53 protein-coding genes and 3 pseudogenes (1 of these 56 running past the window's edge) are annotated in these 57671 nt (G+C 60.6%); 28 read left to right on the top strand and 28 right to left on the bottom strand.

The annotated features are described in order from the left end of the window. From malQ to CE491_RS25850, 8 genes and pseudogenes are all read left to right on the top strand, one after another. On the top strand, nt 1–1801 hold the 3' portion of the coding sequence (malQ, locus tag CE491_RS25880) for a 4-alpha-glucanotransferase (RefSeq protein WP_110951182.1). It extends 269 nt beyond the left edge of the window; 1801 of the gene's 2070 nt are visible here — the last part of the coding sequence; its start codon lies beyond the left edge, outside the window; it ends in the stop codon at nt 1799–1801. Then, nucleotides 1798–4596, top strand: coding sequence for a malto-oligosyltrehalose synthase (locus tag CE491_RS25875; RefSeq protein ID WP_407681371.1), 2799 nt, complete (start codon nt 1798–1800; stop codon nt 4594–4596). The genes malQ and CE491_RS25875 overlap by 4 nt, the downstream gene beginning before the upstream one ends. Nucleotides 4597–4613: 17 nt before the next feature. Beyond that, entirely contained in the window at nt 4614–5054 is a 441-nt protein-coding gene (locus CE491_RS25870) for a DUF2934 domain-containing protein (protein ID WP_110951181.1), read from the top strand. A 175-nt stretch (nt 5055–5229) separates the two neighbouring features. After that, nucleotides 5230–7416: a glycogen debranching protein GlgX gene (gene glgX / locus CE491_RS25865; protein ID WP_110951180.1), complete on the top strand. Its 2187-nt coding sequence runs from the start codon at nt 5230–5232 to the stop codon at nt 7414–7416. Nucleotides 7417–7572: 156 nt separating this feature from the next. Continuing rightward, a pseudogene (locus CE491_RS31000) lies at nt 7573–7734 on the top strand (LysR family transcriptional regulator); the annotation flags it as partial. Then, entirely contained in the window at nt 7711–8352 is a 642-nt protein-coding gene (locus tag CE491_RS30995) for a LysR substrate-binding domain-containing protein (protein WP_267894498.1), read from the top strand. The pseudogene CE491_RS31000 and the gene CE491_RS30995, both read left to right, overlap by 24 nt. A 188-nt stretch (nt 8353–8540) precedes the next feature. Continuing rightward, nucleotides 8541–9491: an aldo/keto reductase gene (locus tag CE491_RS25855; RefSeq protein ID WP_110951178.1), complete on the top strand. Its 951-nt coding sequence runs from the start codon at nt 8541–8543 to the stop codon at nt 9489–9491. A 755-nt stretch (nt 9492–10246) separates the two neighbouring features. Beyond that, entirely contained in the window at nt 10247–10576 is a 330-nt protein-coding gene (locus CE491_RS25850) for a hypothetical protein (protein ID WP_110951466.1), read from the top strand. Nucleotides 10577–10679: 103 nt separating this feature from the next. Here the strand turns inward: CE491_RS25850 and CE491_RS25845 are convergent, their stop codons facing one another. The 5 genes from CE491_RS25845 to CE491_RS25825 all read right to left on the bottom strand — a co-directional run bounded on the left by CE491_RS25845 (nt 10680) and on the right by CE491_RS25825 (nt 14774). After that, nucleotides 10680–11252 carry a GNAT family N-acetyltransferase gene (locus tag CE491_RS25845; protein WP_110951177.1) on the bottom strand — a complete coding sequence of 191 codons (573 nt, stop codon included), beginning with the start codon at nt 11250–11252 and terminating at the stop codon, nt 10680–10682. 34 nt (nt 11253–11286) lie between these two features. Beyond that, on the bottom strand, nt 11287–12072 hold the full coding sequence (locus CE491_RS25840) for a sulfite exporter TauE/SafE family protein (protein ID WP_110951176.1): 786 nt from the start codon (nt 12070–12072) through the stop codon (nt 11287–11289). Between the two features lie 209 nt (nt 12073–12281). Then, nucleotides 12282–13046, bottom strand: a complete 765-nt coding sequence (tam, locus tag CE491_RS25835) for a trans-aconitate 2-methyltransferase (protein ID WP_110951175.1) — start codon at nt 13044–13046, stop codon at nt 12282–12284. 126 nt (nt 13047–13172) lie between these two features. Then, entirely contained in the window at nt 13173–13580 is a 408-nt protein-coding gene (locus CE491_RS25830; RefSeq protein ID WP_110951174.1) for a hypothetical protein, read from the bottom strand. A gap of 111 nt (nt 13581–13691) precedes the next feature. Beyond that, complete coding sequence (locus CE491_RS25825) at nt 13692–14774, bottom strand: glycoside hydrolase family 3 N-terminal domain-containing protein (RefSeq protein ID WP_110951173.1); 1083 nt, start codon at nt 14772–14774, stop codon at nt 13692–13694. 463 nt (nt 14775–15237) lie between these two features. Between CE491_RS25825 and CE491_RS25820 the strand changes: the two genes are divergently transcribed. From CE491_RS25820 to CE491_RS25805, 4 genes are all read left to right on the top strand, one after another. Beyond that, entirely contained in the window at nt 15238–15573 is a 336-nt protein-coding gene (locus tag CE491_RS25820) for a hypothetical protein (protein WP_110951172.1), read from the top strand. A gap of 141 nt (nt 15574–15714) precedes the next feature. Continuing rightward, on the top strand, nt 15715–16278 hold the full coding sequence (locus CE491_RS25815) for a type 1 glutamine amidotransferase domain-containing protein (RefSeq protein WP_110951171.1): 564 nt from the start codon (nt 15715–15717) through the stop codon (nt 16276–16278). A gap of 319 nt (nt 16279–16597) precedes the next feature. Next, on the top strand, nt 16598–17263 hold the full coding sequence (locus CE491_RS25810) for a glycosyltransferase (RefSeq protein WP_110951170.1): 666 nt from the start codon (nt 16598–16600) through the stop codon (nt 17261–17263). A 141-nt stretch (nt 17264–17404) separates the two neighbouring features. Then, a complete protein-coding gene (locus CE491_RS25805) occupies nt 17405–18679 on the top strand; it encodes an Nramp family divalent metal transporter (protein ID WP_199885270.1) in 1275 nt (424 codons plus the stop codon). 204 nt (nt 18680–18883) lie between these two features. On the opposite strand, the gene CE491_RS25800 is transcribed toward CE491_RS25805, so the two are convergent. The 3 genes from CE491_RS25800 to CE491_RS25790 form a co-directional block, all read right to left on the bottom strand. Then, nucleotides 18884–19387, bottom strand: a complete 504-nt coding sequence (locus tag CE491_RS25800) for a copper chaperone PCu(A)C (RefSeq protein WP_110951168.1) — start codon at nt 19385–19387, stop codon at nt 18884–18886. Next, nucleotides 19387–19995 carry an SCO family protein gene (locus CE491_RS25795; protein ID WP_110951167.1) on the bottom strand — a complete coding sequence of 203 codons (609 nt, stop codon included), beginning with the start codon at nt 19993–19995 and terminating at the stop codon, nt 19387–19389. The genes CE491_RS25800 and CE491_RS25795 overlap by 1 nt, the downstream gene beginning before the upstream one ends. Nucleotides 19996–20108: 113 nt before the next feature. Beyond that, nucleotides 20109–20486 (bottom strand): DUF2946 domain-containing protein, encoded by a 378-nt coding sequence (locus CE491_RS25790; RefSeq protein ID WP_110951166.1) that lies wholly within the window; start codon nt 20484–20486, stop codon nt 20109–20111. 261 nt (nt 20487–20747) lie between these two features. Between CE491_RS25790 and CE491_RS25785 the strand changes: the two genes are divergently transcribed. From CE491_RS25785 to CE491_RS25775, 3 genes are read left to right on the top strand one after another with little or no spacing between them, the layout of a single operon-like run. Then, complete coding sequence (locus tag CE491_RS25785; protein ID WP_110951165.1) at nt 20748–21791, top strand: acyl-CoA dehydrogenase family protein; 1044 nt, start codon at nt 20748–20750, stop codon at nt 21789–21791. Then, a complete protein-coding gene (locus tag CE491_RS25780; protein ID WP_110951164.1) occupies nt 21788–22549 on the top strand; it encodes a PIG-L deacetylase family protein in 762 nt (253 codons plus the stop codon). Before CE491_RS25785 ends, CE491_RS25780 begins: the two co-directional genes overlap by 4 nt. Then, nucleotides 22546–23145, top strand: coding sequence for a class I SAM-dependent DNA methyltransferase (locus CE491_RS25775; protein WP_110951163.1), 600 nt, complete (start codon nt 22546–22548; stop codon nt 23143–23145). Before CE491_RS25780 ends, CE491_RS25775 begins: the two co-directional genes overlap by 4 nt. A gap of 73 nt (nt 23146–23218) precedes the next feature. Here the strand turns inward: CE491_RS25775 and CE491_RS25770 are convergent. From CE491_RS25770 to CE491_RS25725, 9 genes and pseudogenes are all read right to left on the bottom strand, one after another. Further along, nucleotides 23219–23898, bottom strand: a pseudogene (locus CE491_RS25770) (GNAT family N-acetyltransferase). 385 nt (nt 23899–24283) lie between these two features. Continuing rightward, nucleotides 24284–25288, bottom strand: a complete 1005-nt coding sequence (locus CE491_RS25760; RefSeq protein ID WP_110951161.1) for a M14 family metallopeptidase — start codon at nt 25286–25288, stop codon at nt 24284–24286. A 95-nt stretch (nt 25289–25383) separates the two neighbouring features. Further along, complete coding sequence (locus tag CE491_RS25755) at nt 25384–26694, bottom strand: MFS transporter (protein WP_110951160.1); 1311 nt, start codon at nt 26692–26694, stop codon at nt 25384–25386. 288 nt (nt 26695–26982) lie between these two features. Next, nucleotides 26983–27897, bottom strand: coding sequence for a LysR family transcriptional regulator (locus CE491_RS25750; protein WP_110951159.1), 915 nt, complete (start codon nt 27895–27897; stop codon nt 26983–26985). 253 nt (nt 27898–28150) lie between these two features. Beyond that, on the bottom strand, nt 28151–29035 hold the full coding sequence (locus tag CE491_RS25745) for a LysR family transcriptional regulator (protein WP_110951158.1): 885 nt from the start codon (nt 29033–29035) through the stop codon (nt 28151–28153). A 144-nt stretch (nt 29036–29179) separates the two neighbouring features. After that, nucleotides 29180–29836 carry a peroxiredoxin-like family protein gene (locus tag CE491_RS25740; RefSeq protein ID WP_110951157.1) on the bottom strand — a complete coding sequence of 219 codons (657 nt, stop codon included), beginning with the start codon at nt 29834–29836 and terminating at the stop codon, nt 29180–29182. 219 nt (nt 29837–30055) lie between these two features. Next, on the bottom strand, nt 30056–32554 hold the full coding sequence (locus CE491_RS25735) for a TonB-dependent siderophore receptor (RefSeq protein ID WP_110951156.1): 2499 nt from the start codon (nt 32552–32554) through the stop codon (nt 30056–30058). 172 nt (nt 32555–32726) lie between these two features. Continuing rightward, nucleotides 32727–33656 (bottom strand): FecR family protein, encoded by a 930-nt coding sequence (locus CE491_RS25730; RefSeq protein ID WP_110951155.1) that lies wholly within the window; start codon nt 33654–33656, stop codon nt 32727–32729. A 50-nt stretch (nt 33657–33706) separates the two neighbouring features. Next, nucleotides 33707–34252, bottom strand: coding sequence for a sigma-70 family RNA polymerase sigma factor (locus tag CE491_RS25725; RefSeq protein ID WP_110951154.1), 546 nt, complete (start codon nt 34250–34252; stop codon nt 33707–33709). A gap of 224 nt (nt 34253–34476) precedes the next feature. On the opposite strand from CE491_RS25725, the gene CE491_RS25720 reads away from it, so the two are divergent. Together CE491_RS25720 and CE491_RS25715 are read left to right on the top strand one after the other, a co-directional pair. Beyond that, nucleotides 34477–35328, top strand: coding sequence for a CAP domain-containing protein (locus CE491_RS25720; protein WP_110951153.1), 852 nt, complete (start codon nt 34477–34479; stop codon nt 35326–35328). A 70-nt stretch (nt 35329–35398) separates the two neighbouring features. Beyond that, complete coding sequence (locus tag CE491_RS25715) at nt 35399–36025, top strand: glutathione S-transferase family protein (protein ID WP_110951152.1); 627 nt, start codon at nt 35399–35401, stop codon at nt 36023–36025. Between the two features lie 92 nt (nt 36026–36117). Here CE491_RS25715 and CE491_RS25710 read toward each other — a convergent pair whose 3' ends face one another. Then, complete coding sequence (locus CE491_RS25710) at nt 36118–37086, bottom strand: XdhC family protein (RefSeq protein ID WP_110951151.1); 969 nt, start codon at nt 37084–37086, stop codon at nt 36118–36120. Between the two features lie 197 nt (nt 37087–37283). Between CE491_RS25710 and CE491_RS25705 the strand changes: the two genes are divergently transcribed. Both CE491_RS25705 and sodC read left to right on the top strand, forming a co-directional pair. After that, nucleotides 37284–37697, top strand: coding sequence for a PaaI family thioesterase (locus tag CE491_RS25705; RefSeq protein ID WP_110951150.1), 414 nt, complete (start codon nt 37284–37286; stop codon nt 37695–37697). A gap of 130 nt (nt 37698–37827) precedes the next feature. Continuing rightward, nucleotides 37828–38361 (top strand): superoxide dismutase family protein, encoded by a 534-nt coding sequence (gene sodC / locus CE491_RS25700; RefSeq protein ID WP_110951149.1) that lies wholly within the window; start codon nt 37828–37830, stop codon nt 38359–38361. Between the two features lie 93 nt (nt 38362–38454). On the opposite strand, the gene CE491_RS25695 is transcribed toward sodC, so the two are convergent. Continuing rightward, nucleotides 38455–39177 carry a dienelactone hydrolase family protein gene (locus tag CE491_RS25695; RefSeq protein WP_110951148.1) on the bottom strand — a complete coding sequence of 241 codons (723 nt, stop codon included), beginning with the start codon at nt 39175–39177 and terminating at the stop codon, nt 38455–38457. 168 nt (nt 39178–39345) lie between these two features. Further along, the gene (locus CE491_RS25690; protein ID WP_110951147.1) at nt 39346–39885 is read right to left on the bottom strand and encodes a sterol desaturase family protein; all 540 of its coding nucleotides are present in this window, start codon (nt 39883–39885) and stop codon (nt 39346–39348) included. Nucleotides 39886–40223: 338 nt separating this feature from the next. On the opposite strand from CE491_RS25690, the gene ppnN reads away from it, so the two are divergent. From ppnN to CE491_RS25665, 5 genes are all read left to right on the top strand, one after another. Next, nucleotides 40224–41597 (top strand): nucleotide 5'-monophosphate nucleosidase PpnN, encoded by a 1374-nt coding sequence (gene ppnN / locus CE491_RS25685; RefSeq protein WP_110951146.1) that lies wholly within the window; start codon nt 40224–40226, stop codon nt 41595–41597. Nucleotides 41598–41728: 131 nt separating this feature from the next. After that, nucleotides 41729–42313: a GNAT family N-acetyltransferase gene (locus tag CE491_RS25680; protein WP_110951145.1), complete on the top strand. Its 585-nt coding sequence runs from the start codon at nt 41729–41731 to the stop codon at nt 42311–42313. A gap of 84 nt (nt 42314–42397) precedes the next feature. Then, nucleotides 42398–47122 carry an AvrE-family type 3 secretion system effector gene (locus tag CE491_RS25675; protein WP_110951144.1) on the top strand — a complete coding sequence of 1575 codons (4725 nt, stop codon included), beginning with the start codon at nt 42398–42400 and terminating at the stop codon, nt 47120–47122. A gap of 40 nt (nt 47123–47162) precedes the next feature. Next, complete coding sequence (locus CE491_RS25670; RefSeq protein ID WP_110951143.1) at nt 47163–47603, top strand: type III secretion system chaperone; 441 nt, start codon at nt 47163–47165, stop codon at nt 47601–47603. 169 nt (nt 47604–47772) lie between these two features. Continuing rightward, nucleotides 47773–48219, top strand: coding sequence for a CBS domain-containing protein (locus tag CE491_RS25665; protein WP_110951142.1), 447 nt, complete (start codon nt 47773–47775; stop codon nt 48217–48219). Nucleotides 48220–48332: 113 nt separating this feature from the next. Here CE491_RS25665 and CE491_RS25660 read toward each other — a convergent pair whose 3' ends face one another. Further along, nucleotides 48333–49082: a hypothetical protein gene (locus tag CE491_RS25660; RefSeq protein WP_234407681.1), complete on the bottom strand. Its 750-nt coding sequence runs from the start codon at nt 49080–49082 to the stop codon at nt 48333–48335. Between the two features lie 229 nt (nt 49083–49311). On the opposite strand from CE491_RS25660, the gene mltA reads away from it, so the two are divergent. From mltA to CE491_RS25645, 3 genes are all read left to right on the top strand, one after another. Then, complete coding sequence (mltA, locus tag CE491_RS25655) at nt 49312–50469, top strand: murein transglycosylase A (protein ID WP_110951141.1); 1158 nt, start codon at nt 49312–49314, stop codon at nt 50467–50469. A 174-nt stretch (nt 50470–50643) separates the two neighbouring features. Next, the gene (locus CE491_RS25650) at nt 50644–51858 is read left to right on the top strand and encodes an MFS transporter (RefSeq protein ID WP_199885254.1); all 1215 of its coding nucleotides are present in this window, start codon (nt 50644–50646) and stop codon (nt 51856–51858) included. Nucleotides 51859–52016: 158 nt separating this feature from the next. Beyond that, nucleotides 52017–52472 carry a MarR family winged helix-turn-helix transcriptional regulator gene (locus CE491_RS25645; protein WP_234407680.1) on the top strand — a complete coding sequence of 152 codons (456 nt, stop codon included), beginning with the start codon at nt 52017–52019 and terminating at the stop codon, nt 52470–52472. Nucleotides 52473–52559: 87 nt separating this feature from the next. On the opposite strand, the pseudogene CE491_RS30880 reads toward CE491_RS25645, so the two are convergent. The 7 genes and pseudogenes from CE491_RS30880 to CE491_RS25615 form a co-directional block, all read right to left on the bottom strand. Continuing rightward, nucleotides 52560–52691: pseudogene (locus CE491_RS30880) on the bottom strand (DUF2934 domain-containing protein); the annotation flags it as partial. Nucleotides 52692–52912: 221 nt separating this feature from the next. Further along, on the bottom strand, nt 52913–53263 hold the full coding sequence (locus tag CE491_RS25635; RefSeq protein ID WP_199885253.1) for a glycine zipper domain-containing protein: 351 nt from the start codon (nt 53261–53263) through the stop codon (nt 52913–52915). A 136-nt stretch (nt 53264–53399) separates the two neighbouring features. After that, nucleotides 53400–53861, bottom strand: coding sequence for a DapH/DapD/GlmU-related protein (locus CE491_RS25630; RefSeq protein ID WP_234407679.1), 462 nt, complete (start codon nt 53859–53861; stop codon nt 53400–53402). Nucleotides 53862–54214: 353 nt separating this feature from the next. Continuing rightward, nucleotides 54215–54499: a DUF6021 family protein gene (locus CE491_RS25625; RefSeq protein WP_110951135.1), complete on the bottom strand. Its 285-nt coding sequence runs from the start codon at nt 54497–54499 to the stop codon at nt 54215–54217. Nucleotides 54500–54728: 229 nt separating this feature from the next. Further along, on the bottom strand, nt 54729–54866 hold the full coding sequence (locus tag CE491_RS30450; protein WP_199885252.1) for a hypothetical protein: 138 nt from the start codon (nt 54864–54866) through the stop codon (nt 54729–54731). A gap of 92 nt (nt 54867–54958) precedes the next feature. Further along, nucleotides 54959–55177, bottom strand: coding sequence for a hypothetical protein (locus CE491_RS25620; RefSeq protein ID WP_110951134.1), 219 nt, complete (start codon nt 55175–55177; stop codon nt 54959–54961). Nucleotides 55178–55578: 401 nt separating this feature from the next. Beyond that, nucleotides 55579–56211 (bottom strand): LysE family translocator, encoded by a 633-nt coding sequence (locus tag CE491_RS25615; protein WP_110951133.1) that lies wholly within the window; start codon nt 56209–56211, stop codon nt 55579–55581. 1068 nt (nt 56212–57279) lie between these two features. Here CE491_RS25615 and CE491_RS25610 point away from each other — a divergent pair. Then, on the top strand, nt 57280–57615 hold the full coding sequence (locus CE491_RS25610) for a PAS domain-containing protein (RefSeq protein ID WP_110951132.1): 336 nt from the start codon (nt 57280–57282) through the stop codon (nt 57613–57615). Nucleotides 57616–57671: the final 56 nt, after the last annotated feature.

Here is a 57671-nt window from a genome sequence, read left to right as displayed (position 1 = left end):
GTTCGTCCTGGAACTGGAAGACGGGTCGCGGCTGGACGCCAAGCTGACCGCCAAGGCTGAGCTGCCGGCGTTGGCCACGGTGGGTTATCAGCAACTGGCGATTGCCGGTCAACACCTGACAATCGCTGTCGCGCCGAAAACCGCTTACACCCTGGCCATGGCCACCGATGTCAGCGTACCTCGCACCTGGGGCCTGACCTTGCAGCTGTATTACCTGCGTCGTCAAGGCGATGGCGGATTTGGCGACACCCAGGCGCTGGAAACCTTTGCCCGCAGCGCGGGCGAACGCGGCGTGGCGGCGATTGCGATCAGCCCGGTGCACGCGATGTTTTCCAACGACAGCGAACGCTTCAGCCCCTACTCGCCCTCCAGCCGCCTGTTCCTCAATGCGTTATACGCAGCGCCCAGCGCCATCCTGGGTGAGCGCGCGGTGCGCATGGCCATCGACGAAACTGGCCTGGCCGAAGAACTGAAACGTCTGGAAAGCCTGCCCCTGATCGACTGGCCAGCGGCGGCAACCGCCAAGTGGAAGCTCTACCGCGCGCTCTACGCTTCTTTCATCGGCAGCGGCCATCCGCTGCACGAAGACTTCAACAGCTTCCGCCACGCCGGAGGAGAAGCGCTGGAGAACCATTGTCGTTTCGAAGCCCTGCGTGACGAGGGCCAGAACCTGGGCATTGGCGGCAACTGGCACGAATGGCCGGAGCAGTTCAAGACTCCGCGCAGCAAGGCCATTGATGAGTTCGCCGCGCAGCATGGCGAACAGATCGGTTTTCACGCATTCGCTCAATGGTTGATCGCCCGATGTCTGGAACGCGCTCAGACTGCCGCCCGTAGCAGCGGCATGAGCGTCGGTCTGATTGGCGACCTGGCGGTAGGCGCTGATGGTGCAGGCAGTCAGGCCTGGAGCCGGCAGGATGAGTTGCTGTCGGCACTGACCGTCGGCGCACCGCCGGACATTCTCAATCGTTCAGGGCAAAGCTGGGGTATCTCGGCATTCTCGCCCACCGGCCTGAAACGCAACGGCTTTCGCGCGTTCATCGAAATGCTGCGGGCCAACTTCGCCCACGCCGGCGGCCTGCGCATCGACCATGTGATGGGGCTGCAGCGCCTGTGGGTGGTGCCGCTGGGCTCACCGGCCAGCGAAGGTGCCTATCTGAACTACCCGCTGGACGACATGCTGCGCCTGCTGTGCCTGGAATCCTGGCGGCACAAGGCCGTGGTGCTGGGCGAAGACCTGGGCACGGTGCCGGAAGGCCTGCACGAGAAACTCTCGACCCGTGGCATTCTCGGCATGCGCGTGCTGCTGTTCGAACAGGACAACGCGCATTTCAAACCGATCATCAAATGGTCCGACGACGCACTGGCGACCACCAGCACCCACGACCTGCCGACCCTCACTGGCTGGCTCAGCGAACTGGATATCGACTGGAACAAGACCCTCGGCCATATCGATGAAAAAACAGAAAGCGAGTGGCGCGAGAACCGCGAGCGGGAACGTCGGGGGCTGCGTGCAGCGCTGCGGCAGAACTACGGCATGCATGACAGCACCGACAGTGACATCATCGACGGCTGCGTACGCTACCTGGGCCACACCCGTGCCCCGCTGGTACTCTTGCCCATCGAAGACGCCCTGGGCATCGAAGAGCAAGCCAACTTTCCCGGCACCATCGACAGCCACCCCAACTGGCGTCGGCGCCTGCCCGGCGACTGCGCTACCTTACTGGACACCCCCAACGCGGCGCGTCGTCTGGAAATACTGGCAGCAGCACGTCAACAGGCCGCGGAGCGTGATCAATGAGTCATCCAGTGAACCCACCCCTCAAGTCCCTGCGCGCGACGCAGCGCCTGCAATTTCATAAAGACTTCACCCTCGACGACGCCACGGCCCTGGTCCCCTACTTCGCCCAGCTCGGCATCAGCCACATCTACGCCTCGCCATTGCTCAAGGCGCGGGCCGGTTCGATGCATGGCTATGACGTGGTCGATCCGCGAGTCATCAATCCCGAACTGGGTGGCGAGCCGGCACTACTACGCCTGGTGGCCGAGTTGCGCAAGCACGGCATGGGCCTGATTCTGGACATCGTGTCCAACCACATGGCCGTCGGCGGCGCCGATAACCCCTGGTGGCTGGACCTGTTGGAATGGGGTCAGCGCAGCCCATACGCCAAGTTCTTCGACATCCAGTGGAATTCCCCCGACCCGTTGCTCAAGGGGCAATTGCTGCTGCCGTTCCTGAGCACCGATTACGGCACCGTGCTGCAGAACAATGAAGTGCCGCTGCGCTTCGACACCGAGCACGCAAGCTTTCGTGTCGAGCACTATCAGCACCACTTCCCGATCAACCCTGGGACCTATGGGCCGCTGCTCAGAGCGGCCAACCGCCCAGAGCTGGACGATCTGACCGTGCGCTTCGAGCGTCTGGACGCAAGCCCTCAGGCGTACGACGAAGCCCAGCAAATCAAAGATGCGCTGGCGACGCTGATCAAGGCAAAACCCGAGTTGCGCAAGGCGATCGAAACTGGCCTTGAGCAGTTCGACTCGAGCAAGCCTGAAGGCTTCGACCGACTGCACAAACTGCTGGAGCGTCAGGATTATCGGCTGGCCAGCTGGCGCACCGCGGGCGACGACATCAACTGGCGGCGCTTCTTCGACATCAACGAGCTGGGCGGCCTCAAGGTCGAGCGCTCGCAGGTGTTCGAGGCCACCCACGGCAAGATCTTCCAGCTCATCGCTGACGGCCTCGTGGATGGCCTGCGTATCGATCACATCGATGGTCTGGCCGATCCTCGCGGTTACTGCCGCAAGCTGCACCGGCGGGTCGAAAGTCTGCTCATCCAGCGTCCTCCGGGCACCGAACTGAGTCATGTACCGATTTTCGTCGAGAAAATCCTCGGTTCCGATGAACAGGTGCGCAAGGACTGGAACGTCGACGGCACCACCGGTTACGAGTTCATGAACCAGGTCTCACTGCTGCAGCACGATCCACGTGGCGCTGACGTACTGGGCGAGCTGTGGAGCCGCATCAGCGGACGCACAGCCGACTTCAATCAGGAAGTGCTCGAAGCCCGGGATCTGGTTTTGCACGGCACCCTTGCCGGGGACTTCGAAAATCTCGCCCAGGCATTGCTGCAAGTGGCCCGCAGCGACGTCATGAGCCGCGATATGACCCTGGGCGCCATTCGCCGCGCACTGCTGGCGTTGGTGGGCAACTTTCCGGTCTATCGCACCTACATCACCGCCTGTGGGCGCTCAGCCGAAGACGAGCGCTTCTTCCAGCAGGCCATGAGTGGCGCGCGGGAGATGCTCAGCGAAGGCGACTGGCCGGTGCTCGATTATCTGCAACGCTGGCTGGGCGGCGAAAGCCTGCGCGATTACCCCAGCGGTCCGCTGCGTGAAATGCGCCGCAAGGCCTGCAACCGCTTCCAGCAACTGACCTCTCCGGTGGCGGCAAAATCGGTGGAAGACACCTCGTTCTATCGTTCCGCTGTGCTCCTTTCGCGCAACGATGTGGGCTTCCATCCGCAACATTTCAGTGCACCGCCCGAGGCATTTCATGAGGTCTGCATCGAGCGCGGTGCAAGCTTCCCGAACAACCTGCTGACCACTGCAACCCACGACCATAAGCGTGGCGAAGATACCCGTACGCGTCTGGCCGTGCTCAGCGAAACAGCCCCCTGGTATGCCGAGCAGGTAGAGCGCTGGCAGCAACTTTGCGCGCCGCTGAAGCAGGGAGACATCCACATCAGCCCGGGCGACGAGCTGATGCTGTACCAGGCGATTCTGGGCAGTTGGCCGCTGAACATGGAGGGCGAAAGCGCCTTTGAGGATTACGCCAAGCGCCTCGTCCAATGGCAGGAAAAAGCCCTGCGCGAAGCCAAACTGCAAAGCAGTTGGAGCGCGCCCAACGAGCCTTATGAAACCGCCTGCCGCGAGTTTCTGCAGCAACTGTTGCTCAGCCCCGATGCGCTCGCCTTGCGTCAGTCCATTGGTGCGACCGCCAACCGGATCGCCCCGGCGGGTGCCTTGAACAGTCTGGCGCAAACTTTGCTGCGAATGACCGTGCCCGGTGTGCCTGATCTGTATCAGGGTACCGAATTCTGGGACTTTAGCCTGGTGGATCCGGACAACCGTCGTCCGGTGGATTACCCCGCTCGCCAACGCGCGTTGGGTGACTCCACGACGCTCACCGAGCTGCTCGCCCAGTGGCAGGACGGCCGGATCAAACAGGCTTTGATTGCGCAGGTGCTCATGCTGCGCAATCAATATCCGACACTGTTCAGTGAGGGTCGCTACCAACCGCTCGAAGTGATCGGCGAAAAGGCCGCACACGTCGTGGCATTTGCCCGGGAAAAGGAGGATATGCGGGCTATCGTTGTGGTACCACGTTTGCCGGCTGAACTATTGGGCACTGCGCAAACTCCATTGATCAATGCAGCAAATTGGGGCAATACACGAATCCTCCTGCCGTTCGCTGATGCAAACCCAAATTGGAAGGGACTTTTTGCACAGGCTACAGTCACACAGAGCAAGGAATTGTCGCTCAGCGAAGCGCTCAAGGAATTTTCCGTAAATCTGCTTATTCAAACCTTGTAATACCTGGGAGTGTCGAGATGAGTGCCGACGATAAAAGAGTCAAAGAGTTAGCCCACCAAATTTGGGAATCCGAAGGCAAACCGCACGGTAAGGACGCCGAACATTGGCAGAAGGCGCTGAAACTGGCTAAAGCTGAAAACGACGCCAAAGCCAAGGCAGCCAAAAAGCCTGCAGCTTCCAAGTCCAAAGCCGAGCCTAAAGCTGCGGCTGCCAAAGCTGCCGCCAAACCAAAGGCAGCGCCAGCCAAACCTGCGGCCAAGGCAGCTGAAAAACCGGCAGACAAGCCCGCCGCAAAACCTGCGGCCAAACCTGCAGCCAAGGCCCCGGCTAAACCGAAGGCCACTGCCGCCAGCGGTGCTGAGCCTGCCGCCAAGCCAGCGGCAAAACCTGCTGCGAAACCGGCCGCGAAACCGGCAGCCAAGAAAGCAGGTCCGACGGCCAAGCCACCCGCGCCTTGAGTCCGCGTTTACAACGAAGACTCAGCGTATAGCTGACCTCTACCGCAGGGATCGCCTCAAAACGATCTTTTTCCCTGCGGTAACCCCTTTGCCTGTTAGTCAGTAATGGCGCAGTCCCAGCCTGCGACAAAGGCTTTGTTCGCCTTCAGGAATCATTCGAACGTCAGGAATCCCCATGAGCAAGCAAGAACAGAACACCGCCCCCAAGAATGAATCCAGGAAGGCCGACAGCCCGGAAGTCACCGCATCGCGCATTCGTGAAGGCCTGCCCTTCCCGCTCGGCGCGAACTGGGACGGCCTTGGGGTCAACTTCGCGATTTTCTCGGCCAACGCGACCAAGGTCGAACTGTGCCTGTTCGACTCCACCGGCGAGACGGAACTGGAGCGTATCGAACTCCCCGAATACACCGATGAAATCTTTCACGGTTATCTGCCTGACGCCCACCCGGGCCTGGTATATGGCTACCGCGTGTACGGCCCGTACGACCCGAAAAACGGTCATCGTTTCAACCACAACAAGCTGCTGATCGACCCATACGCCAAGCAACTGGTCGGCGAACTGAAATGGTCGGAAGCGCTGTTCGGCTACACCATCGGCCACCCTGACGACGACCTGAGCTTCGACGAACGAGACAGCGCGCCCTTCGTGCCCAAGTGCAAGGTCATCGACCCTGCCTACACCTGGGGACGCGATCAGCGGGTCAATGTGCCGTGGGAAAAGACCATTTTCTACGAGACTCACACGCGCGGCTTCACCATGCGTCACCCGTCTGTGCCCGATGAGCTGAAAGGCACCTTCTCCGGCCTGATGGTCGACGACGTGATCCAACACATCAAAGGCCTGGGCGTGTCCTCGGTCGAGTTGCTGCCAATCCACGCGTTCGTCAACGACCAGCACCTGCTGCAAAAGGGCATGACCAATTACTGGGGCTACAACACCATCGCCTTTTTCGCCCCGGACCCACGCTTCCTGGCCCATGGCAAGATCGCCGAGTTCAAGGAAATGGTCGCGCACATGCACCATGCCGGTCTCGAAGTGATTCTCGATGTGGTCTACAACCACACCGCCGAAGGCAACGAACGTGGCCCGACGCTGTCGATGCGCGGTATCGATAACGCCTCGTACTATCGCCTGATGCCGGATGACAAGCGCTTCTACATCAACGATTCCGGCACCGGCAACACCCTGGATCTGAGCCATCCGTGTGTCCTGCAAATGGTCACCGATTCCCTGCGCTACTGGGCTTCGGAAATGCACGTCGACGGCTTCCGCTTCGACCTGGCGACCATCCTTGGCCGTTATCACAATGGTTTCGACGAGCGTCACAGCTTCCTCGTGGCGTGCCGCCAGGATCCGGTGCTACGTCAGGTCAAACTGATTGCCGAGCCATGGGACTGCGGTCCGGGCGGCTACCAGGTCGGCCATTTCGCGCCGGGTTGGGCCGAGTGGAACGACAAATTCCGTGACACCGTGCGGGCCTTCTGGAAAGGCGATGAAGGCCAGTTGGCCGACCTCGCCAGCCGCCTGACCGCCTCCGGCAATATGTTCAACCAGCGCGGCCGCAGGCCCTACGCGTCGGTCAACTTCGTCACCGCCCACGATGGCTTCACCTTGCACGACCTGGTGTCGTACAACGACAAGCACAACGAAGACAACGATGAGAACAACCAGGACGGCAGCAACGACAACCGTTCCTGGAACCACGGCGTGGAAGGTCCGACCGAAGATCCGGATATCAACACCCTACGCCTGCGGCAGATGCGTAACTTCTTTGCGACCCTGCTGTTCTCTCAGGGCACGCCAATGATCGTCGCCGGTGACGAGTTCGCCCGGACCCAGCACGGCAACAACAACGCCTACTGCCAGGACAGCGAAATCGGCTGGGTCAACTGGGAATGGGACGAGGATGGCAAGGCTCTGCATGCCTTCGTGCAACGCCTGATCAAACTGCGACTCAAGTACCCGATCCTGCGCCGCGGGCGTTTCCTGGTGGGCGATTACAACGAGGAACTGGGAGTCAAGGACGTGACCTGGCTATCGCCAAGTGGCGAGGAAATGACCATCGAGCAGTGGGAAGACGCCAACGGCCGTTGCCTGGGCATGCTGATAGATGGACGTGCGCAGGAAACCGGGATTCGCCGCCGTGGTTCCGAGGCGACGATGCTGCTGATCGTCAACTCGCACCATGAAGGCGTCAATTTCACCCTGCCGGAAGTGCCGGAAGGCGTGAATTGGGTCAGCCTGATCGACACCAACCAGCCGGAGAGTCGTGGCAAGGAGCATTTCGAATTCGGCACCGAGTACACCATCACCCCGCGCTCGCTGCTGCTGTTCGAATTGCACAAGGAAGACCAGGCGTAAGCGTTGCACTAGCCTTCAGGATGGATTATGGATCCTGAAGGCGTTCGACGGCGTCCGTAGCAACACGGTTTGCCGACGGCAGTGCGCGATCGAAGACGCCACACCGCTCCGTGAGGGAGTGAGCTTGTTCACGAAAGGGTCGCCTGGAGCCCTGCCTTGGAACTGCGTCAACTGCGTTATTTGGTGAAAATCCTCGAACTGGGCAGTCTTGGCCGGGCGGCGCTGGAACTGGACGTTGGCGTCTCGGCCCTGAGCCAGCAGATCGGCAAACTTGAAAGCGAGCTGAGCACCCGGCTGCTCAATCGCACGCCCACCGGCGACAGTGTATGCCTGGCGCAGTTGGGAAATTTGCCGCTGGTTGCGCCGAGCGCCCAACATGGCTTGCGTTCGACCTTGGTGACCGCTTTCGAGCGCGCCGGCGTGGTGCCCAACATCATCATGGAAGTGGACGGCCTGGCGGTGCTGATGAATGCGGTTCGCGCCGGCCATACAGCGACCATTCAGCCAGGTGCGGCGGCGGCGCTCACAGGCGAATCCGGGTTGTCACTGGTGCAGATTGCCGACCCCCACGTCGGGCGGCGCAACCTGTTGGCGACCCTGAGCGACGACGAACTGTCCCCTGCGGCGAGTTTCGAACGGCTGTTAGTGGTGCTGCTGTACTTCTCGTTCTTCTTCGGCATGTACGACGGCGCCATGGTCGCGGCACTGACCGAAGTCATGCCGCAGAACGCGCGGGTGGTCGGCTTCTCGCTGGCGTTCAGTCTGGCGACCGCGATTTTTGGCGGCTTTACTCCAGCGATGTCGACGTTTCTGGTGCAGACCACGGGTGACAAGGCTTCGCCGGCGTATTGGCTGATGTTTGCGGCGGTGTGTGGCCTGTCGGCGACTCTGGTGCTCTATCGTGGGCAGAAGTCGTGGGTGGCGACATCCGTCTGACTCATCCTACAGTGCGCGCAGCGAGCCACGGTATGCTGCGCCGCATCGCCCCCTCCTCCGCGCATGAACAGCACATGACGCATGTTTCACTTCTTCCTCGGCGCGGCGCTGTGCTTACATCAAGTGGTTCCCGAACGTGAACGGCTCATGGATGTCCACTTTCGTGTCACCCACAGAAGGAGAAAGTCATGCTCAAACGTCCCCTCGGCAACACAGGCCTGAACATCGCCCCGCTGGTATTCGGCGGCAACGTGTTCGGCTGGACCATTGACGAGAAGACCAGCTTCGCAGTGCTCGATGCCTTCGTCGATCATGGTTTCAACGCCATCGACACCGCCGATGTCTACTCGGCATGGGTCCCTGGCAACAGCGGCGGCGAATCCGAAACCATCATTGGCCGCTGGCTCAAACAGCGCCCCGGTACGCGCGACAAGGTGACGATTTTCACCAAGGTCGGCTCGCAAATGGGCTCGCCAGAGAACAAAGGCCTGTCCAAACGCTGGGTTTTGCAGGCGGTCGAAGATTCGCTAAGCCGCTTGGGCACCGACCATATCGACCTGTATTTCTCTCATTGGCCCGACCCTGAAACACCCCACGAAGAAACCCTGAGCGCCTATGCCGAGTTGCGCAAGGCCGGGAAAATCAACGCCATTGGCGCATCCAACTACGATGCGAAGCTGCTGTCCGCTGCCCTGAAAGCGGCGCGCGACAACGACTTGCCTGCCTATCAGGTGATCCAGCCCGAGTACAACCTTTACGACCGCTCGGGCTTTGAAGGGGAGTTGCAGAAGCTGTGCGTCGCAGAGAACATCGGTGTGGTGACCTATTTCAGTCTCGCGTCGGGTTTTCTATCCGGTAAATATCGCTCCAAAGCCGACCTTGGCGGCAGCAAACGCGGTGACCGGGTCGAGAAATACCTGAATGAACAGGGCCTGAAGTTGCTGACCGCCCTGGACGCAGTGGCAGCCGATCACGGCGCCAAACCGGCAGAAGTCGCACTCGCCTGGCTCATCGGCAGCCGCGGCGTCACCGCGCCGATCGCCAGTGCCACCAGCGTCGAACAAGTGGCGAGCTTTGCCAAGGCAGCCAGCCTGAAACTCACTGCCGAGCAGTTCAAGGCATTGAACGAAGCGCTCTGAGCCTGCGTAAGCATTGGCCAGGCGTGAAGCCCCGCAGTAGCAAGGCTTGCTGGCGGTAGCGATCGGGATGACGCTGCGCCGGCGAGCCGCTTTGCTACAAAAGTTCATATCGAAGGGATACCTGGATACGGTATCGATCACGCCTTCGCGTGCCCGGATGGATGCGGGCAATCAACCGCTCTCTCGCCCATCCTGACGCCGCCGCTACCCTCGAGGCCCCGTATTCGCTGACTTTGTAGTCACGGACCGACCCCCGCGTGCGAAAACTACAAAAAATGTAGTGCCAAAAAATAATCACTACAAAATGGTTGACGAAGCCGTTTTGCAACTGCATGATTCAACCGTCTCCCCGATCGGGAGAGCTGGCAAAAGTATTCCGGGCCCGTTCGACAAAGCCGTCGAACAACCTCTGGATGTGTGCTGCCCACAAGGCAGATTGATGAAGCTGAACCGGCATGACCGACCCATAGGCCGAGCGCTGGCGAAACGTCCTCATGACACTTGTGGCCGACCACGATAAGTCGCCAGTGTCTTCACGACGTCCGCTGTTTCTCCCCTGCGTTTCGAATCATTACGTAGCAGCCCCTCATCGACACTACATCCCGCCAGCCCGGGTCCGGTTCCGGCTCTGTTTATGGATGCATCGACGGACCTTGTTTGTCAGCGTGTGAAAGGACTGCGGATCGATGGACGATCCGCCATTGCGTTTGAACTAACCAGATAGATTAACAATGGGCAAAAAGGGGTATCCAACCATGAATCTGAACAATCAACCTACCATTGATCAATTGGCTCGACTGTTCGCGGCGCAGAAGGACTCCCTCGATAGCCACATTCTCTGGGTCTGTGAGAAAGGTGATGTGCATATGGACGGCCTGGGTGTCTGCACCGAGGAGCAAGAGTTCGACGAACAACACCCGCACATGCGTGCGCGACTGAAGATGTACCGCAAAGGCCACGGCTACGTTGGCAAGAAAGCTGCCGCCGACAAGCAGTTTCTCGGTCAGGTGCTCGATACCCTGAGCAGTGAATGGGGCAGCGCGCGGCATCAGGAAGGCGTTCGGGTGATTGACAAGCTTTGCTAAGCAGCGCATGGCGCCGCTGACCTCTGGATTTCCCTGAGGCCGGCGGCGTTTTTCGTGATGCCTGGCTCGCCGCCGAATCGCTACTGAAATCGAGCGCCCGAATTCAGCACTGTGCAGGATTGATCAACGACGTCAGCACATGATCTGCCCACTGACCGTTGATCTTCAGATACGCACGGGCAAAGCCCTCTCGCTCGAAGCCCAGCGCCGCTAACACTCGCGCGCTGCGCGCGTTCTCCGGTCGATAGTTGGCCATGATCCTGTGCAGTTGAAGGTCTTCGAAGACATAGGCAAAGGCTCGGCCCAGCGCTTCGGTCATCAGTCCCTGGCCCTGAGCCTGCAGGGCCAGCGAATACCCCAGATGGCAGGCGTGAAAGGCGCCGAGTACGATGTTGCTGAAATTGCATTCGCCGATCATGACGCCATTTTCCCGATCACAGATCAGAAGATGCAGCCCGCGCCCGGCAAGGCGTTCGTGCTCGAGGTAGCTGATGCGCCGGATGATTGCGTCGAGATCGAAAAAGCCGGCTGGGCGAATCGGCTGCCAAGGTTGCAAGTGCTCGCGGTTGCTCAGGTTATAGGCCTGGATCTGCAGTGCATCGCCGCCAAACGCCGGACGCAGCATCAGGCGCTCGGTCGCCAGGCGTATCAACTGCGGCTCGGCGATGATATCCATCAATTTGCGCTCTTCTCTTGAGTCCGGCGCCAGCTCAGAACGCCAGCTTGTAACCGATCGCGATCAGCATCAAGGCCAGACAAGGGCGCAGCACGGCATCAGGGATGCGCCCGGTCAACTGGCTACCCATATAGATACCCGGCAGCGAGCCCATCAATAGAAAGCCCAGCATCGTCCAGTTCATGTTGCCCATGCTGGCGTGGCCAAGCCCTGCAATCAGCGTCAGTGGCACGGCGTGAGCGATTTCGGTGCCCACCAGGCGGCGGGTATCGAGAAACGGATAGAGGATGAACAGCGCCACCGTTCCCAGAGCGCCCGCGCCAATGGACGTCAGCGCGACCATTACCCCTAGAATCACCCCCGTCAGCACGGTCAGGCTATTGAGGCTCCTGGCGCTCAGCCGATAGCGATCACCGGCATGATGGTGCGCGAACGCCAGCAGGCGTTTCTTGAAAAAGATCGCCAGCGCCGTCAGCAGCAGGACAAACCCCAGCGCCTGCTTGATGACCGCATTCATCGCTTCCGGCGCGGTGTGCAGACTGCCGAGAAACCAGAGCGTCAGCGCGGCCGCAGGGACGCTGCCCAGCGTCAACCAACCGGTGATGCCCCAGTCGATGTTGTCGTTCTTCCTGTGCACCAGCACGCCACCACTTTTGGTGATAGCGGCATACAGCAGATCGGTGCCCACAGCGGTCGCTGGATTGATGCCGAACCACAGCAGGATCGGGGTCATCAGCAACCCGCCACCGACGCCGGTCATGCCGACGATGAACCCGACAACCAAGCCTGCGACGACGAAACCTATATTGCCAAAATCCATTGCTCTGCCTGACTCGCCCGCAAAAACTGGCGCGCAGGATAGCGATTTTTCGTCTAAAGACCTTGGATTTTCTTATATAGCGTGTAGACCGAAAGGTTCTATGGTTATAACCAGATCGCTATTCGTCCAGTAAGCATGAAGCAAGGCCATCGTGTGATCGTCAGCACGCTGGCCTCCTTCAGCTTCTCGGGCAATCGAAAAAAGAGCCGTCAGCGCGTCGCCACAATAAACAACCGCGGAAACGGCAGCAGGACCGAGCCATCGGCCAGTGCCGGATACGCCTGGCTGATCGCTTTCAGGTAGGCATCAAGAAAAGCCGCCTGCTCGGCCTCATCCAGACGTTGCAGGTAGGGTCGCAACGCCGAGCCCTTGAACCACTCCACTACAGCAGCGTGCCCACCGGCCAGCGGATGATGGTAGGTAGTGCGCCAGACATCCACTTCAGCGCTATGCGGTTGCAGCAGTTCGAAGTAGTAAGCCGCCGGGTGACGATCGGGATGTTTGACCGAAGCGATTTTGTCGGCCCATGGCCCGCTCGCAGCGATCTCACGAGCCAGGCGGTGCGCGGGCTCTTCAAGGTTGTCCGGGGTCTGAACTGCCAACACACCACCCGGGTTGAGAAAGCTGACCAAACGCGGATACAACTCGGCGTGGTCGGGCACCCATTGCAACGAGGCATTCGCCAGGATCACATCGAAGCTTTTGGCTGGCTTCCACGCGCCAATGTCCGCCAGTTCGAATTGCAGCTTCGGCAAGCGCTGACGTGCGTCACCCAGCATGTCCTCGGAACTGTCCAGCCCGGTAATCAGCGCATCGGGAAAGCGTTCAGCCAGCACCTCGGTGGAATTACCCGGACCGCAACCCAGGTCCATCGCCGTGTTCACCGTTGCCCTGGGGATGGCGGCGACCAGGTCGCGGACCGGACGCGTGCGTTGCTGCTCGAACATCGAATATTGACTGGCTGACCAGCTCATCGGGCTTTCCTTCTTCGTCGTGAAAGGCGTAAGGCCGAGGTTAAGGCCTGTGGCGCGGGAGTACAAATGAAGGTCGAGGCGATGGCCGAATCAACGATGCTGCATCAAACGGATGCTCTCGACACATCACGCGCGCCCAATACCGGTAAACGCCACATCGACGATCAATGCCGGATCGAGACCGCGGATTCGCTGCTCGATGTGGTACGCCCCGGCTTCGGCATAGCGCAGGAAGACGCGGGTGCACAGTACGCACTCCCAAAGCCTGCAACGGTTGTAGGGGTAAAATTGCGGGGCAATCGGTGCGTCGATTGACCAATAGGAGGTGCCCGTCGGGTGATATTCGTCGAGGGTCAGGTCTTCTTCCTCGGCGGCGATCAGGGAGCCGACTTCGCGCAGTTGGCTTTCCCTCAGAGAGACCGGCATGCCCTCCCATCCGGCGAAGGATTTGGGCATGCATGAGCAGGATTGGGTAATGGCACTGGAATGGTCGGCGAAACGCAGCAGGTCGGGAAACGCGAGTGGCGTGAACATGAGCAGCAGACTCTTGGCAGGTTAGGTCTTTTGGCGTGCGGGCATTGTGCAGCGCCGTCGCGATTCTGCCTACTGTTTGCCCTGAACTCCGGGCACATGAGCCTCATGCCCTCAGAGCGTTACCCGCCGCGTCAGATGTCCGCCGGGAATCGGATAGGACACGTACAACCCTGACTCGACCTGAGCCCTGGACGCCTCGGCGATCTTGCGCACTTTGCCGGAGGCGTTGAGTAGTTGCTGCCGGTCAAGCTGCCCCGCCTCGACCGCATCGACAATCGCCTGGGCGATTTTGTCCAATCCCGATTCGCTGGAAACCAGCAGCAGATGCGCGCCTGCCTTGAGCGCGGCCACGGCGGTGTAGGTGATGCTGTTATCCCGAAGGATGGAAACCGCATCCAGATCATCAGAGATAATCAGGCCATCGAACGCCAGGTCATCGCGCAGCAGGCCAATGATCGTTTCCGAGGTGCTCGCCGATTGCAGGGGATCGAGCGCGGGAAACACAGCCGGGCCGGGCATGATGGCTTGCACCCCGGCCGCGATCACCTGACGAAAAACCTGAAGCCCTTCCTTCAAATCTTCCATCACCCCCGGCACGCTCGCTCTCGCCACTGCCGGATCATGCTCGGCCTGGTAATGACCCGGGAAATGCTTGGCGGTGGCGATCACCCCGGCGCGCTGTACGCCGCGAATGAACGCACAGGCAACCCGCGACACCTCGGCCGGGTCCGGTCCCAAATGACGGTTGTGCAGCCAGGGATTGCTACCGGTAACCACGTCGACGATTGGCGCAAGAAACAGATTAATCCCCATGACCCGCGCCGAGCTGGCCATTTCACAACTACGCGCCTCTATGTCCTCGCTACTGAATGTCTTTAGTTCGTCGGCCGACGGCATACCGGGAACCAGTCGATGCAGACGCTGGATGCCACCAAGTTCCTGATCCACAGCCACCAACAAAGGTGCACCGGCACAGGCGCTCGCATCCTCGACGATGCGGGTGAAATGCGCATGAGTCTCGGAACGCCGGCGCTCGAGACTCATGCTGCGCGCCAGGTATTCATTACGGGTTTCCCCCAACAGAATGGAAATACCGCCCCGCCTCAAGTAACGGCGTACGGTATCGTCAAGCTCCAGCCCGGCAACAGCAGGTAGAAGCACTGAATACGCAGCTCGTTGCAGCTCGTTTGACATGGTTAATCTCCCGTTCGAATGCGTGATATTGCTCGATAACGCGCACTTTACACCCAGATCGAGCACTGTCAACCGCATAACGAGCATTAACTGACACTCAAAACGATCATCGCTGAGCAAAAGTCGATCAGGTGATATCGCCGCGCCTCTGCGCGCGACGCCAGCCTGTCAGCCGCTTTCACCAGAGGTGCTGCTATAACGACATCGCGTTGCCCGCAATGGAATATTTAATAGCCACTCTTTTCATTTGCGCATTTGCTGGTCAACATACGCGCCCACTAAAAACCGGAACGTGGCTCATCGATGAGAATGATATTGCTTCCCAACTTCCCGGCCGTTTGGAATCGAGATAGAACCCGCATATAAGGTCTCCCTACAAACCCGGCAATGTGGCTGAATGGTGATGGCATTGCCCCGTAGTGGTTTCTAAAGTGATCTCACTCTTTGTTTCAGGATGAAGTAGATGCGTCTTTTACTGCTCACCAGTGTGTTGGCCGCGTTGCTCTGTGGCTGCGGTTCCACGCCGAATAACCCTTCCGTTGATCTGGAGACAACCAAGGCCGCCGGGGACTATGCGCAATGTGTCTTCCCGAAATGGCAGCAGATCAAGCCGGCAACCACCCTGACCGAAAGCAAGGGACACTATAAGCTGCTGGTCTCCGGCAAAGTGGCGCAGGACGACATCCTCGAAGTATTCAAAGGCAACCCTAATACCCGCGTTTTTTATTACCAACGTGCTCCACTCGCCTCGGCTTTCGGCCGCAGTGCATTAGAGAAAGCGGCACGGGAATGTTTGTAAGCGCAGCTCAGGACACACGGGCAAACCGGACACGGCTGTCGACCGGTGATGCAATCATGGTGAACTTTCGTTTTTCCAATTCCCTCTGAGAACCGATAGCGCTCGATTTATCGAGTTCGATTTTCACTCAGAGGAATCGTCATCATGAGCACACTGAACGGCAAAAAGGTCCTGATCATCACCTCCAATACCGGTATCGAGCGCGATGAACTGCTCAAACCGCTGCAGGCTTTGAAAGGGATGGGCGCCACCGTCACTCACGCCACCATTAAAGGCGGCGAGGCTCAGACCTTCGTCGGGGATACCGAGAAAGATACCAGCGTGGATTCCGATACCCGTCTGGCAGGCCTGTCTGCGGCTGATTTCGACGCGCTGGTGATTCCCGGCGGCACCGTCAACGCCGATACTCTGCGTCAGGACGCCGACGCCCAGCGCCTGGTCAAAGAGTTCGCCAACGCACAAAAGATTATCGCTGCCATATGCCATGGCCCGTGGTTGCTGATCGACGCTGGCGTGATCGCAGGCAAGACCCTGACCTCCTACCCGAGTGTGCGCATCGATCTGAAGAATGCCGGGGCCGCTGACTGGGTCGATTCAGAGGTCAAGCAGTGTGGCGCCAATGACTGGACGCTGATCACCTCGCGCACGCCCAAAGACCTGCCAGCGTTCAACGAGGCCATCGGCAACGCCCTGCAAGCGGCATAACTCCAGGCAACGTGCAAAAGCGCAGACCTGAAACAAAAACGCATCGACGCCGCTGATCAGCGGCGTCGATGCGTTTGGGGAAAGTGTAACCCTGGCGGAAGACAGCGACGTACAGACCGCCAGGGGAGTCTCGCACTCCCTCTCTCTGAGCGGCATCGGCAGAACTGATTCAATTTTTTTTCCGACTGGTTGCGTCCACGCCCTCACCGTTGGGCACTCTGTCTTCGCAATCGAAAATACTTGCAACCAATTTTTCACAACTTGGGTCGACATCGAAAGGCCAATGCGATGATCGCAGGCGCCGACACGAGATTTGCCCATGATCGGAATCATTGTCCCCGCGCATAACGAACAATACTTTCTGGATGATTGCATCAAGTCGCTTGTCGCCGCCGCAAGCCACGAGGAGCTTGGGGGCGAGGCGGTAGAGATCCTGATCATGCTCGATGACTGCAGCGACAATTCGGCGGCCGTCGCCCAGGCCCACGGTGTGTACACCCTGGCTTGTGGCTACCGCAACGTCGGCATGACTCGCGCGGCCGGAGCGCAGCTAATGCTCGAACGAGGTGCTCGGTGGCTGGCGTTCACCGACGCCGACAGCGTGGTGCCCTACGCCTGGCTGGCCGAGCAAATGTCGGCCAAGGCCGATGCGGTGTGCGGGATCGTGCAAGTCAAGGATTGGTCCGAGCATCCGGAGCAGGTGCGGCAGCGTTATGACGCGCTCTATCGACCGGTCGATGATCATCGCCATGTCCACGGCGCCAATCTGGGCGTGTCTTCCAGTGCTTATCTGCGAGCCGGCGGATTCAAGGCGCTGGCAGCGCATGAAGATGTGCATCTGGTTGAAGACCTGCAACGTACCGGCGCGCACATTGTCTGGACGGCACGCAACAGTGTGACCACCAGCGCGCGCAAGCATTTCCGCTGCAAGGAAGGTTTCGGTGATTATCTAAATTCGCTGGCGACTCGAACGTTATTAGGCTAACCCTTACCACGCGGAAAGCCCCGAATGCTTCATTCGGCAACTCAGACTGCTCGTTCAGCAGCTCCTAACTCGGCGGGACCGCAATCGATGCAACCGATCAAACACCGGGCCGATCCCGGCGACGATGCGCTGGGCGGAGGCATGCCCAGCGCCAGTGTCGCCATGCCAAAGTCCGGCAACTGGTTCAAGCGTCTGCTGGCATTCACCGGCCCCGGCTACATGGTCGCGGTGGGCTACATGGACCCTGGCAACTGGGCGACGGACCTGGCCGGAGGGTCGCAGTTCGGTTACTTGCTGCTGTCGGTCATTCTGTTTTCCAACCTGATGGCAATCGTATTGCAGGCGCTGTCTGCGCGATTGGGCATCGCCACTGGCTGGGATCTGGCGCGCGCCTGCCGTGAGCGCTACAGCCGCCCGGTGTGCATCGCGCTGTGGCTGGTCTGTGAGATCGCGATCATCGCCTGCGACCTGGCGGAAGTGATCGGTACGGCCATTGCGCTGAACTTGCTGTTCGGCATCCCTCTGGTGTGGGGCGCGGTGATCTCGGCGATTGACGTGTTTCTGATTTTCCTGCTGATGGGCAGGGGTTTCCGGGCACTTGAGGCGTTCGTGATCGCGTTGCTGCTGATCATCTTCGGCTGCTTCGCGATCCAGATGGTGCTGGCGCGGCCAGACATGGCAGAGCTATTCGCCGGTTTCATCCCCAGGGCGGAAATCGTCACCAACCCCGCCGCCCTGTACCTGGCGATCGGGATCATCGGCGCGACCGTGATGCCGCATAACCTGTATCTGCACTCCTCCATCGTGCAGACCCGGGCCTACCCGCGCACCGAGGAAGGCCGCCGAATCGGCCTGCGCTGGTCCGTCACGGACAGCACCATCGCCCTGACCCTGGCGCTGTTCGTCAACGCGGCGATTCTGATCACCGCCGCCACGGTCTTTCACAAGGCGGGCAAGACCGACGTAGTGGAAATCGAACAGGCCTACCATCTGCTGTCACCCATGCTCGGGGTAGGCATCGCTTCGGCGCTGTTCGCCGTTGCCCTGCTGGCCTCAGGTATCAACTCTACAGTGACCGCGACCCTCGCCGGGCAGATCGTCATGGAAGGCTTCCTGAAAATGAAGCTGCCAGGCTGGGTACGGCGTCTACTGACGCGCGGGCTGGCGATCGTCCCGGTGATTGTCGTCACCAGTATTTATGGCGCACAGGGCACGGCGAAGCTGCTGGTTCTGAGTCAAGTGATCCTGTCGATGCAATTGCCCTTCGCCATCGTGCCGCTGGTGCGTTTCGTCTCCGACCGCAAACTGATGGGCAATCTGGTCACCGGGCCGGTGCTGACGACGCTGGCCTGGTCGATCGCGCTGCTGATCATCGGTCTGAATCTGGTATTGCTGATGGGGATGTTCGGGGATTGACCGGTGCCGCGGCCGGCGCCACATAGCGCATGGCCAGGATGGTCGTCGAGTCACGACATACCCTTGCACTTCGCTGTGCGGCAGAACCGATCTTGCGCGAGCGGTACCAGTCCACTGGGAAAGGCTTCCCAGGGCGTCGATCCGGGCTCAAGCCCGACCACTCCGGTCAAACGCCGATCATTGCGACCGGCGCTCGCGTTGATCTCAATGACTGTCGCCGTGGTCGTGGCTCATGTCCATGCTGTCCGTCATCGAACGCGCCGGAGCGCTGACCTGCACGGTCTCGCGCACGCCCTGGTCATTTTCAATGGTCAGGGTCAGCGGCACCTGATCACCTTCCTTGATCTGCCCCACCAGCCCCATGAGCATCACATGGTAGCCATCAGGGTCCAGCGACACAGCCTTGCCGCCAGGCAGTGGCACCGAGTCAACCCGGCCCATGCGCATGACGTCGTTATTCATGCTCATTTCGTGCACCTGCACGTCTTTGGCAACAGGTGACGCGACGCTCAACAGCTTGCTGTCGACGTCGGCCGTGATGCGCATGAACGCACCTGACGACGGCTGGCCCGGTACGGTGGTACGCACCCAGGCATTTTCGACTTTGGTCTGGGCCATCGCCGACAAACTGATGCTCGCCAGCAGCGCAGCGGTTAAGACCCGGCGCAGCGCGAAACGTGGGACAGCAGCGGAAAACAGCGTGTTCATCAGCAGACCTCCATGACAGTGAGCAGATCTTGCGCGCATTGCTTGGCGGAAAGCGATGGCGACAACCCAAGGCGCAGGTTGCCGCGTGAATCGAACACGAAGCTGGTGGCGGTGTGCGACAGGGTATAGGTGTCGCCGATCGGCTCTTTTTCATAGAACACACCAAATTCTTTGGCCACGTGTTGCGTCTGCTCCAGCGTGCCGCGCAGGGCGACAAAGCTTGGATCGAACTGCTTGACGTAGGCGTCGAGGATTTGCGGCGTATCGCGCTCGGGGTCGACGGTGATGAAGATCACTTGAAGCGTTTTGCCGTCCTCGCCCATGATTTTCTTGATTTGAGCGGCGCGAGCCAGCGCCGTCGGGCAGACCGACGGGCACTGGGTAAATCCGAAGAACACCATTGGCATCAGGCCGCGATAACTGGACAGGGTCTTCACCTCGCCCTGGGTATCGGTGAGCTTGAAGGTACGGCCCATGATCTTGTTGCTCAGATCCTTGCCGTATTTGAAATTCAGTGCCGTAGTCGAACCATCGCAGCCGGCGAGCAGGCCAAGGCCGACGATGCCCATACCGGTGACCAGCTGACGGCGAGTCAGTAAATCATTCATGTGACGAACTCTCTGAAGCGACCAGCGTTGGCGCCGGCCTTTTATCGTTCTTGAAGCTGCCCTGACGGGCGCTCTTAGGACGACGCTGAACAGTACACGCGCGCACCCCGGATTCAGGGTGCCTGGGGTGACAGTTCGGGCAGGCGGTGTCGGGGTGGTTTGCACAGGAGGTAGTCGGAGCGAGGGATGCGTCTGCGCTGGCTGCGCGCCATCCAGCTCAAGCCGATGAAGAACACCAGCGCCAGCGTGAGGCTGCCAGCGAAGGCGCAATCGGCCATGGACAGTTTCATCAACTGGGCATGCTCGCCCATCTGCGCCATGTCCGGGAGCCCGGACAGATCGTGATCCGCGCTGCAGTCGACGGCAGGATTCATCTGATTGAACGCCCGCAGCATCTGGCCGTGGCTCAGGCTGCACACAAGGCCACTGAACAGGATGAAGCCATACAACATCCAGGCAATGAGCGATTGATGGGTTCGGACGAATTTCATGGGCGGCGATTCTACAGCGTTAGGCCTCACGACATGGCAAGAGCCCGGACTGCCGGGTGCGACAAAACCGCGCAGCACAGGTGGCTTGGGCCAATAAAAAACCTGAGAGACACAGCCCATAGCTGCACGACTTGCCGACAAAGCGTTCGACTTTCTCTGTCCGGCTCAGATTGTTGGAACCCCCTGCGTCAGCAGCTGCCGAATCAATGGGCAGCCCGCGCACGTCGCGCAGGCTCGGCAACCGGCAGGAGCACTTCAGGCATGGGCCATGATTCACAAGGACTTGACGCGGTTCTGGCGGATTTCGCCCGCCGTCCCAACGCGCCGACCAGCGACGATCGCCTGCGTGACGCCATGAGGCTGTGTATCGAGCGTGGGCTGGATCGTTTGCCACTGCCCGGCAGCGGCGAAACCCTGACCCGCTGGCAGCGGTTGGCGACGGTAGGCGGCATCGATCTTTCACTGCTCAAACTCTATGAAGGCCACACCGATGCCCTGGCGATTCTGCGCGAGCTCGGTTGCGAGCCGTTTGCCGAACCGGGGATCTGGGGCGTATGGGCCGCTGAACCACCCTCGGCGCGGGTGCTGGCCAGCGACAGGCAAGGCGACCAGGTGCGGCTCGACGGACGCAAGGCATGGTGTTCAGGTGCGCAACAGATCGACTACGCGCTGATCACCGTCTGGGGTGGCAAGGATCAGCAGCATGACCAGCCTCAGTTGGTCGCAGTACGCCTCGATCAGCCCGGTGTCACCATCGATGCACAAGCCTGGCAGGCCGTGGGGATGGCCCACACCGCCAGCGTGGATCTGCATTTCGACAATGCCGTGGGCCTGTGCATCGGCGAGAGCGGCGCGTACTTGTCCCGCCCCGGTTTCTGGCAGGGCGGCGGGGGAATCGCCGCGGCCTGGTACGGCGCGGCCACCTCGCTGGCACGCTCACTCCATCAGCAGCGTCAGCAGGGTCGCCCCGATGAACATGCCGATGCACATTTGGGCGCGGTGGACGCCGCTCTTTATGGGGCATCGGCCGCGTTAAGGGACTGCGCGTACTGGATCGACGCCCATCCCCGGGAGGATGCACGGCTAGCGGTGCAGCGCGTGCGGGCGCAGGTGGAAATGGCTGTCGAGCAGATCTGCCGCCACGTCGGACGAGCGTTGGGAGCGACGCCTTTCTGCCGAGACCCGCAGTTCGCCCGGCTCGCAGTGGACTTGCCGGTTTTCATCCGCCAGAGCCATGCCGAACGCGATCTCGCGCAACTCGGGCAGCTGTTGACCCGTCGCGGCACGGAGGATTGGTCGCTATGACTCAACAGTTGCCTTTCGGCGTTCAAGGCACGCCCTTGAGCGAATGGCAAAGCAGCACGGCGTTGCGCGGTGTGCAGTCGATTACGCTGGATGCGCTGGTGCCATCGGGCTCGCGCTTGATCGTGCTCGCCCCACACCCGGACGACGAAGTGCTGGCCTGCGGCGGCATGCTGGCAGCGATGGCAGAGCGGCAGGAAGATATTCAACTCATATCGGTGACCGATGGCGAAGGCAGTCATCCGGGCTCGTCGCAATGGCCGCAATCGCGACTGCGTCCGCAACGCCGCTTGGAGAGCGAATACGCCATTGCCCAACTGGGGCTTGAATTGTCACGCTTCAGTTGGCAGCGATTGGAGATGATCGACGGCCAGGTCGCCGAGCGCGCCGAATCCTTGATTGCACTGCTCAGCGAAGACCTGCGCCCCAGTGACGTGCTGCTCAGCACCTGGCGTCATGACGGTCACTGCGATCACGAGGCGGTCGGTCACTGTGCCGCCCAGGCTGCCGCCAATACAGGAGCGACCTTACTGGAAATGCCGGTGTGGGCCTGGCACTGGGCCGAGCCCAATGACCCGCGCATTCCGTGGGATCGGGCGCGCAAGCTGCTGCTTACCGATGAGCAACTGTTACGTAAACGCAAGGCGATCACCTCCCACGCCAGCCAGCTGCAAACCGACACCAGCACCGGCGCTGCGCCGGTGCTCGACGCCACTACGCTGGAGCGCCTGCTGCAGCCTTTCGAACTGGTATTTCTGTGAGCCTTCCTGCCGATTATTTCGATGAACTGTTCGCTGACAGCGACGACCCGTGGGCCTTTCGCGCCCGCTGGTACGAACAACGCAAGCGCGACCTGACCCTCGCCGCCCTGCCCCGTCAGCGCTATGCCCGTGTGTTCGAACCCGGTTGTGCCAATGGCGAATTGAGTTTGCGCCTGGCAGAGCGCTGCGATGAGTTGCTGTGCATGGACATGAGCGCGAGGGCCGTGGCGCTGGCGCGCAAACGGTTGAATCAGTTTCCTCGGGCGACGGTTGTCGAAGGTTGTTTGCCGCAGGATTGGCCTGAAGCCCAGTTCGATCTGATCGTGGTCAGTGAATGGGCTTACTACCTGGAGCCTGCGCTGTTCGTTCAGGTGGTCGAACGTATCGCAGCCAGCCTCTCTCCGGATGGCGCGGTACTGGCCTGTCACTGGCTGCACCCCATCGAAGGCGCTCCTATGCTGGGGCGAGAGGCACACGCATTGCTTGCCGAGCATTTGCAGCTCCAGCCAGTGGTCCGGCATGAGGAGCCGGATTTTATGTTGCAGATATGGAGCAAACAGCCGGGGAGCTTTGATCTGGACGAGCAGGTTCGCTGAGGTGCCTTGACGATCGCCCTGCAGCTCGGCTTGCCGGCAGCGGCGCCGTTGACGACCTACAGGGTTTCGGGCCTCAACCTGAACGCTGCTGCACAAACAATCGCGCTTGCCGCGTCATCTGGTCCAGCTGTCTATCGCGCTGTTTTTCCGCGTCTGTCATGGCGCGTTTGCCGTGTTGCTTGAGCAGATAGGCGTGGATTTGTCTCACTTGCACCGAGTTGTAGATAGGTGCGATGTCGAGTACTGCGAGCAGCCCTTCGGTCTGGTGGTCGCGGCTGTTCATCAGCACTTGCGGGCCACGGGCGTCGTGGATCTGGAAGCCCATCGCTTCGAAGTACGGCACTTTGTTCACGAAGCAGGCGAGTTCGGCGTGGGGGTAGCGTTCGAGCATCTTTTGCAGCATGGCGCGGGCGATGCCGCGGCGTCGTTGGTCGGTTTTGACGGCCATGTAGGCGACAGAGCAGGCCTCGGGGTCGCCTTGCACGGGAAGATAGAGCAGGAAGCCTGAGACGATGGATGGATCCTGGTCGTTCAGGCGATGATGAGCTCCACCGGGAAGCCGCGCGAGCCGTTCATGGCCTGGAGGTATTGGTGGACTTCGTGGCCGACGCCATATTGGTAGAGGGGATATAGGGGGTTGCTGGGGGCGATGGCGACCATACTGATGTCGGTGATGTAGTCGACCACCATTTGCATGATTTGGCTGTCGATGGATTCGGGTGGGGTGTTTTCAAGGCGGGTGATGGTGAACATGATGGGGCTCTGGCGAGGGGCTGGCTTGGGCATCATAACCGTTCTTGGTGGCATCCCGAGCCTGCGTGCCTTGGCGCTACGTTTTATGCGTATGTCCGTTATATCGATGTGCTCCTGCTTTGGCCTGCGCCCACGTCGCGTTCAGCGGTGTCTGGCCTGTCGCCCAGGACGAGCGACGGCAAACGGCAGGGCTACTGACGCGATCCTCTGTAGCAACCGGACTGCGACAAGGAATTCTGCTACACGCAAGATTCCTGTATGCCCCAGGACCTGTAGGAGACGTCGGAGGTTGCGACGGCAACGGACGCGGAGGATCGGGCAGCCTATCTGCAACTGACCCATCGCCTTCGCTGCCGTCCTGGCCTTCATCGCCATTTCCGCCTCATCAGAACGAAAGCTGCTCCGGCGCCACGTCCAGAATCTTCGCCAATCTCACCACCGTCACGCCAACGCCAAGGTGCCGTAACGAGGGTTGCACCAGCACGCAGTTATCGTGGGGGGTGACGATTGAGGTTGGGCCGTCATGGGCGATCGCTGTCCCGGCTTTTTCGATTACCTCCAGGCCGCGGAAGTCTTCGACAAAGCTGAAATCCATGCTGCGCGCGACCACCGGGCTGGTGACCTCGAGAAAGCGCTGAGGCATTGGAGCTTCATCGCTTATGAACTCCGCAACGTCGTCAGGCAACACGGCCCCGGTGGTCACCAGAAAGCGTGCGGCGGTGTCCAGCGCCACTTCGCGGCTGCGTGTTGAAAAGTGCTGGCCGGTTTCGATCAGCAAGGCGTTTTTCGCGCTGGCAGGGTCGTTGAACCCCTGGTAATCACGCAGGCGCCGCCCATTGGCATGTCCCGCATCCACCACGACGGTCTGCGGCACGCCCAGGGTCGCGGCGAAATCCAGGCCTTTGCGTTGCGCGCCGCACATCATCACGGGGGGCGCTTCTTCGTGCATGGAGTGGATGTCCAGCAGCAGGTCGACGGTCTCGATCACGGGCCGCAACTGCCGCGCCCGGCGCAGTTCGACGGAATCCTGATCGCCGTCCAGCTTGTCCGCCAGCCAAACGCGGTTCATGTCTTCGTCCAGATAACGGGTGGCGTCGATGTCCTGCGGATCGAAACGGTGATAAGCCTCGACATTGCCAAACGCCAGGGTCAGGCGGCCGCGGAGCGGACGCAGTTCGCGCTTGAGAAAGGCATCCACAGTGATCGCGCCGCTGACTTCGTTGCCGTGGGTCAGGGCCATGATCATCACGTGAGGACCGGCCACTCCGCTGTCGAACGTATGGACGTAATCGACGCCATCGGTGCCCTCCTTCCAGCGCTGGATATCGGGAAATTCCACTTCGATCGGGTAGGGTTTCAGGGAAGCGCGGACTTGCTCCAGGGTCTTCATTTCAGTCTCCAACAGACAATGGCATACGCACACCGGGACCTGTCTTTACGGGTTCGGCAGCACTTGGTTCGTTGACGGGAAAGATAGAGTTCAGATCAGGCCGGCTTGCTGTGACGCATGCGTCGCCCAAGGACGATCACCGCGATGACGCTGACCAGCGAGGTGGCGACCACGTAGAAGCTTGGGGCAAGTTTGCTGCCGGTGGCATCGATCATCCAGGTCACGATCAGCGGCGCGAAACCGCCGAACAGGGTGACCGAAAAGTTGTAGCTCAACGCCAGGCCGGTGCCGCGAATGCTGGTCGGGAAGATATCGGCGAGCATCGCGGGAATCGGCCCCAGGGAGGCTGCGATCAGCACGCCCACCACGGCCTGAACCATCAGCAACGTCGAGACGCTGGGGAAGTGGTTGAGCCAGACGAACATCGGGTAGGACGACAACCCGGTAATGAGCAACGCCACGGTCAGCACGCGAAAACGGCCGTAGCGGTCAGACAGGCTGCCGAACACCGGCGCCATGATCATCAGGGTGATGCCGGTCACCAGCGCGCCGAGGTACGACGAGGTAGCGGCGATCTGCAGTTGCTTGAGCGCGTAAGTCGGCATGTACAGCTTGTGCACGTAGTTGAACGCTGTCGCTCCGGCCACCACGCCAATGGCCAGCAACAGGCTGACGTGGCCCTTGATCAGCACATCGCGCAGCGGGGTTTTCGGTTCGGTCCTGACCGCGACTTTCTGGAAATCCGGGGTCTCGTCGATCTGACTGCGAATGTAAAAGCCCACCGGGCCGATCAACAGACCGACACCAAACGCCACGCGCCAGCCCCATTCGCTCAGCTGCACATCGCTGAGCAGGTAGCTGAGCAAGGCACTGACACCGGCCGCCAATACCGTTGCCAAGCCTTGAGTCGACAGCTGCCAACTGGCAAAGAACCCGCGACGGCCGGCGTCGGCGTGCTCGACCATGAAGGCCGTCGCCGCGCCGAACTCACCTCCCGTGGAGAACCCCTGGAGCATACGCGCAACCACGATCAGCAGCGGCGCCGCCAACCCGATCTGCTGGTACGACGGGGTGAAGGTGATCAACGCGGTGCCGACCAGCATGATCAGGATCGACAGGGTCAGCGAGGCTTTGCGCCCGGCCCGGTCGGCATATGAGCCGAGCACGATGGCCCCCAGCGGACGCATCAGAAACGAGATGCCGAACGAGCCGACGGCCAATAGCAGCGAGGTGGTTTCGTTGTCCGAAGGGAAGAACAGTTTGCCGATGACCACAGCGAAATAGCCGTAGATCAACAGGTCGTAGAACTCCAGCGCGTTGCCGAAACTGGCGGCGACGATCTCTTTCCACGGTCCTCGCCGGTCAGTGGACGAGGCTGCGCTCACGGTTGAAGAATGAGTGGTCATGAAGGATGGCTTCCGGGTCTGTTTCACAGTTGGCGATCACGTCCACGAGGCACAGGGCACCCGGCGAACTGGACGGCAGTCATTGTTATTGGCTGAAAACAACCGGACACCGATCGAAGATCTACGCCTTCGTGAGTGCCCGGCCCGACGCCACGGTGTAACAGACGCAGCGATTGGACAATTGCTGATTGGGCACAAGCTTGAGCTTATTTGGCACGGGCTTTTGTGGCAGGGATCGGGAGCAGGTAATGGGTCGCAGGTTTTTTCAGAGCGCACGAGAAAAGTGCATCACCCCTGGGAGCCCACGGGTGACGCCAACCCCTCCCAAATCCGCATCACCCGCTCGCTCCGGTTGGCACGCAGGCGATGCAGCGAGATATCGAACCCGATCTGCATTTGCGGACCGCCGGCGATCAGCAACTGTCCTGACGCCAGCGCCTCCTTGACCACCATCTGCGGCAGCCACGCCAACCCGCTGCCGCGTTTGGCCATCTCCAGAATCGCTTCGTACGAGTCGGCCTGATAGATCATGCGCAAAGCCAAACGTTGCGGCACCCGAGCCAGATGCTGAGCCAGCACGCCGCGCAGCGACAGGGTCGGCGAGAAACCCAGCCACGGAATGCTCGACGCATCGCTGTCGGCGTCGATCGAGAACATCGGCCGCCCCTGCGCGTCCGGCGCGCTTACCGGGAGCAATTGTTCCTGAGCCAGGACCCGCGAATCGAAACGCTCGCTGTCGATCAGGATGCGGGTCAGAGGACTGGAGAAAATCAGCTGCAGGTCGACTTCTCCCGCTGTCAGTTTGACGATCGCCTCCTGCGCCCCACCCGTGACCAGCGATACCGGAAACGCCCCAAAGCGCTCACGCAGCGACTGATACCAGTCCGGAAAAAACACGCTGGCCAAGGTTCGGCCCGTGGCGATGCGCAGCGGTTGGTCGCGGTTGATGCCAATGTTCTGGAATTGCGCCCGGGCCGCCAGCAGCAACTCCATCGACTGGCTCGCGGCGTCGAGAAACAAAAGGCCGGCGGGGGTCAACGACAACGGCTGCTTGCGCTCCACCAAGGGCGCGCCGACCCAGTCCTCCAGCGCTCGGATACGCCGTCCGAATGCCGGATGCGTCACGCAACGATTCTCCGCCGCCCGCGACAGACTGCGGGTGCGCGCCAGTTCGATGAAGTCTTCCAGCCATTCCAGTTGCATCGGTTGTCCTGTCCAGTGTCGTGACCTGATGCGGGCATTTGCGCATATGCGTCGGCGCTTGTCATGGGGCATCGGCCACTTGACAGGCCAATCGACATCACGGTGATCGCTACCCGGCTCACTTGCAGAAAAACGTCAATCGCTGAGGATGTCTCCCCTGCTCTGTAGCAGTCCGCCTTGCCGGGACAGCGATGGTCCGATCGCTACCGCCGGCAAGCCGGACGCCTACAGATGTCGGCCTCAGCTATCGAACTCAGCCGTTGAATAACGCCGCCACATAATCGACGAACACTCGGGCCTTGGCGCTGGTCAATCGCCCGGCGGGAAACACGGCCCAGAGGTCGATCGGCGGCAATGCCCAGTCGTCCAGCACGGTGACGACTTCACCGCTGGCCAGTTCCGGGGCGAACATCCATTCCGAGGCCATCGCCAGCCCCAGGTTGGCGCGCACCGCGGCTCTGATGCCCTCCGCTGCGGAGACCCGAAGGCGCCCTTGCACCGAGACGCTGAACATGTGTTGGCCTTTGCTCATTTCCCAGAGGTCGCCACCGATACCGCGGTCGTAGATCACGGCCTGATGAGCCGCCAGGTCCCGGGGATGCGCTGGAATCCCGTGGCACTCGAAATACGCTGGCGTGCCGATGATTCGGCGTTTGCCCTGGGCGATCTTTTTCGCCGTCATCGAGGAGTCTGCAAGCGCGCCCATGCGCAACGAGACGTCGATGCCCTCTTCCACCAGGTCGACGCTGCGATCATCGAGAATCACCTCGATGTTCAGTTGCGGATGTTGTTTGAGCAGCGGTCCCAGGTACGGCACCACATGCAGGCTGGCAAAGGTCACGGCGGCGCTGACCCGCAAGCGCCCGGTGAAGCCCGAACCTGCGCCGCGCACGGCTGCGTCGGCCTCGTTGGCTTGATCGATCGCGCGCCTGGCGGCTTCGAAATAGGTCTGCCCGGCTTCCGTTGGCGTCAAGCCGCGCGTGGTGCGTAACAACAGCCGGGTGCCGAGGGCATCCTCCAGTGCAGCGATGGATTTGGACACCGCCGGTTGGCCGACGCCCAGACGCCTGGCGGCGGCGGAGAAAGACCCGGTTTCCACGGCACAGATAAAGGTTTCCATCGCGGCCAGACGGTCCATCAGCGCTCCTCGTTTGTCCTCAGTCAACGCGCAGCATCGCCGATCGGCGCCGCCGCTGCAAAACCGGTAAAACGCACAATGCCGCCAAACGGGTTGGCGGCATTGGGTAGCCGGTACTGTAGTGCGCTCGCTCAGCGGCGAATATCAGCCGCGCAAAGTAGGCAGAAGCTCAGTTGGATCCGGGCGCTGCGTGTAATCCGGGTTGACCTCGGCGTACTTGATCAGACCGTCCTGACCGATCACGAAGCGTGCTGGCATGGGCAGGACCCAGGCCGGATCGTCATTGAACGCCGGCAGGTCGTTGCCGAAACCCTTGTACAGGTCGATCAGGTAATCCGGCAGCTTGAAGCGCAAACCGAATGCCTCGGCGACCCGGCTTTTTTCATCGCTGAGGATCGGGAACGTCAACGCGTTCTGACGAACCGATTTGCGGCTGTTGGCTTTGACCTGCGGCGAGATCGCCACCAGATTCGCACCGAGTTCACGATACTGCGCCAGCGTGGCTTCCAGTGCCTGCAACTCCATGTTGCAGTAAGGGCACCAGACACCCCGGTAGAAGCTGATGACCAATGGGCCTTTGCTCAACAGGTCCGCTGACGAAACCGGGTTGCCGTCCGGGTCGTCGAGGGTGAAGACCGGTGCCTTGTCACCCACCTTTAGCGCACGTTGCGCCTGGCCGGATGCAATCAATTGCTCTGTGGCGCGCTTCATGATGGCATGCACTTGAGGGGGTGCATTGTAAGGCGGTTTGCCGGCAACGAAGTCGGCTTTGAAAGCGTCGAGGCGGGCTTGCAGCGTCATGACGGTATTCCTTGTGGGGGATGAATGAAGTGACGAGGTCATGCTCTCAATCCAAGCCACGCCCCGGTAGGCAGCGCCGGGCGATAACATTCATGCCGTCGGGGAATATCGCCAGGCAGCCTGTTGCATCGTTCCTCGAGGGCCGGGCGGCGGTCATCCTGCAGGAGCGGGTTTGCACTCGCTCCCACGAAGCACGCGTCGTTGCGACCACCTGCGTTTCTACCAGCGATACGTCGCACTCGCCTGCACCGTCCGTTGCGAGCCGTACCAGCACCATGCGTATGAGTAGCACGAGGCGACGTATTCCTTGTTCGCCAGGTTGGTCGCGGTGATGGCCAGACGCAGGTTGTCGTTGAGCGAGTTGATGTGCGGGATGTCGTAGTGCACCGCCGCGTCGAACAGGGTGTAGCCTGGCACTTTCAGGGTATTGAAGGCATCTTCCGAGGAACTGACATAGCGCGCGCCGCCACCCACGCCAAAGCCGCGCAGCGGGCCTTCATGGAAGCTGTAGTCGGCCCAGGCCGAGGCGGTGTGACGTGGAACGCCATAGCTGGTGGTGCCCTTCTCGTCGGCGGAGACTGTCGCGCCGGTCGCAGGGTCCGGGTTGTACAGTACGGTGCTGTTGGACTTGGTGACCCGATTGTCCAGATAGGCATAGCTGGCGGTGACGTCGAAGTTGTCGTTCAGGCTCGCCTTGCCTTCCAGTTCAAAGCCACGGGAGCGCACCTCGCCGCTCTGGGTCTGGCAGGTGCCGGAGCCACAGATGTGGGTCGGATCGGAGTCCAGCGTCAGCACGTTGCTTTGGATCAGGTCGAACACCGCCGCGGTGATGAAGCTGTTGCTCCCCGGCGGTTGATACTTGATGCCCACTTCATACTGCTTGCCCTCGGTCGGCTTGAACACCGAGCCGCCGAAACCGGTGCCGGACTGCGGCTCGAACGATTCCGAATAGCTGACATACGGCGAGATGCCGTTATCGAACAGGTAGACCAGGCCCAGGCGTCCGGTGAAAGCTTCGCTGTCCAGCGAGGTCTTGCTCTTGGTCCGGTTGTTGAGGTTCAGCGTGCTGCTGTGGTTGGTCGCCCAATCGTAGCGCCCGCCCATCAGCAGCACCCATTTGTCCCACTTCATCTGCTCTTGCAGATAGAGGCCTTTCTGCTGGTTACGCTGGGTACCGTCGGTGGTGTACGCCGGGGTCTGCAGTTTGCCGGTGTAGACCGGATCGAAGATGTCCAGCGTCGGCCCCGAACCATAGCCGGTCCTGGTGTCAGTGGTGGTGTTCTGGTAGTCGGCGCCGAACAGCACGGTGTGTTGCACAGGACCGGTATCGAATCTGGCCTGTGCCTGGTTATCCAGGGTGTAGGCGTCAAGATCGACGTCGGAGGCGATGGTGTAACGAGGGATGGTGCGATAGTCCGGGCGCAGGCCGTCACTGCCGTTATAGAGGCTGGCATAAGTGCCTTCGCTGCGCAGGTAGCGGGCGTTCTGGCGGAAGGTCCACACATCGTTGAAATGATGCTCGAACAGGTAGCCGACCGAGTAATAGTCGCGGTCGCTTTTCTCGATACGCTTGTCGCCGTCGTAGAAATCGACATCGATGTGCCGCCCGATCGGGCTGTGCAACACTGAGCCGAATGCAGGCACCGAACCGTAGGATGCGCCTTTGGGGTCCTGCTGGAAATGCCCGAGCAGGGTCAGCGAGGTGTCTTCGTCCGGGCGCCAGGTGAAGGCGGTGGAGATGGACTGACGACGGCTTTCGGTGTGTTCGATCTGGCCGTCTTCATCGTCGTACAGCCCCGAGAGGCGATAAGCATATTTACCGTCGTCGTCGATCGGGCCACTGACATCGAAAGTCGTGCGCTTCTTGGCGAAGGTACCGTACTCGACCCCGATCTCGTGGAACGGCGTATCGGTCGGACGCTTGCTGACCATGTTGATCACACCGCTGGGGCTGGCTTGGCCATACAGCACCGAAGATGGCCCGCGCAGGACCTCCACGCGTTCCAGGTCGAACGCGTCTTTTTGCGGCTGAGCGTCGCGGCTGCTCGGCACGCGCAAGCCGTCGAGGTAGGTGGCCGGGGAAAAACCGCGAATGGTCAACATGTCCAGACGCGAGGCGGTCGAGCCGCGGGTTTCCGGGACCACGGCGGCGGTATAACGCAGGATCTGGGTCAGGCTCTCTGCGCCTTGGGCGCGCATCTGGTCTTTGGTGACCACGGAAATCGACTGCGGGGTCTCGGCCAGCGAGGTGTCGGTCTTGGTCGCGGTCAGGCTGCGGTTGGCAACGAAGCCAGTAACCGGGCCGGTCGGGCTTTCACTCTGATACGCGCCGTCGATGCTGGTGGCGGACAACTCCAGCGCACCGTCGGCCACCACCGGAGCGGGTTCGATGCGGTAGCGGCTGGAGGAAATCGCCAGCGCTTGCAAACCGCTGCCGCCTAGCAGCTGTACCAAGGCGTCGGCCGCGCTGAACTGGCCATTCACGCCCGCCGTCTGCTTGCCTTGGGTCAGTGCGGGGTCGAACGCCAGGGACAGACTGGCCTGCTCGGCGAAGGTGTTCAGTGCCTGCCCCAAATCGCCCGCCGGGACCGAAAACCGGATCACCGCGCTGGCAGCGTTATTGGAAGAAGACGGCTCGACGGCCTGTGCCGATACGGCGGCGCAGGCCATCAGTACAGCGAAGGCCAGAGGGTGCAGCGGACTGACAGCGCGTGACATGGATGTTCCTGTTAAAAGGGGGGCTTACTAACCATGACGCGCAGGTTTGGAAATCGGGCAAGGGATGAGAGTGAGTTTCATTAAAAAGGTTAGGCCGGGGGGGGGTTAAGCCTGTGATGAGTTGGGGCAAATGCCCAGCTGTAGGAACGAAGTATCGTGGCGGTCGATCTGCTCAGCGCCGCTTCACCACCACCCACAGATCGGTAAACCGCTCGATCCTGATCGGCAGGTTATCCGCCAGAGTCGCCAGCGCGGCATCGGTGTCATCGAGGCGGAACAGGCCGGACACCCGAAGCCCCTGCAACGCTTGCTCATCGAATTCCAGAAAGCCACGACGATTGCCAGCCAGGGTCTGCAGCACCTCGCTCAATGGCCGGTCATTAACCTTGAGCACGCCGCGGGTCCAGGCGGTCGGGTCGTCATTGCCGATCGGCTGCGGCGGTTGCACGCGACCGTCCTTGAGCGTGGTCTTCTCCCCTGCCTTGACCTTTACCACGTCCGAGTTTCCAGACTGGGTCGCGACCACCGACTCAATGACGGTCACCACGGTCGATCCATCCTCGGCACGCTTGACCAGATAACGCGTACCCAGGGCAGTCGCCGTGCCTTGAGGGGTGCGAACCACGAATGGCCGCTGCGCGTCCTTGGCGACCACCACCCACATCTCGCCTTCCAGCAACTCGACCGTACGCTGCGTTCCATCGAACCTGACGTCCAGCGCCGAGTGGCTATTGAGCTGAACCTGGCTGCCATCGGCCAGCTGAAATTCGCGGCGCTCCCCTGCCCCAGTGCGCTGATCGGCGAACCAGATCGGCAGACGATCCATACCGGCCCACCCACACACCAGTACGCCGAGCAGGGCAAGGGTTTGCACAGTACGGGCGGCAAATGGGGATCTGGAGCGAGAGAAGGCGCGATTCAGGGCGATGCGCGCGGGCGCTGAGGAAACTTCGTCGAGGCTGCTCCACAATGCACGCATGCGTTCCATCGCCATCAGGTGTCTGGCGTCCCGCTGGCACCAGGCCTCGAACGCCCGACGATCCTCATCGCGGACTGGTTCATCGTTGAGCAGGGTCAGCCACTCTGCCGCTTCGTGAATCATCCGCTCCGAAGGCTGCGGCCTTTGATTGGCGGCGCCGCCCAAGCTACGTGTCAAGACATGGCATCCGTACCGTGCAACGCCTTATAGCAATGCACCAACGCGCTGGTGATGTAGTTCTTCACGGTGCCGGCAGAAACCTCAAGCTGCGTCGCGATCTCGTTATAGGTCAGGCCATCCAGACGGCTGAGCAGGAACGCCTCACGCACCTTGGCGGGCAAGCCGGCAAGCATGTCGGCGATCTTTTCCAATGCCTGCAGCGCGGTATGAATGGCCTCGGGGCCCGGCATGCCGGCATCACTGGCGTGGATCGCCAAGGCTGCGAGGTAAGCATCCTCGATTCGGCGGCGCCGGGCGCTGTCGATCATCAGGCGCCCGGCGGTGGTTGCCAGAAAAGCGCGAGGCTCTTTGATGTTCTGGGGTTCGGCGAGGGTCAGGACACGAATGAAGGCGTCATGGGCCAGGTCGGCCGCCCGCTGGGAACACCCGAGTTTTTTGCGCAGCCAGTTATGCAACCACGAATGATGGTCGCTGTAGAGGTCAGTCAGGTGCTGCTGGCGACTTGAAAGGTCGTGCCGGGCGCCGGAAAAGTCAGGCATGCGCAAATGGTTCTCAAACGGGAATAATTACCACTGGCCGGCAAGATGCCAGCAAAGCGGTTGCAGAGCAAGCCAGGATGGACGTTGCTCGTCAGACACCTTTTCGTTTGGGCCTAGCAAAAACCTGCCACTGGACTGCAACCTCCGGGAATTCTTCGGCTCAGACTATTTCGATACCGACAAAATCGCGCATCATGGCCGCAGTCAGCTCAAGGGAGATCTTCATGCGCTTCACATCATTCACTCGTCTGGCCGCCTTTTCATGGCTGCTGATGACGACCGGGACGGCGCTGGCCAGCGAAGAAACGCAGTTGATCGAGTCCATCAATACCTATCGCAGCCAGGCGCAGCCCTGCGCCAACGTGGTGTCTCAGGAACTCCCTCCCCTGAACACCGACCCTCGCCTGAACCTGCCAGCCAGTGGCACCGTGGACCTGCAACCGATGCTGTCCCGCGCCTCGTACCCAATGGTCTCGGTGCAGGCGATCAGCCTGTCCGGCCCTCGAGATGCACAATCGGCAATGAAGGCGATTCAGGAGAGTTTCTGCCAGGTGGTGCTCGATCCCCAGTTCGTCGACGTGGGCGTGAGCCGCAATGACCGTGATTGGCGCATCGTGCTGGCGCGGCCTCTGCTGACCGGCGGGCTGGGCAACTCCCAGGCCGAGGGCCAGAAAATACTTGGCCTGGTCAACGCCGCCCGCAGCGCACCCCACCAATGCGGAGATCAACCCTACGGCCCCGCCTCGCCGCTGGGCTGGAACGACAACCTTGCGACCGCCGCCGAGGGACACACCCGTTCGATGGCCAATAACAACTATTTCGATCACAAGGGACGCAACGGCGGCACGCCGGGCGACCGCGCGGAACTGGCGGGTTATATCGGTCAGCAAATCGGGGAAAACATCGCCGCAGGCCAAGACAGCGCGCGCAAGGTGGTCGAAGGCTGGCTGGCGAGCCCTGGGCACTGCGCCAACATCATGAACCCCGCGTTTCGGGAAATGGGTGCTGCGTATGCGGTGGACCCGAAAAGCGATGCAGGGATTTACTGGACGGCACTGTTCGGGGTGCAGCAGTAGAGCGATTTCACGGCACTCCACCGCGATGCAGCAGTCTCTTTACCCACACCCTATTCGTCCTGGAGACACCATGATCACTGTCCACCACCTCAACAATTCACGCTCGCAGCGTATCCTCTGGCTGCTCGAAGAGCTTGGCGTGCCGTATGAGATCAAACGGTACGAGCGCGACCCGAAAACCAATCTTGCGCCGCCTGAGCTGAAGGCCATCAATCCGCTGGGCAAATCGCCAGTTATCGAAGACGGTCCCCATGTACTGATCGAGTCCGGTGCCATCGTCGACTACATCATCCGCCGCCATGGCGACGGTCGTCTGCAGCCGGACCCCGCAACAGCGACCTACGACGAATACGCGCAATGGCTGCACTTTGCCGAAGGCTCGGCCATCCTGCCCCTGATGCTCAATCTTTACGTCGGCCGGCTTGGCGAGGCTGGCGCGCCGCTGCATTCACGCATCGAGTCCGAGCTTGGCAACTACCTCGGCTATTTAAACAATGCCCTCGGGTTGACGCCTTATTTGCTCGGCGATGAGCTCAGTGGCGCGGATATTCAAATGAGCTTCATCGGCGAATTCGCCAAGGCGCAGGGCAAGTTGCAGCCTTACCCCAACCTGGAAGCGTGGGTGGAGAGATTCCAGGCCAGGCCGGCGTATCGCAAGGCTGTGGAAAAAGGCGGCGAATATAAATTCGCGAAATGAGTGCAGGATGCGTTGCCCGTCGTTGGCGAAGACCGCGCTGACCGGGCCTATAGGGCCTTCGGGCCTTGGGTGCAGACGCGATAGCCCTCGCATCAAACCCGCCCCCGATCAACGCCGTTTCTGACCCGTACGATGTCCGCCAGTACCGCCAGCGCTATTTCGGCTGGCGTCTTGCTGCCCAGCGCCAGACCGATAGGTGCATGAATCCGCCCCAGCGTCGCAGCGTCCATTCCGGCGATACGATGCAGGCGCTCCATGCGCTTTTCGCTGGTTTTCTGCGACCCCATCACTCCGATGTAAAACGCCGGACTGCGTACCGCTTCCATCATGGTCAGATCGTCCAGTCGCGGATCATGGGTCAGCGCCACCACTGCAGTGCCGTAATGGCACCCTCCTTCGGCGATGTATCGGGCGGGCAGAATCGGCTCCAGCCGCACATTGTCCACCCGCACATCCCGCTGAAATTCCTCCCGTGGCTCGCAGATGATCACCTCGAAATCCAGCGCCACCGCGAACTGCGCGCAGAACAGCGCAACGCTGGAAACTCCAGCGATGATCAAGCGCTGCGCCGCGCCAAATCGTACCCGCAAACACTCGCCACAGCGCTCGACCCGAGGCCCTTGCTGGTTATCCTCCAGCAGTTGCGGATGGGCGAACGGCAATTGCCACTGCCGCACCAGCCGCCCTTTGCCCAACAGCGCCGATTCCAGTCGACGCAGGTGATCAAGGTTGTGCGCATCGGCTACAAGCCGCTCGACCAGCACCTCGAGCACGCCGCCACAGGGCAGACGCACTTGCGTTGCATCACTGCCATCACCGTAGCGCACCAGGGCAATGGGCTCGGCGAATCCTCCCGCTGCGACTCGCTGCAAAAAATCGTCCTCGATGCAGCCGCCGGACAGTGAACCGCAACTCGTTCCGTCAGCCCTGGCTGCGAGCAACGCACCAGGCGGGCGCGGCGATGAGCCAAAACTGGCGACGACAGTGCACAACCAGACCGGTTGTCCCGAGGAAAGCCAGACGATGGCCTGTTGAATCACTTGAAGATCGAGCGACTGCAAGACGTTTCACTCCTTTCATGAAGTGTCTTCTACATGAAAGGCAAAAACGGTGCCAGCGTTTGGTGCGGCTCTGTCGTGACCGGCTGATTGATGACGCTGACAGATACACCTCACAGCACCGCTCATTCCGGAAACCTCGTTGACAACCGCCTTGCGCTCATCAAGTCTTGCCCAACCGCAGATGTCAGGAGCACACGATGGCAAGCAAAGAAGAAATCGCAGCGTTTATCGCCGACCAGTTTCCGCAGACCCGGATCGTCGTCGAGCAGGTGGGCGATCAGCGGGCGACGATTTCGCAGGTAGTCGATCACTCGGACTTGCGACCCGGCGGAACCGTGTCCGGGCCGACGTTGATGGCGGTGGCCGATGTCGCACTGTATGTCGCCGTGCTGGGGGTGATCGGCATCGTACCGCTGACCGTCACCACCAGCCTGACGATCAATTTCCTGCGCAAACCTGAAGCGGGGCGCCGGATTATCGCCGAATGTCAGCTGATGAAAGTCGGCAAGACCCTGGCCATCGGCGAGGTGTCGCTCTACTCCGAAGGCTTGTCCGAGGCGGTGGCCCATGTGGTGGGGACCTACGCCATTCCCCCGCAACATTTGCGTTGAACATGGCAGCGTTGAACACGACGACCCGTACCTGAATCTTCTGTAACACTCAAAACCGGACAGCGTCCGAAAGCTGCGGGCCGTTCAACTACCCTGAACGTCGCTACCCCACAACTTCAATGGAACGCTTATGAAACCTTATCTCTGGCTCGGCCTTCTAGGCACGCTCTCCCTTGGCGCTCTTTGTGCAACCGCGCAGGCAGACTCGCTTCAGGTCCCGATCAATCTGGTCAGCGCCGAAAGCGCGCCCCAGCCCATTGGCCAGATCACCATCAGTGAAACCGCCTACGGCCTGCTCTTCACCCCGAAACTAACCTCGCTGCCCGCAGGCGTGCACGGCTTCCACGTGCATGAACACGGCAGCTGCGACGTCGGCACCAAGGACGGCAAGAAAGGCGCGGCACTGGCCGCTGGCGGGCACTTCGATCCAGCCAGCACCGGCAAGCACCTGGGCCCCTACGCCGACGGCCACCTGGGCGATCTGCCTGCCATTTACGTGACCGCCAAGGGCGAAGCCGATTACCCGGTGCTCGCCCCGCGCCTGAAAAAGATCTCCGAGATCAAAGGCCATGCGCTGATGATTCATGCTGGCGGCGATAATCACGCCGACATGCCGATGCCCCTGGGCGGTGGCGGTGATCGCGTGGCGTGCGGGGTGATCTGACTGCCGCTGTTTGAAACGCAACCGGTGATGCCTGCTTTGGCACCACCGGGGGTGTGTATGGACCGATGAAGGCAAATCAGCGCTATCGACCCATCAGCCCCACAACGTGCGACCAAAAAACGTCAGCGCGCGGTCCCATGCCAGTTGCGCCCAGACCGGGTCGTATTGGGTGCCGGCGATGCGCCCATGACCGACAGCGGTTTCGTTGGTGAACGCGTGGTGCGCCAGATAGCGGTGGAACTCGATATCCACCCCGCCTTCGCCGAGTTTTTCTTCGAGTTTGTCGACGTTCTCGATCGGGAAAAACTCGTCCTGGGTCGCCCAGTGCGCCTGAACCGGAACCTTGATCGCCTTGGGATCGAGGTACTCCAGCGGCGGCATGCCGTAAAACACCACGCCTGCCGACAGCTCCGCAATGAAGTTCAGCGCTAGCAACGTCAGCGCCCCGCCCATACAGAAGCCGGTGACACCGACATGTTGCGCGTGACCCTTGAGGTATTGCACTGCGCCGCGAATGTCCTGTGTCGCCGCATCGCCGAAGTCGAGTTTGCTCATCAGGTGATGGGCTTCCTCTTCTTCGACAGTCGCCTCGCCGCGATACAGGTCGGGCACCAGCGCCAGGTAACCCGCCGCGGCCAGACGATCCGCTACGCCGCGAATCTGGTCGTTGAGCCCCCACCACTCCTGAATCACCACAATCGCCGGCGCACCTTCGGCCTTCTCCGGGCTCGCCAGATAACCGTTGACCTCTTTGCCGTCGGGGCGTTTGTAAGTGATGGTTTTGCCTGCCGCCGAGTGTGCTTTTGATTGCGTCACATTAATCTCCCAAGCATTTGAAGAAGCAGTTTTGTGCTGGCCCGCGCGCTGCCCGAACAGGCTGGACTGACTGTTCTACGACACTTGAACGGTGCTGAAAAGGGCCAGACATCGACAATGACCTGAAAAACGCCACCATAAGGTGCCCGGATTGAACGCGAAGCAGGCTCAGCCGTTCTGCAGATCCGAATTGCTCGGCGTACCACACAGATCGTTGCGCAATGGCTCCCGGTTGGGGGCCTGCTCTGCTTCAGACATCTCACGCAGTTGCCTCTGCAGCGTGGACGCAGATGGCGCATAGAGAAAGCCAAACGACACGCTGTTGCGTCGGCCCTTGATCGCGTGGTGCATGAGGTGGCCGTGGTGGAGACGTCGCAAGTAGCGATTGCGCGGCGTCGGGCTCAAGGGCCAGTGGCGATGGACGATGCCGTCGTGGACCAGAATGTAGATCAGGCCGAACGCCGCGACGCCTGCGCCTACCCATTGCAGCGGGTCGTGGCCGCTGTTGCCCAGCACGATCAAACCGACAGCGACCAGGCCCAGCACCAGCAGGTAGATGTCGTTGGTTTCGAACGCGCCCAGGTGTTCTTCGTGGTGCGAGCGATGCAAAAACCAGCCCCAGCCGTGCATGACGTACTTGTGCGCAAGAAAACCGACACCTTCCATTGCAATCAGGGTGCAGAGGAAAATCGCGAAGTTATAGATCATGGAATTGAAAACATCGTGTCGAGAGGGTCGCGGGCGTCTGGCGTCGACGTGCAGCATACCGGGGCGCGACGGAAAATCAAAAGTCACCCGTCGAGGTGGTGGCTCTGTTGCAGTACGGCTTGTCGGCAGCGACGACCTCCAAATCGCGACTACCGGCAAGCAGTACGGCTACAAGTGCCCGCTTGGCGCCAGCAACGCTCAAAGTTTTCACTCACAACGTTTGCTTTCCTGACCGACCGATGTAAAAAATGGCTCCATGCGTGAACGGCGACTTCGTTCACTGTACTGATGCCGGCCATCGACAATGTTCGCACGGCATCGCTTTCAAGGAATTCAGAATGGCTCCAAGACATGTAATCAACGCTTCGGTCAGTCCAAAAGGTAGCCTGGAGACGCTCTCGCAACGTGAAGTACAACAGCTCAGCGCCGCAGGCTCGGGCAGCATCTACACTCTTTTCCGCCAGTGCGCCCTGGCCATCCTCAACACCGGCGCTCATGTCGACAACGCCAAGACCATCCTCGAAGCCTACAAAGACTTCGAAGTGCGCATTCATCAACAAGACCGTGGCGTGCGCCTGGAGCTGCTGAACGCGCCGGCCGACGCCTTCGTCGACGGCGAAATGATCGCCAGCACCCGGGAAATGCTGTTCAGCGCCCTGCGTGACATTGTCTACACCGAAAGCGAACTGGACAGCCAGCGCATCGACCTCAGTTCGTCCCAGGGCATCACCGATTACGTATTCCATCTGCTGCGCAACGCCCGCACCCTGCGCCCCGGCGTGGAGCCGAAGATGGTGGTGTGCTGGGGTGGCCACTCGATCAACACCGAAGAATACAAGTACACCAAGAAAGTCGGCCACGAACTGGGCCTGCGCAAGCTGGACATCTGTACCGGCTGCGGACCGGGCGTGATGAAGGGCCCGATGAAAGGCGCCACGATTGCCCATGCCAAGCAGCGCATCACCGGCGGGCGTTATCTGGGCCTGACCGAACCGGGCATCATCGCTGCCGAAGCGCCGAACCCGATCGTCAACGAACTGGTGATTTTGCCGGACATCGAAAAACGTCTCGAAGCCTTCGTGCGTGTCGGCCACGGCATCATCATCTTCCCGGGCGGCGCCGGTACGGCGGAGGAATTCCTCTACCTGCTGGGCATTCTGATGCACCCGGACAATCAGGGCCTGCCGTTTCCGGTGATTCTGACCGGGCCGAAAAACGCTGCGCCATATCTGGAACAACTGCACGCCTTCGTCAGCGCTACGCTGGGCGAAGAAGCGCACAAGCACTACAGGATCATCATCGACGATCCGGCCGAAGTGGCGCGTCAGATGACCGAAGGCCTGACCGCCGTGCGCCAGTTCCGTCGCGAACGTGCCGACGCCTTCCACTTCAACTGGCTGTTGAAAATCGAAGAGAGCTTCCAGCGTCCGTTCGACCCGACCCACGAGAACATGGCCAGCCTGCAACTGCGCCGCGACCTGCCCCCCCACGAACTGGCCGCCAACCTGCGCCGCGCGTTCTCCGGCATCGTCGCCGGCAACGTCAAGGACAAGGGCATCCGCCTGATCGAAGAGCACGGTCCCTACGAGATTCATGGCGACGCTGAAGTGATGAAGCCGCTGGACAGCCTGCTGCAGGCCTTCGTCGAGCAGCACCGAATGAAATTGCCGGGCGGCGCGGCGTATGTGCCGTGTTATCGGGTAGTTTCCTGAAACACATATTCCTGCGCAAGCGCGCTTGCCCGCGATAGGGGTGGGTCAGTAGAAACCTATGACACTGACACATCGCAATCGCGGGCAAGCGCGCGCCTACAGTCCCAATATTCGCTCACTAATGGTCCTCAATGATCCAGATCCGCCCCATGACCGCCGAAGATTTCGAGCGTTTCTGGCCGACTTTTCAAGCCGTGGTCCAGGCTCGGGAAACCTACGCCTACGACCCCGGCCTGAGCTATGACCAGGCCCTGCACCTGTGGCTGGAATACCCGCTGCACACCCTGATCGCCGAGGAAGACGGCGTGCTGCTTGGCAGCTATTACCTCAAAGCCAACGCCGCTGGGCCCGGCAGCCATGTGTGCAACTGCGGCTACATGGTCACGCCCGAGGCCCGCGGCAAAGGCGTTGCTCGACTGATGTGCGAGCATTCCCAGCAACTGGCGGTGGACAGCGGGTTTTCAGCGATGCAGTTCAACTCGGTGGTATCGACGAACGAAATCGCTGTCGCGCTCTGGAACAAGCTCGGCTTCGAGACCGTCGGCCGTCTGCCCCGCGCCTATCGTCACGCCCGTCACGGCCTGGTCGATTGCCTGGTGATGTACAAATGGCTCGCCGACATGCCCGCCTCGCGCAAGGCCAAAAGCCCTTTGCTGATCGGACGCAAGAACATCGAGTCAGTCATTTCCCGCCCCCGTCGCCCCCGGTCGGATTGACGACAACGTCTTTCGCGAATACACGGAACCACACCGCTCGTCAGCGCCACTCAGGGAGCAAAATCCCTGCATGTACGATTTCCCGTGGATCCGACCCGCCTCAATCCGACCGCCCACATCGCCCCAATCGGCGCGCCTGCCATCGCCCCCGTCGATGGCCCGGTACAGCGACGCGGGATCTTCCGCCGAACCGCACCGGCCACCGAATCCACCCAGCGCTTCGGCATGGCGAAGATGAAAATCCTCGCCAGGCAGGTGAAAAATACGATCATTCCCCAGGCGCTGCGTCGGCACCGCCCTGAAACCGTGGCAATGCCCATGCGGACGCCCGCCAGGGCGCATGATCTGTCGATGCGGGTGGAAAACGGCAAGGTTGCGCTGGGCGATGATGCGCGCGAGCAATCGCAAACCGAGCAACTGCTGGAGTCAGTGCTGAACAAAGGCGAGACCCGCTATCAGGACCAACCACTCAAACCCCGGCCGGACAGCGAAGGCTTTCTGCTGCACGACACGCAAAACCGCCTGGTTCACGCCCACGCCACCGAACTGGCGGTGTCGGTCTTCAAAAGCAGCGAAAATCGCGTCGGCATGAATCCGACGCCACCCGGTGACGCCTTACGGGCGCAGATCACCGGCGTGCACACCGACACCGCCGGGCAGTCGTTCCGCATCCATGAAAAGAAACTGCATGTGCTCAATGGCAACACATGGGTACCCCATGCCTTCACCGATGACCTGAAAAGCCTGCACAACCTGGGCGGCGCGCTGTACGCCGTCGATAACGAGGGCAAAGCGCGCGCCCTGGACGCTCCGGACACACCGCTTGCGCTCAAGCACAGGGTGCAATCGCTGGCACTGTCGAGCGGCAACCTGGTCGCACTCACCGAGGACGATGACAAAGGTCTGCACCTGGAACGGCCAAACGGTCTGGGCGCTGGCTTTGACGCCATCCACGCACTGCTGGGCGACAGCGGACCTCTGACCACTGATAATCCTGACAAGCCGGTGTCTATCGCCGGGCATCAGGATCAACTGATTGTGAGCACGGCGTCCGGCAAACTGCACAGGATCGATCTGCCTCAAGACCTGATCGATGCCCTTGCGTCCGGGGACGAAGAGACCCAGGAACTGGAGCCGTTGCCGCTGGGCGCGCCGCTGTCATCGGACGCCCTGAAGAACGCGCTGGGGCCTCATACCTACAGCGAACTGTTCAGCGATAACGGCAGCCAGCTGTTCGCCAGGGTCAAGGACAAACATGGCAATGAACACAGCGCTACGTGGCATGCGCCAGACAACAGCTTCAAGCCCGGCTGGAATCTGAGCCAGGCGCTGGTACTGGATCGGCAAAGAGGCCTGACGCCCCTGATGCCGGAGGCCGACCAGCAGATTCAACTGCCGCGCGGTCGTATCGCTCGTCACGGCGACGATCTGCTGACTCAGGATGAGCGCACCGGCGAATGGAAAAAATCCAGCGAAAAGGACATCAAGGAGCTCGTCGCCGGGCGCGACGGCTTCGCCTATCTGATCGACAAAGACGGCAAACTCAAACAGCTGAAAGTCGCCCCGCAAGCGACCGCCCACGATCTGGGTAAAGGTGTCGACCTGGCGCTGCCGGGACGCGGCACCGAAGCCAAGGGCACGATCTTGCGTGGCGCTGAACACCTGACCGTGGAAAAAGTGGCGATACAGAACGACCAGCGCTACATGACCCTCAGCGGCGGCGACTTGCGCCTGCACGATCAATTCGGTGAGAGGGCAAAACTGCCAGCGCCTCCCGGCGATGGCGACATCGCTGGCATCGCCAGCCACGGCAAAGCCTGGTTCGCCCTGAAGAACGGCGTTCTCCACAAGCTGGAAGGTGCCGGCGCCGACCCCAAGAGTGCCTCCATTCGTCGAGAGTGGCAGATCGCAGACCTGCCACACGGCGCGACCGCGACAGGACTTCACACCGACAACGAGGGGCGGCTGGTGCTGAAAGCCTCGGTTCCCGACGAAGCGGCAGACGGCGAGGACGCCCGTATCGACCGAGATTTCGTCCGCGACAACACCGGAAACTGGACTGTCGCGACACCCACGGCCGCCGCAGCCGCCGGAGCGGCCCACGAACACTTCAAGAACCTCACCTACAACGAGCCTGGCTTTACCCGACGCGGCAACATCAAGACCAGTTTCAATGTGCTCGGGCGCAATAACGTAGAAACCGCCAAAGTCAGGAATTACGCCCCCAACAAACCGACCCAGAACTACGTCACCTCGCACCTGGCTTCCACCGGCGCGTTCAAGGTGCCTGCTGACAGTTTGCAGCACGCCTGGAAAGGGCGCGAGGGCCTAAGACCGCTCTACCAGCAAGAGGTCCAGACACTGCAGCAGCTCAGTGCAGATGCCGCCGCACGGCCAGCCCCGATTCCGTCGTCCATGGAAGCCCGGCTGGACGCACTGAAACAACAGGATCCGAGTCCGCACGCTGCTGAACTGAGTGAACTCTTCCAGTGGTTTCATCAAACCGTCGCCGAGGACATGCAAAAGACCCTGCGCGAACTGGCGGAAAATCAGGGTGCGTTGCTCAAGAACGGCGCGGTCAATCTGGAATACAAAGCGGGCAAGCCGCCAAAAACGGATCTGCTGGGCGAAGTGTCGCAGGTCCTTGAAAATACCGGCGCCAGCGATAAAGACTCTCTGGGGGCGATGATCAAGTCGCTGCAGGACAAGGGCTTCACCCTCGCCCACCGTAACCCGATGACGGCGCTTGACGACTCACGCAAACGGGGCGACACCCAGGCATTGCTGAGTGCGCGGCTGGCGGCGAACGCTCGGGTCATGAAGGAAATGAGCGCGATTCTCGACCTGATGATCGATGCCCGGGACTCCGAGCGCGCACGGTTGGACCCAATCGCCAAGCGCCTTGCCGACCTGCACAACGAGGTTTACGAGGGCAACCCGATCAAGCGCTACACCGACGCCGGTTTTCGCAGCTACGCGGCGCTGGAAGCCAGCTATGACGCGACCAAGAGCCTGCTCAAATACGTGCGCAAGGAGAACCATCCGCTCAAGCGCAATGCGCTGGAAAGCCTGCAATCGACCAATAACGTCGAGCTCAAGCAGAATCTGACCAAGGCCCTGCGCGATCTCGAACCCCGTGAAAGCCTGAAGATCAACCGCAACTACGGCGGTGGCATCACCGGCGGGATCACCGGGCCGGCGGGCGAAGCGTTTGTAGGCTTTCGCGGGGCGATCGACCCGGATCGCACCTACGGCATGTCGTTTACCCGTTTCGACCGTGGCCTGAAGGTCTCGATGAACCGTGAGGGCACCATCAGCAGCACCGTCAGCCTGGGCTTTGGTGGCGGCCTGAGCGACACCAAGACTACGGCAGGCGACAGCCATCAGAATCACCAGACCAACGGCGGCTGGTTCGGCGGCAGTCTGGACGCGAAACACAAGTACAGCGACAACACGGCGTTGAGCTTCTTCATCCGCGACGACGAGCTGGAAAGCTTCATGGACGACTTGCTTATCAAGCCCCTGCACCACAGCGAGCGGTCGGGGGACGGCGGTCTGAAACCCATGGAGCTGATGAACCGCGGCGTGGAGCAGGAAGTGCGTACCAGCGGCAAACACAACTTCGATCTTGAGTTCAACGCCAACCTGGAGTCGCGGACCAATTATGGCCAGACCGATGCGGAGCCCGTGGCAGGTTTCATGCGCTTTGGCGTGGGGCTGCTGGCCAACCTCGCGTTGCTGAACGCCGAACGCGAACGTACCCAGGGTCGAGGTAACGACGGCCTGAAAACCGACATTTACAGCAGCAACCGCGCCCGCTTTCTGGAGAAAGGTTCGGTGGCGGGTTATGGACGGATGTTCAGCACGATTTTCACTTCCCGACCCGACAATCTGTTCATCGCCGGTGGCGCGCCGATCGGCGTCATGGCAAGCCTCTCGTTCGACAACAAGACCGGCAAGACCTATGACGTGCGCTTCAAGGACGCACTGCCGGTCCAGGCGAGCGACATGAAGAGCCTGGAAAGCAGCCTGAAATCGGCCTTTCCCGAACTCGAGCAGGATCCGGTCGACGACAAGACCATCACCGAACGCCTTGCGGCGCTGCACACCCGCTACGCAAACAAGCCGCCCGAAAACGATGCCCAGCACGCAGCGTTGACCACACTCTTCCAGACCCGGCGCCAACAGCTGGCAGCCGATCAAGGCTCGGGCCTGATGTCGATGATGGACATGGTGGTCAAGCACAACAACGTCAACCGCATCGACCAGTCGGCACCGACCAAACGTGGCATCGACGTGGTGAAGGAAATGCTGGGCAAGGACGTCAATCCGAGCAATGCCGAGCGCATCCACGAACTGATGAATGCCGATCCACAGCTCAAGTCGCTGCTCGATGAGCTCAAAAGCTCCAGCGGCACGACCCGCGCGGAGATCAGGCTTGAGGTCAATGATCCGGTCAAACAGGAGATCGAGGACGGCGCGCTCAACGGCACCCTCACCGACGCGGGGCTGAAGAACCAGCTCTCCAAGCGGGACAACCTTCGGATCAAGGCTATCGCCGTATTCCGCACCGCCGCCAAGGAGGATTCGCTCGGGGTGCCGCTGCCTTACGTCAGCTTCAAGAGCGGCAGCAGCCTGAGTATCGAGCGGCTGCTGGGCGAGGTGACCTTCGATTACGGGTTGGATCAGGTCAATCCGAAGACATTCACCCTCGACGGCGAGTTGGCCGACGCCGCTGCTCAACACAACGCAAAACAGGCTGCGCGGGACCTGGGCAGCGACCAAAGCGGCGTGTTCCGCGCGCGCTGAATCGTTTGGCTACTGAATCACTTATCGAAAGGACAGGCTCATGAATACCGCTGACACATTGCTCAACGCGCTGGGCAAGCAACTGAACACCGAGTTGACCCTGGAGAACGGCGTCTGTGCCCTCTTCGACAAGGATCACGAGGTCGCCATCATCGAGGTCTCGCCCGCGGGCGATGTCGCCGTGCTGCACTGCAAACTCCCGCTGCGTCCCGACCCCGGCATGCACGAGCACTTACTGCGCTCGAACTTCGATACCGGGGCCATGCACGGTTGCTGGCTGGCGCTGGATGAACGGTCCGAGGTCCGGTTGTGCGCCCAGGCTTCGCTGCAAGCGATGGGGGAGATGGAGTTCGTGCACTGGGTTCAGGGCTTCGTGCGGCAGACCCGGGAAATGCCGCGCCTGCTGCGCACGGTCATTGGCGGCCCGGCAAAACCGCTGGCGCAACGGCCAAGGATGGCCGGTTTAACACGCGGCCTTTAGCGCCAGATTGAGGGTTTGATGGCGTTGATTGGGCATTGTCGCGCCCATGACGTTTTTCAGGCCCTGCACGGCGCTTTCAAAACTTGCCGGAATGCCATCTCTCTACGATTCTGTATGCACGGCCCGACTGACGCGGCCGTGTCGATAAATACGCGCCGGAGAGGCCAGCATGACGACCGTAGCCGAGTTACTGAAGCTTAAAGATGAGCAGCATCGCACTCCTCACACTATCGGGCCGGATCAGATGGTGATCGACGCGATCACTTTGATGAAGAAGGAAAACATTGGTGCCGTGCTGGTTGTACAGGGTGGCAAAGTGGTCGGCATCGTCAGTGAACGTGACTATGTTCGCAAGATGGAGTTGGAAGGACGAGCGTCGGCGGGCACCCCGGTCAGCGAGATCATGACCCACGACGTTCAGACCGTGACTTCCCAACACACGGTGCAGCAATGCATGAACATCATGACCAACGGGCGCCTGCGCCATTTGCCGGTGGTGGACGATGAGAAGCTGATGGGCCTGCTGTCGATCGGCGATCTGGTGAAAGAAGCGATTGCCGAACAGAGGCGGCTGATCGAGAAGATGCAGGAGTACATTCGCGGCGAGAGTTATTGAGTGAGCTGTTTATCGATAGCGCCTCTGGTAGCAGCACATTTTGTCGGCGTCAGCGATCGCAAGGCCGCCACCGCTGGCAAGCCGTGCTGCTGTCGGATCGGTATAAGCCGCCTTTACTGCACCGGCAGGAAATTCAAGAACAGCAGACTCTGCGCGTAGTTGAGCCCGATGCGCCGGTAGCGCTCGTCGAGCATCTGGGTGAGCAGATCCAGGCGCGCGACGATCTTGCCGAATTCGGTGGCGAAGCTCAGATTGCTGCCCTCCTCCGAAATCTCGTTGGAGAACAGCATCAGCTCGCCATTGGCGTTCTGCCGCTGGCCGAGAAGCCAGGTGGCTTTTTCGATGTTGCGGGCGGCATTGCTGACGAATTTCGGGTTGATCTGGTCGGTCATGAAGAACTCCAGTCGCCCGCCGTGAGCGGTGACCAGCATGCTGCCGATGGCATAGATGAACGCGCCGACACGGTCTCCGAGAAACTCCGGGCTCAGGGAGTAACTCAACGCGGCCAGGTCTCGGCGATTACCTAGCTGCGCCAGCGGTGTCTGCTGCTCGATGGCGTTGCGCACATTGCGCTCGGCAGAACGGGCATCGACGAAACCGGACTTGCGCCACTCGGCCGGATTGCGCAGATACAGCTTGCTCATCAAGAGATACAGACTTTGCAGATTGTCCTGCATGGTCAGCGTCGCCATGCGATCGACACTGGTCTGGAAAAACTCCTGGGGCCGGGTTTCGCTGAATTGCGTCGCCACGTCCTGCCCGTCCTGACGGGTACAGCCCGCCGCACAGAGCGCCACAAGGCATACCCCGAGGCAGGCGAAAACACCACGGCGCACAAGGAAAAGAAAAGAGACTGGAACCATCTATCACAAGCTTCAACGATCTGGATCCCGCGCGAATCGCGGCGTCCCGGCCATGCATAGAGCGGCAAAACGCGGAAAAGTGCGGCGGGCGGGTGAAATGGGTGGCTTGCGACACCGTGGCGAGATCCGTTCTTGGGTAGCCGATCCCTAAACCTCTCACAGATTTGACGCCGCCTTCACCTTTCACCAAGCTAGCCGCCTTCACTTGTTTTCAGGAACACCCCGCGTGATGACCCCAAGCCTGCACTGGCGCCGCTTTCTGTTTTGCCTCGCTCCGTTGATCGCCCTGCTCGCCGCCTGCGACGGGGGCGCGCCGAAGACCAACCCCCCAGAAGCCACCACCTACATAAGCATCGAGTGGGACAACCTGCCTACGGTCAGCGACCAGGACCTGATGGCGGGCTACAACAGCTGGTTCTCGGCGTGCAAACGTCTGGCCAAGGACCCGGTATGGGGCCCCACCTGCGCGATGGCCGCGCAAGTGCCGCAAGACCCGATAGCGGTGCGCGACTTTCTCAAGAACCAGCTGCAGGTCTACAGCCTGCGCTCCTCCGAACATGGCGCCAACGGCCTGATCACCGGCTATTACGAGCCCATCTACAAAGGCAGCGAAGAACACAACGATCAGCATCCGGTGGCAATTTACGGCGTGCCGGGTGACCTGATCATCGTCAACCTCGACAGCATCTATCCCGAACTCAAGGGCAAAGGTCTGCGCGGTCGTCTCGACGGCCGCGTGTTGCGTCCATACGACGACGCCGCCACCATCAACGAGAAAGGCGTCAACGCCCCAGTCCTGGCCTGGCTGGAAAACCCGATCGACCTGCAATTCCTGCAGATCCAGGGTTCCGGCCGCGTACAGCTGGAGAGCGGCCGCCAGCTGCGCATCGCTTACGCCGATCAGAACGGCCACCCCTATAAGCCGGTGGGTCGCTGGCTGGTCGAGCAAGGCCAACTGACCAAGGACGAAGTGTCCATGGGCCGCATTCGTGACTGGGCCATCGCGCACCCCGAGCGCGTCCATGAGCTGTTGGGCAGCAACCCCAGTTACGTCTTCTTCACCCTGCGGCCGGACAGCGATGAAGGCCCGCGTGGCTCCCTGAATGTCCCGCTGACCGCAGGCTACAGCGTTGCCATCGACCGCAAGGTGATTCCGCTGGGCAGCCTGCTGTGGCTATCGTCTACCCGGCCGGACGGCTCGCCTCTGGTGCGGCCGGTCGCCGCCCAGGACACCGGTGGCGCCATCGCTGGTGAAGTGCGCGCCGACCTGTTCTGGGGCACGGGCGACGCCGCAGGCGAACTGGCGGGCAACATGAAGCAACAGGGGCAGATCTGGATGCTGTGGCCCAAGGGCGCAGCGCTGCCTAACGCAAAACCCAAGGACTGAAGAAGCACGAGCACTGTGCAGCATAGGTTTAATCGACGCTGCAAGCGAAGATGGCGCGCCCGCGTTGACGGGTATATGTCAGCGTCCAATGCCGACGCCGGTCTCGGGTTGATCTGAAACCGGTTTCAGGTATAACAGGACGCTTGTCCTCAAATGCCCGGCAGTGTTTCCCACATGACGACCTCCTCCGATACCCGACATGACTTTCACATGGGCTGGCTGATATTTGCCCTGGCCATGGGTGCGTTCGCCATCGGCACCACCGAATTTGCCTCGATGACGCTGCTGCCGTTCATTGCCAACGACTTCCAGAGTACCCAGCCACTGGCCGGACATGCCATCAGCGCGTATGCCCTGGGCGTGGTGGTGGGTTCGCCAGTGATCATGGTGCTGGGCGTCAGGCTGCCGCGCCGTTCGCTGCTGGTGGGACTTGCGGCCTTCATCGGCATCGCCAACGCCTTGAGCGCCATTGCCCCCTCCCTGCCGTGGCTGGTGTTCTTTCGCTTTCTGAGCGGTTTCCCCCATGGCGCCTACTTTGGCGTGGCGATGCTGCTGGCCGCCTCGCTGGTGCCGAAGAACCAACGGGCGCAGGCGGTCTCTCGAGTGTTCCTCGGGCTGACCATCGCCACCATCGTCGGCGTGCCGTTCGCGACCTGGATCGGTCAGACCGTCGGCTGGCGCTGGGGACTGGCCGTCGTCGCGGTTTTAGCGGCAATCACCGCGCTGCTGATTCGCACCCTGGCGCCAGCCTCTCCTGCACAGGCCGACGCCAGCCCGCTACGTGAACTGGGTGCGCTGCGCTCTCGCCAAGTGTGGTTGACGCTGGGAATAGCGGGCATCGGCTTTGGCGGGATTTTCTGCGTCTACACCTATCTGGCGGCGACGCTGATCGAAGTCACGCATACTTCGGACTTCATGATTCCGGTGGTCATGGCGGTGTTCGGTCTCGGCACTACGGTCGGCAATCTGGTGTGCGGCTGGGCGGCGGACCGCTCAACCATGCGCTCGGCAGGAATCTCGCTGGGCTTTACTGCGCTGGTACTGGCGCTGTATCCGTCGGCCACCGAAAACCTGTGGCTGCTGATGCCGTTGGTGTTCTTCGTTGGCTGCGGCGTCGGTCTGGCGGCGATCCTGCAGACCCGCCTGATGGACGTCGCGCCCCACGCCCAATCCCTGGCCGGCGCGCTGGTGCAAAGCGCGTTCAACCTGGCCAACGCTATCGGGCCCTGGGTCGGCGGCATCGTCATCTCTGCAGGGTTTGGCCTGCCCGCAACGGGTTATGCGGCTGCCGGCCTGACGTTGGGAGGACTGGCGATGTGGTACTGGGCGCTCACCGATGCCCGTCGTGCCGAACGACGTTACGACCGGCAGGCGACCGGAGAAGCCTGATCACGGGCCGCTGCCAGCCAGCCATGCGTCATCGTGTCGCCCTTCCGGCGAGCCGAAAATCCTTGTCCGCTTCGTTCGCGCAGGCATAATCGGCCCATCTACCGCGACTCATGAGTTATCAGCCTTTGAAACATGCGACTTCTTGCTCAGCTCCCGTCGTGGCCAGCAGTTGCGCCAACGGCTCGGTTCGTCGCGCTTCCCGACGCCTGGGACAAATTTACGACGAAGCCTTCACTCAGTGCGGGCTGAAGGCGACGCAGTATTCGCTGCTGTCGCAGATCGCCCGCAGCGGTGAGCCGAAAATGCGCGACCTGGCTCAGGCGCTGGTCATGGACCTGTCGGCCTTGGGCCATACGCTCAAGCCATTGGTGCGCGATGGGCTGGTGGAGTTGAAAATCGACGACGCGGACCGCCGCAGCCGCAGGGTCATGCTTACCCTGGCGGGTCAGCAGAAATACGCCGAAGCACGCAAGATCTCCGAACGGGTATCACAGGTGTTCGACAAGACCTTTGGTGCGGAAGAAACGGTGAAGCTGCGTCAAGCGCTGGATTTCATCGCTTCGGAAGGGTTTGCGCGATCATTGCTCAGTGAATTGCAGTCGACCCAAGCCTGACACTCCCTGCTGTTTTCACTGATCTTCGGGTTCGTCGTCCGGCGTCGGAAACAGCGTATCGACCTTGTGGCGGCTTGACGTCCGTACGGGCGCCATGGCGGCAGACTCGGCAAGCTTGGTGGCCATTTCCCAGTGCCTGGATTCCTGGCCCTCCGGCCGGCCTTCGGTTTCCCAAATCAGTTGCGCCAGTTGACGAACAGCCTCTTCGTCGACACTCATGCACGGCCCCCTTAGATATTTTTGCAATTCGTCGCCCGGGGTCAAATAGACCCCGAGGCCACCTGCTGTGACAACGCTGGGCGATCCATAGACCAGCCAGTACCGAGGGAAAAACAGCCGAGCCCCCTCGCAACGCTTGTAGGCGTTGGAAAGCGAGAATCGTCCTCCCGGCCCCTTGCGCATCGTAGCGATACCGCGACCACGCATCACGATCGATCTCCTCAGGGCCTGCGATTGAGCAACACGCTGACAATCAAGCCTACCCCCGCTGCGGCCCCGACCGCTACCCACGGATGCGTCTTGACGTAACCCTTGGCATCATTGATCACGCGGGTCAGCGGCGGTTGTTCAACGGTCGCGTCGACGGCAACCGCCTCTGCACCCTTCAAGGCGGCGCCTTTCAAAAACGCGGTCAGGCGCTCACGAGCCTGGGTCGTGCGGTCTTCATGCAATGCGTCGCCAGCAGCAAGCAATGCATTGGTCTCATCGATGAACGTGTTGAGCTGCTTGCGAGTTTTCTCGTAGAGATCCTCGCTCAGTGTTTCAGTGAGGTTATCAATGGTCTGGCTCATGGGGCTTACCGTGTTCGAGGATGTCGAATTGGGTTGACCAAAGCTGCGATCAATTCGTTCCTGAATTCGGAACAACGGCAAGCCGAGCATCCTGTGTGCAACGAATCATCGATGGCATCGCGCCAAAACGCTCCATCTACAGGGCCTCGCAAGCACCAGCGGCGTCAGTGCCATCACCGGCTTGCTCGCCGCGCTTATCCAGCCATTTTCTGAAGCATGCCGGCGTGCCCGCATAGACGGCGTTGGCCGGCACGTCAGCGTTGACCACGCTATTGGCACCAATCACGCTGTTCTCTCCGATAGTGACCCCTGGCAAGATCACCGTCCCGGCTCCGATCCATGCGTTGCGGCCAATGCTGATCGCAGAGGAGCGAGTGTGGCTGTGACGCATCTCAGGATTCAGATCATGGGTAGTCGTACACAAGCGCACCTGCGGCCCGAGCATCGTATCGTCGCCGATGGTAATGCCTGCCTGATCCAGAAAAATACAGCCTGCGTTGATCAACACGTTGCGGCCCAGCGTCACCCGTCCGCGCTCGAAATAGAACGGCGGACGAATCACCGCATTTCCCGCAGTGACGACGCCGGTTTTACTCAACAGCCGATTGCTCTTCTTTTTGCCCAGATCATGACTATTCAAAAGCCGTATGTACTCAGAAGGCTTTATCTTTTTTCTCAGACCTTACAGCCAAAGCATCATGAATTGAGCGACTTCTGAAGATAATGGACGCGTTCGCGCAAACGACAGCCTGCGCCGAAATTGAAGGATTCTAACGCGTCCGGCGGTCTCGGGATTAACACTTATAGCGGTTGTGGTCATTGGCTGAGTTCCAGGAGAACTCTTTAGCACAGCTTGCAGCAAAGTTTTCAGGCATTGGCTTCAAGAAAGGCCGGATTACCTGCATAAAAAACCCGACGCCAGGGTCGGGTTCAAGTATCCGTCGAAACTCACTAAATGCCGCGCCCGCCCGATGAACGCTGGTCGCCATTAGTCGAACGTTCGTCAGCGGGAACCGGGTCGTTGCTCGTTCTGGCCGGGTGAGTCGGGTCTACTTGCGGATCCGAAACATCGGGCGTCTCAGGGTTAAAGCCCAATTCCTTATCGACGTTCGTTTCACTTGCGATCGTGTGCTCGGGACGCTTACCAGCGCGATGATCAAAACCGGTCTCGTTGTCGGCTTCGCTATTCACGCCTTTCTGTGAAACGTTGCCAGGTGCGTCGGGATTCATTTCCATCTCCGTTCTCCATCCTCAGTGCATGGGATATCCATACACATGGAATTGGGATGCCCGTCAGGATGAGGAGTGCCCAGAGATGGACGAATGGTGAACTACGCCGCTTACCGAAAACCGCAGCAGCGTCACGCGCAAATGGCCGGGCGGGTCGAGGCCCTCCGTTCTTCGGTCAGCAGTCTTCGGTACACCAGTTGAAGACGGCGGCGGCCAGGAGCGTGTGAACAGCCGATCAGCTCGCGATCAGTGTGCAGGCCACCAGCGACATGCCAAGCCCCATCAGCACCGGCTGATCGTAAATGAGAGCGAGCGCCAAAACGGGCGCGCCCATCAGAAACATAGGATCGCGAAGAAACATGAACGCCTTCAAAGCAGCTGCTCCTTGACTCAAGGCGCGCAGCTTAACACGCTTTCCTGCATTGCCCTTTGCCCTGCATCCACCGGCATTGCGCGGTGCCGGTCTCAGGCAATGCTCAGCCGCCGGACTGGCGGTTTTTCGTCCGCTTTGCGAAACAAATAGTCGCGCCAGGCCCTGAACGCCCGCTGCTGACGCGCGCACGCTTCCTGCCAGCGCTCACCCCCGACCTGTTCTACATGCAGAGCCATCATCTCCTCGGTCGCCCGATCGAGTTCACTGATCAGATCGAGCGCATTGGGCGGGTCAACGTTCGTGCTTCGCATAGGACTCCAAGTTATCTACCAGCATTGAATCGACTGGCTAACTCGTTGAACGTGCTGCAATTCTGACGAACGGCGAACGCTCATCCACCGAGATGGATTCCTGCTTCATGACCTCCTTGGCCTGTTCGGCCCTCGAGCGAGCGGATGACGGTCATGCACCACACTGGTCACCTCGTTCGCGACGATCGAGTGGAGTTTGGTCTCGACCGCCGTCTGTATGTGTAGCCCACAATGCCCTTGCCGCCCGTCATCATCGAACCGGCGTCTGAATCGGTCGGTGAGTTCTCGCTGCAAACGAATAGCTATAGATCACTATTGAGTCACGCGAAGTCACGCAAAAGTCACGCACCCTCCGCCGACGTCACGCCGATCGCTCCACCATAAGCGGGTTTAGCCGAGCGTTAGGCGCGTCGAGCGGTCGACATGACGGCCGCTGCCCCCAGCATCATGGCGCCAGCTATGCGATTGAGGATAGAGAGTTGCCGTGCTGAAGAGTGCAACGATCGGATGATACTGCCCGCGAATGCCCAAGCCATTGCGGCAACGAGCTCAACGGCAATGTAGATTGCGCTGAGAAGGACAAGCTGGATCGTAAATGAAACGCCAGCATCAAAAACAATGAACTGGGGGACAAAAGCCGTAAATAGCAGTACGGCTTTAGGGTTTGTCACGGCGGTGAGGAATTCCCGACGAGCCAGTGAATATGCACTGACAGGGCGCGCTAGCCCTGCGGCCCCGCCTCCGACATGATTGCTTCCCATCATCATTGGTGTGCCGAGATAGGCAAGATAAATCACACCTGCCCACTTAATGATCTGGAAGGCAAGCTCGGATGCCTTGAGAAGCGCACCCAAACCAACAATCACCACTACGATCATCAACACAAAGGCAATGCACCGACCGGACAGAGCAACCACTGCTGGCAAGAAACCCTGCTTGCTACCGTTCGCGAATGCCAGCAAGTTATTGGCACCTGGCGAGAGAGCAACAATCGCGGCAGCTGGAATAAAAAGCATGAGTTGGACTAGCGTCATGTCCGGTGCCTCCGCCTTCGGAAAAGCCTAATTCTAGCCGGATTTATCATCGACCTCTTCGGGCGATGACCGACGAAGCATATGGACCTCCGCCGTTTTCGTGCCGAAGGATCCCGGTCGTCAGCGCGATGAGCGTCCGGAAGTTGCGGCTGTGGATCGGCTGACCGGGGTTGACCCAAGGACTGCAGCCGAGCGCGCCGCCGAAATCATCAAGATTGCTGCAGCTCGACCGAGGAATTCACCTGGTTCGAAGTTAGCAAGGATAGGGGGAATGTGGGAAATCAGGGACCGTATCTGATCGAGCCGAAAGATCAGGAGTAGATCCAGAAAATGATGAGCACCGCACTCACCCAGCTTAAGGTGAGAAGGAAAGCCAGGCTAAAAATTCGTGGGTCCATGGCGGCACACTGAAGAAAGTGCGGAGCATTGTAAGCATCGGGACCGCCACGGCAATGCTGGCATTTGGCATACATCCCTAATGTACGCCTGCGCCGCTTTCAGGGCTGCCTGGTCGGAGAGTAGGTCTCGGCGCAGATCAGTAACATGTCCAATTGCTCGAATGAGCTTGATGATCCCGGCGTCGCCACGTTGGCGGAGACTGCCTTCGAGAGAATTCCTCCCTGAGCAATCGCAGGGGAATGCCGTGACCCATTTGAGCGCTTTACAAAACCCAGCGACACATCCTCTCAGCCGCCCTATCTGCGAAACACGACTGAGCAACGTTACAGGATCAAATCGGCGCACTCAGGCTCCCAAAGCCCCCACAGCGAACTGAATGATTTCTGCGCGCGCTGAACACCGACGGATCAAGAAGCTGCAGAGCGTGAGGGTGAAATGCCGGTCGCGTTCATCCTCGGCTTGAAACCGCAAAGCGCCTTCGACCGGCAGAAATTGAAGCGCCATACATGACCCTTGACCACGCCGCTCAGGAGCGGCTGGCTAACCTGCATATCAGCCCTGATGCTGGCACATCAGAATCAAAGACGATAGGCTGGCACCACGATTGCAGACGAGATGGGATGAATCACATCAGGTCGAGGTAGTGCAGGTCTATTCGAGGGGGCATCAATGGAAGATTATGAGCGGAATGCATCGCTCGTATCGCTGATGAAATCCAACGGCGAGGCAATCCACGCCGTTCTCGACATCATTAGCGACGGGCTCTGGGACTGGAACGCCAACACCGGCTTCGTGTACCGCAGCAGCGGCTGGTACGAGATGTTCGGCTACTCCCTCCACGGCCTAAGGAACACTGTCCATACGTGGGAAAGCGTTATCCATCCCGACGATCTGGAGCGGGTGATGGCGCATTTGGATGATTATATTCATGAGCGCTCGTCAAGCTACCAGGTGCAATATCGTTGCAGATGCCGCAATGGCATGTTGGCGCTGATTGAAAACTGACCCACCCTGCCGATTGAAAATTGACCCAGGGCAGATTGCCGATTTGTCATCAGCAA

This window comes from Pseudomonas bohemica (assembly GCF_002934685.1).
Taxonomy (GTDB): Bacteria; Pseudomonadota; Gammaproteobacteria; order Pseudomonadales; family Pseudomonadaceae; genus Aquipseudomonas; species Aquipseudomonas bohemica.
This window is presented reverse-complemented; position numbering and strand designations above follow the sequence as displayed.

Coding starts and splice junctions, on each gene's coding strand:
- CE491_RS25875 (WP_407681371.1), top strand. CDS start 1,798: ATGAGTCATCCAGTGAACCCACCCCTCAAGTCCCTGCGCGCGACGCAG.
- CE491_RS25870 (WP_110951181.1), top strand. CDS start 4,614: ATGAGTGCCGACGATAAAAGAGTCAAAGAGTTAGCCCACCAAATTTGG.
- glgX (WP_110951180.1), top strand. CDS start 5,230: ATGAGCAAGCAAGAACAGAACACCGCCCCCAAGAATGAATCCAGGAAG.
- CE491_RS25855 (WP_110951178.1), top strand. CDS start 8,541: ATGCTCAAACGTCCCCTCGGCAACACAGGCCTGAACATCGCCCCGCTG.
- CE491_RS25850 (WP_110951466.1), top strand. CDS start 10,247: ATGAATCTGAACAATCAACCTACCATTGATCAATTGGCTCGACTGTTC.
- CE491_RS25845 (WP_110951177.1), bottom strand. CDS start 11,252: ATGGATATCATCGCCGAGCCGCAGTTGATACGCCTGGCGACCGAGCGC.
- CE491_RS25840 (WP_110951176.1), bottom strand. CDS start 12,072: ATGGATTTTGGCAATATAGGTTTCGTCGTCGCAGGCTTGGTTGTCGGG.
- tam (WP_110951175.1), bottom strand. CDS start 13,046: ATGAGCTGGTCAGCCAGTCAATATTCGATGTTCGAGCAGCAACGCACG.
- CE491_RS25830 (WP_110951174.1), bottom strand. CDS start 13,580: ATGTTCACGCCACTCGCGTTTCCCGACCTGCTGCGTTTCGCCGACCAT.
- CE491_RS25825 (WP_110951173.1), bottom strand. CDS start 14,774: ATGTCAAACGAGCTGCAACGAGCTGCGTATTCAGTGCTTCTACCTGCT.
- CE491_RS25820 (WP_110951172.1), top strand. CDS start 15,238: ATGCGTCTTTTACTGCTCACCAGTGTGTTGGCCGCGTTGCTCTGTGGC.
- CE491_RS25810 (WP_110951170.1), top strand. CDS start 16,598: ATGATCGGAATCATTGTCCCCGCGCATAACGAACAATACTTTCTGGAT.
- CE491_RS25805 (WP_199885270.1), top strand. CDS start 17,405: ATGCCCAGCGCCAGTGTCGCCATGCCAAAGTCCGGCAACTGGTTCAAG.
- CE491_RS25800 (WP_110951168.1), bottom strand. CDS start 19,387: ATGAACACGCTGTTTTCCGCTGCTGTCCCACGTTTCGCGCTGCGCCGG.
- CE491_RS25795 (WP_110951167.1), bottom strand. CDS start 19,995: ATGAATGATTTACTGACTCGCCGTCAGCTGGTCACCGGTATGGGCATC.
- CE491_RS25790 (WP_110951166.1), bottom strand. CDS start 20,486: ATGAAATTCGTCCGAACCCATCAATCGCTCATTGCCTGGATGTTGTAT.
- CE491_RS25785 (WP_110951165.1), top strand. CDS start 20,748: ATGGGCCATGATTCACAAGGACTTGACGCGGTTCTGGCGGATTTCGCC.
- CE491_RS25780 (WP_110951164.1), top strand. CDS start 21,788: ATGACTCAACAGTTGCCTTTCGGCGTTCAAGGCACGCCCTTGAGCGAA.
- CE491_RS25760 (WP_110951161.1), bottom strand. CDS start 25,288: ATGAAGACCCTGGAGCAAGTCCGCGCTTCCCTGAAACCCTACCCGATC.
- CE491_RS25755 (WP_110951160.1), bottom strand. CDS start 26,694: ATGACCACTCATTCTTCAACCGTGAGCGCAGCCTCGTCCACTGACCGG.
- CE491_RS25750 (WP_110951159.1), bottom strand. CDS start 27,897: ATGCAACTGGAATGGCTGGAAGACTTCATCGAACTGGCGCGCACCCGC.
- CE491_RS25745 (WP_110951158.1), bottom strand. CDS start 29,035: ATGGACCGTCTGGCCGCGATGGAAACCTTTATCTGTGCCGTGGAAACC.
- CE491_RS25740 (WP_110951157.1), bottom strand. CDS start 29,836: ATGACGCTGCAAGCCCGCCTCGACGCTTTCAAAGCCGACTTCGTTGCC.
- CE491_RS25735 (WP_110951156.1), bottom strand. CDS start 32,554: ATGTCACGCGCTGTCAGTCCGCTGCACCCTCTGGCCTTCGCTGTACTG.
- CE491_RS25730 (WP_110951155.1), bottom strand. CDS start 33,656: ATGATTCACGAAGCGGCAGAGTGGCTGACCCTGCTCAACGATGAACCA.
- CE491_RS25725 (WP_110951154.1), bottom strand. CDS start 34,252: ATGCCTGACTTTTCCGGCGCCCGGCACGACCTTTCAAGTCGCCAGCAG.
- CE491_RS25720 (WP_110951153.1), top strand. CDS start 34,477: ATGCGCTTCACATCATTCACTCGTCTGGCCGCCTTTTCATGGCTGCTG.
- CE491_RS25715 (WP_110951152.1), top strand. CDS start 35,399: ATGATCACTGTCCACCACCTCAACAATTCACGCTCGCAGCGTATCCTC.
- CE491_RS25705 (WP_110951150.1), top strand. CDS start 37,284: ATGGCAAGCAAAGAAGAAATCGCAGCGTTTATCGCCGACCAGTTTCCG.
- sodC (WP_110951149.1), top strand. CDS start 37,828: ATGAAACCTTATCTCTGGCTCGGCCTTCTAGGCACGCTCTCCCTTGGC.
- CE491_RS25690 (WP_110951147.1), bottom strand. CDS start 39,885: ATGATCTATAACTTCGCGATTTTCCTCTGCACCCTGATTGCAATGGAA.
- ppnN (WP_110951146.1), top strand. CDS start 40,224: ATGGCTCCAAGACATGTAATCAACGCTTCGGTCAGTCCAAAAGGTAGC.
- CE491_RS25680 (WP_110951145.1), top strand. CDS start 41,729: ATGATCCAGATCCGCCCCATGACCGCCGAAGATTTCGAGCGTTTCTGG.
- CE491_RS25670 (WP_110951143.1), top strand. CDS start 47,163: ATGAATACCGCTGACACATTGCTCAACGCGCTGGGCAAGCAACTGAAC.
- CE491_RS25665 (WP_110951142.1), top strand. CDS start 47,773: ATGACGACCGTAGCCGAGTTACTGAAGCTTAAAGATGAGCAGCATCGC.
- CE491_RS25660 (WP_234407681.1), bottom strand. CDS start 49,082: ATGGTTCCAGTCTCTTTTCTTTTCCTTGTGCGCCGTGGTGTTTTCGCC.
- mltA (WP_110951141.1), top strand. CDS start 49,312: ATGACCCCAAGCCTGCACTGGCGCCGCTTTCTGTTTTGCCTCGCTCCG.
- CE491_RS25650 (WP_199885254.1), top strand. CDS start 50,644: ATGACGACCTCCTCCGATACCCGACATGACTTTCACATGGGCTGGCTG.
- CE491_RS25635 (WP_199885253.1), bottom strand. CDS start 53,263: ATGAGCCAGACCATTGATAACCTCACTGAAACACTGAGCGAGGATCTC.
- CE491_RS25625 (WP_110951135.1), bottom strand. CDS start 54,499: ATGGAAATGAATCCCGACGCACCTGGCAACGTTTCACAGAAAGGCGTG.
- CE491_RS25620 (WP_110951134.1), bottom strand. CDS start 55,177: ATGCGAAGCACGAACGTTGACCCGCCCAATGCGCTCGATCTGATCAGT.
- CE491_RS25615 (WP_110951133.1), bottom strand. CDS start 56,211: ATGACGCTAGTCCAACTCATGCTTTTTATTCCAGCTGCCGCGATTGTT.
- CE491_RS25610 (WP_110951132.1), top strand. CDS start 57,280: ATGGAAGATTATGAGCGGAATGCATCGCTCGTATCGCTGATGAAATCC.